The sequence below is a fragment of the Pseudomonas sp. Irchel 3E19 genome (genome assembly GCF_900187585.1).
GTDB classification, from domain to species: Bacteria; Pseudomonadota; Gammaproteobacteria; order Pseudomonadales; family Pseudomonadaceae; genus Aquipseudomonas; species Aquipseudomonas baetica.
Genome location: NZ_FYDT01000045.1, coordinates 1 through 51451, shown reverse-complemented (window position 1 = coordinate 51451; position 51451 = coordinate 1). Strand labels below are relative to the sequence as shown.

Below are 51451 nucleotides of genomic sequence, written 5' to 3'. Positions count from 1 at the left end.
TTGGCACCCACCACAGGAAGGGAATCGGGTGGCGTGGGGTGTCAGATCGATCTGGAGGGCATCACCATCAGGCTTGATCGTGACGACAGAAAAGCCCTCCCAAAAAGGAAGGAAAGTATTAATATCGTGCATAAGAACGCCGGTTTGTTAGATGTGTTTGCTCGCACGAACATCATCAATCAAATCGGCGTTCTTGTTTCTGTGTTTCCCGGGATTCCGTGAAGAACCTTTTTTATGGGCGCCGTTTTTAGCAGATCCTACAAGTCGCTGAGCTATCAACGCGACGCACTGTAAGAAATTTCCAAAATCCTACTAATCCTACATATTCATTAACAAAATCTGTCTCATCGCTTCCCAGACTCTCTTTGTCTTACCAGAAGTTTCCGACAACACACCAAGCCCATTCCTAGAAATTAATCACTTAGCATAAACATACCTGCTCACATCATTGGCGCAGGCTTGCAGCTTTACGCTTGCGACTAATGCCGCACAGCAAAAGCTATTTCGATGCCGCATTTAAAAAGGAATTTAAATGCAACGACCACCACAAGATAATTTTCCGGCTATCCATACTGTTGGACAAGCCCCGGAATGGATGACCCCGATTACCACTCATTCACGCCCTCGCGGCAGTGGCATGTTCGGGAACGGTACCAACACTCAACTCCACCAGGTGGAAACATCTGTCAGAACTCAAGAAGTAAAAAGACAAGTCCAGCAGGAATTTGAAACCAAGTCACAAGCACTGCCGGTTAATCTGGAAGCAGAAATTGCAGCCAATAGATCACAGCTGCCTGCTTCATCGATATCAGCCGTTCAGGCGTGGCAGAGAGAAGTAGATATAAGGGAAACATTACGCGCTCGAAAGACCGTCGAACTACAGCAAAAAAACATTACTGCGAATGCTTTTTTCGGCAGTGACCCGAGAGATAAATCATTCACCGACTTCGTTCGTAAAGCGACAACCATCGACAAGCTAATCTGGCCCGGCGCTCGCTCGACACAACTCTGGGAGCAATCCTATCTCGCGGCGCATGAGGCCCAGCTTCTATCTCAATCGATTGCCCTGCTGCACCAGCAAGCGATGAATGCACAAAGTTACTTGAGGGCCGCACAGGCTGAGGAGCACGCAAGGAATGCGGCGATGGCCGAGGCAGCTCGAGTGGCAGCCGAAAACGCCCGGATTGCAGCGGAACAACAACGGCAGAGAGACATTGCCGATGCGGCCCGCATACAGGCGGAACACAACAGAGCGCAGGAGCAGGCGAGACTTGCTGCGGTCGCAGAAGCTCAGCGCCTGGCCGCTGAACGAGCACGTATTGCAACGGAGCAACAACGGCAGAAAGACTTTGCTGAAGTTGCACGCAGACAACAGGAAGAACATAAAGCGCGCGAACAGGCACGACTCGAGGGTCTGGCCAACGCCGAGCGCGCTCGAATTGCTGCTGAACAGCAACGCCAGAGAGAACTCGATGAAATAGCTCGCAAAGAGCAGGAAGAGGAGGAAGTCAGAGACCAAGCAGAAAGAGAAGAATTGAGAAAACTTTACAATGAATTAATCGAAAATGCGGCGCGTGAAAAGGCTAAGGCTCGAGCTGATGCTTTGGCATTGAAAACAGCGCTTGCCAGAGCGCAAGTCGATGCAGAAGCAGCCGCACAGTTTTTCGCTGTGGAGCAGGCTCGTCTTACTGCAGAAATGGAGCAGCGAATCGAGCAAATAAAGTCCCGACTGGAAGCCGAGCAGCGACGTCAGGAAATTCTCAACGGCGCCATCAGAACCGCTACATCTGTGGCTCAACAGCAAGCTCAATTGGCAACGCAAAAGATCAATCAGCAAAGAGCAGCGAAGTCGCAAGCGGAGGCCGATGAACGAGATGTAGAAGAGCCTCGGCAAATATCGGAAATTCACACCGTTTACCCAGCCTCCGGAGCGCTGGCTGTCAGCCGGCCGGTTTTCTCGTTCGCATCAAGTGCAGTTCGCCTGCCCCCTGCGACGACGACCTCGATTCTCAACGCTATGAGGTCAGGGCTTTTGACGCTGACAACGGCGGGAACTGCTTTGATAGCTCCAGCAGTTGTCGGTTTCGCGGCACTGCTGATGCCATCGCGCTTGGGTAACGGTGATCGATTCACGCTGAGCGTACCGTTTGCCGAACTGTCTTCAGAAACTCCCGAGACATTGCGCGAAATCGCCGACCGACAAGGAACACTCGATCTACCCGTTGGATTGGGAATTCGATCTTTTGGCCCCGGCGCCGAAGTATTCGTCACGACTACCGACGATTTCCATGTGCGCTCAAGTGTTCTGGTGCTGAACGCAGCGTACGATCTATTGAATGACGTCTACGAAGCCGTTCTGCCGGATTCTCCAACTGACTTCCTTACCTGGACGCCCGCCCACTCACCGGGTAACAGCTCTACTGCATCACCCATTACGGAAACAGATACGCCCGCCTACTCGGGAGCCGCCATTATCCCGGTTGAAGGGCGACTGGATATAAATCCGATTCTGGTCGAGGGGTGGGAACGATTCATTATTGTGTTCCCTGATGACTCAGGGATTGCTCCGCTTTATGTGGTGTTCAGCAGTCCATACCCCGGTGCCTACGTCAAAGGCAAATACAGCGGTCGTCCTTTCAACCCCGAGCAAGCAGGAGGTCCAATTCTTGATCTGGATTGGCGCACGGCAGTGATTACTCAAGCCGGAATTGATGCAGTGAAACTGCATATCGCAAGGTTTGATCAATCGGACGCCAACGACATCATGGTGAGGCGCCTTGAAAAAATTCTGAGTCGTCAATGGGCATTGAGTGATACGGATTTGCGCTACTACACTCATGAGATTAGGGAGCTTGAAAGGTTCCGAGAACTCGGTCTCGCTGACGATTTCAAACCTGGGGAAGATTCTTCGGTCTGGAACAACGCGCACACGGCTACTTTAGAAGACTTTAAGCTTAGAGATGATGAGACGCAGCTTTACACAGAAGACGCCATTGCAGCAGCAGATAAGCAAGAGGCAGTTTTTTATAAAAAACTTCTGAAAGGAGGCCAGCAATGAGCACCGTCGAGCAAATTGTCAAAAATGAATCCGTCGAGGACGTGTTAACTGTTTTCGCACTAGGTTCCGCAATCCCAACACTAGACAGAATGTTTGGGCGTTATCGATACGAAGTGGTTGCCAGCGGTGAACTGCTTCAAACATATGCGAAACTTTTCGAAACAGGTGTATTGGCCGACGGCAAAGGGCCTGTTGCAATCAAAGGGCCAAACTGGAAAGCCCCAAAATTCATGACAGAAAACAGATATTCCTAAAAAATTGGGCCATCAATCCTAAGATTGATGGCCCTTTTACTTAAAGCGAATACTTCTGCAAATTCGCCATCATTTCCTTCAGTGCTTCAATATTGTCCTTCGGATGCGCCGCGCCTTCGAAATCACAAATCTGCTGCCAATGCGCCGCGACATCTTCCGGCGAGAAACCCACTCGCGGATCAAACCCGGCGCCCAAACTGCGCTCCCAACGCACCTTGCCCATCCAGCCGCCACCAACTTCGAACAGTCCTGAAGTCTCCTGGCATTGCTCGCTCGCCAGGTACACCACCAGCGGGCTGACCAGTTCCGGTTTGAGTTGTTCGAACACTTGCGGCGGGATCAGGCCTTCGGTCATGCGCGTGCCGCCAGTTGGGGCGATGGCGTTGACGAGGATGTTGTTTTTGCGGCCTTCGATGGCCAGGGTGCGGGTCAGGCCGTAGAGGCCGAGTTTGGCCATGCCGTAGTTGGACTGGCCGAAGTTGCCGTAGATGCCGGAGGTTGAGGCGGTGAAGATCACGCGGCCGTAGTTTTGCTCGCGCAGGTGCGGCCAGGCGGCGCGGGTGACTTTGTAGGCGCCTTCGACGTGGACGCGGTACACCAGATCCCAATCGGCATCGTCCATTTTGTGGAAGGTCTTGTCGCGCAGAATGCCGGCGTTGTTGACCACCACATCGACACGACCGAAGACGTCGAGGGCGTTTTGCACCAGTTTGTCGCCGTCGGTGACCGAATCGTGATTGGCTTCGGCGATGCCACCGGCTTCGCGAATTTCCGCCACCACGCGGTCGGCGGCGGAGGCGTTGGAGCCCTCGCCCTGGGTCGAGCCGCCGAGGTCGTTGACCAGCACTTTGGCGCCCTGCTTGGCGAACAGCAGTGCGTGAGCCCGTCCGAGGCCACCACCGGCTCCGGTGACAATCACGACTTTATCTTCGAAACGCACAGACTCATTCATCGCGGCAACTCCAGCAGGCCAAGGGACAGTTGTTCCGAGTGTCAGGCACGGGGCTTTCGGTCACAACGAACACGGCTGGGGCTGAATGGTGCGCGATAAGGCTGGGGGATGATGTGCAGCGCAAAATCAAAAGGAACACGCGACCTTGCGCGGTGGCAGCACGAAGCTTTCGCGAAATGCCAGGTAGTGCTCAAGCACCTGCATCGGCGCCTCGGTCTGCGGATAGTGACCAATGCCCGGCAACAGCACGGTGTCTGCATCGGCAATCAGCTGGCGATAACGCTCGACCATGTGCGCACCCGAGATCGGATCAACTTCGCCAACGATCACCCGCAACGGCACTTCGCCGCGCTGCATTGCCGCCACCCAACGATCACGCTGCACCCGCCGCTCGGGAATGTAGCTGATCAGTTTATGCATGATCCGTGGGCCGCGATTGCTGTCGACCAGGCTCCAGAAATCATCCAGTTCACTTTCACTCGGGCGGGTCTGCGGACCGAAGATCTGGCGGAAGCTTTTCACCAGCGCGTCGCGGGTAAAGGCCCGGCCGATCATCCAGCCCAATGGGCTGAGCAACAGTTTTTGCACCAGCACCGGGCGATGGGTTTCCGGGAACAGTCCACCGTTGAGGAACACGCAACTGGCGACCTCGATCTGCTTTTCGTAATGCCGGGCGAGCAGTTCCTGCGCGACGCTATCGCCATAGTCATGGGCGAGGATATGCAGCGGTTGCTCGACCTGCACATGCGCGAGCAATGCCTGCTGCAAATCCGCTTGCTCCAGTAGGCTGTAGCGGTGATTGACCGGTTTCGCCGAATCGCCGAAACCGAGCATGTCGCAAGCGATCACCCGATAACGCTGGGCCAGTGGCTGCCACAGGTAATGCCAGTCCCAACTGGCGGTCGGGAAGCCGTGGATCAGCAGCAGCGGCTCACCCTGCCCCGCTGTCCAGTAACGGATCGGTTGGCCACGAAAGACAAACGTCTGGCTGCGTTTACGCCAGACACACAGAGGAATCTCGGCAAGAGGCATTAGAGTTTATATCCGGGGTCTTGTTTATCGAGTTTGCGCAGCAGCGCGGGCCAGGCCAGCGCGCCGCCCATGCCCTGAGCGCTTTTAGTGACGCCGACGATCATCGCCTTGGCGCCCGCCAGAATTTGCGGTTCGATGGCGATGAGTTCAGCGCCACCGGTCTGCGCCATCACCTGGATGTCGCAGGCGCGCTGGAAGGTGAACATCATCAGAAAGGTGTCGGCGATGGTGCCGCCGCAGGTCAGCAGGCCGTGGTTGTGCAGCATGAGGAAATTGTTCTCGCCCAGATCGGCCTGCAGGCGCGCCTTCTCTTCATGGTTCAGCGCCACGCCTTCATAGCCGTGATAGGCCAGGCTCGATAGCACGAACAATGACTGCTGACTGATCGGCAACACACCCTGCTTCTGCGCCGACACCGCCACGCCCGAGGCGGTGTGCGTATGCAGCACACACACGACATCGTGCCGCACTTCATGCACGGCGCTGTGGATGGTGTAGCCGGCCGGGTTGATTTCGTAAGGACTGTCCATGAGTTTGTTGCCGGCCTGATCGACTTTTACCAGGCTCGACGCGGTGATCTCGTGGAACATCAGACCGAACGGATTGATCAGGAAATCTTCGGTGCCCGGCACCTTGGCGGAAATGTGCGTGAAGATCAGATCGTCCCAGCCATGCAAGGCAACCAGACGATAACAAGCGGCGAGATCGACACGGGTCTGCCACTCGGCGGCGCTGACCTGGTCTTTGACATTAAGGGACGACTGGACGGGGGCTACGCTCACTGTATGCACCTCTGCGTTCTTATTGTTTTGTACGTGTCAGCAGTCTAGTCAGGCGCAGTCGATCGCGTAGTTGCATTGCCAGCCAGCTTGATGACTGAGCGGGTCAGCAACGTAAACACCTTGGATCCATGTCAAAGCAACGACGCCAATAATGGCGCGGCGAACAGATTGAGCAAACCGGTCAGCACCATCACCAGCCCCGCCACCGAGCCTTCTTCGCCACCCACTTCATGGGCTCGACTGACCCCGGCACCGTGCGCGCCGACACCGAACAGCGCGCCCCGCGCCAGGGCACTGCGCAACGGCAGCCACTTCAAGAGCACGCCGCCGAGCATTGCACCGAACACCCCGGTGAACATCACAAACACCGCCGTCAGTTCCGGCACGCCACCGAGGTCCTGCGCCAGTGGCATGGCGAACGGCGTAGTGATCGAGCGCGGCACCAGTGACATCGTCACCGAACTGTCCAGCGCCAGCGCCTTGGCCAGACCGAACGAGGTAGCGATCGATGCCGCACTGCCGGCCAGCATGCCCAGTAACAATGCCGACCAGTGCCGCATCAACAAACGCCGTTGCTGCCAGATCGGCACGGCGAAAGCGACCGTGACCGGGCCGAGTACCAGCATCAGCCAATGGGTGTTGCTGGAGTATTCGGCGTAAGCGGTGTGCAGCGGCACGGCGAGTGCCAGCAGCAATGCCGGCACCAGAATCAGCGGGGACAACAGGTAACGCCCGGTACGCCGATAAATCCAGCGGCTGAACAGATACGCCAGCAAGGTGAAGGCAAGCCAGAACATCGGCATCAGTTCAAGCTTCATGGGAACGCCTCAGGCGCACGGCCACTTCCACGGTGAACGCGGTCACCAGCATCACCATCAACGTGCTGGCGGCGATGACCAGCAGAATCCGCCAGCCGTCATTGCGCAACAACGCGCCGTAGTCGAGCAGACTCATCAGCGCCGGAATAAAGAACAACAGCATCTCGGCCATCAACAAGCCCGCCCCCAGTTGCAGAGCTGCCGGTTTGACCCAGCCAAAAGCGAACGCCAGCAGCAACAGCGCCATGCCGATCACCCCGCCGGGAATCGGCAAGGTCAGCCAGAGGGCAAGTTGGCAACCAAGCAGGTAGAGGCCGAGCAACACGGCGAGCTCGGCGACCAGACGGGAAAGATGTTTGAGGTTTGAGGCGTTCATGGTGGGCTCCTGACAGGCGCTTATTTTACGAAGCGGCCTGCCATCCCAGAAGCGAATTGTTAGACTCACAGCCATTCCAAAAAGGAATCAGGCCAATGGAATTCAAACAGCTGCGCAGTTTTGTCGAAGTCATGCATCAGGGCGGGTTCACTCAAGCGGCGAAAACCCTGCACATCAGCCAGTCGGCAGTGAGCAAACAAGTCGCGCAGCTGGAGCAGAGCCTCGGCACGCCATTACTCGAACGATTGGGCTCACAGCTGCGCCTGACGGCGGCTGGCAGCGTGGTATTGCAACGCGCTGAAGGCATGTTGCGTTTGCGCAATGAGTTGCTCGTTGAGCTGGACGACCTCAGTCATCTGGCCCGTGGCGAACTGCGCCTCGGTTTGCCGCTGCTGGGCAGTGATGCGCTGTTCGCCGGGCTGTTTGCCGAATACCGGCGGCGCTACCCGAATATCAGCATTCAGTTGCTTGAAGGCGGCAGCCGCAACATCGAACAAGCGGTGTTGAGCGGCGAACTGGAGTTGGGTGGCAGTCTGCTGCCGAAAGATCCGCAGTTCGACTTCCAGCCATTTTGCGATGAGAAACTTGATGCGTTGCTGCCGGCGGATCATCCGCTGGCCGATCGGGGTGAGATCGGGCTGGAAGAACTGGCCGACACGCCGTTCCTGCTCTATCAGCGCAGCTTTGTGCTCAACGACCGCTTGCTCCAGGCCTGTCAGCAACTGGGCTTTACGCCGAAGGAAGGCGGCCGTAGCGGTCAGGCGGATTTTCTCGCAGCGCTGGTGGCGGCCGGGCAAGGCGTGGTGCTGTTGCCCAGCGTGGTCGCGCGCGGTCTGGTACGGCCTGGCGTGGTGCGCCTGACCTTACGCGCGCCGGACTATTTACGCTGGGACATCGCCTTCATCTGGCGTCAGGGCGCCTACCTGTCGAAAGCCGCGCAAGCCTGGCTGGCCCTGTTGGGCGAGCGGCCGATCAGCCCTTGAGCGCGCCGATCAGATCCGCCAGCCATGGCTCGGCGTCGGTTTCCGGAGTGACGCTTTCGCTGGCGTCGATACGCAGCATGTCCTGCACCTCGCGCAGCCCCAGTTCGCTGAAGAACAGCTCACGCATTTGCTCGCCACCGCCGCAGAACGTATCGCCATAGCTGGCGTCGCCCAAGGCAATCACCGCGCCCGGCATATCGCGCCACGCTGCCGGCAATTGATCACGGATAGTCGAATACAGCGGTTGCAGGTTGTCCGGCAACTCGCCCATGCCGGTGGTCGACGTCACGGCAAGGAACGCTTCAGGTCCGAAAGACTGGACATCGGCAAGGCTGGCGCGTGAGTTGTAGAAGGTTTCAAAGCCAGCGGCTTTCAGCAGGTTCTGGGCGTGGCGGGCGACTTCTTCGGCGGTGCCGTAGACCGAACCGGAGAGAATGGCGACTTTCATCAATCTGATCCTGAAACTGAAAAAAAGAGCGCAGATAGTAACAGTCCCCAAGGCTAAGCTGCGATTGGATCTCAACTGGCAGCGATGGCCAGTAGACAGCGCCTACGGTTCTTCTAGAATGCCAGCCAACAACAATGCTGAAGGTAATCAAGGATGATCAACGCCAGCCTGCTGCAAATGGTGATCAACGCGTCGAACGATGGGGTTGTCGTCGCAGAGCAAGAGGGCGAGCAGGATGCCATCCTGATTTACGTCAACCCGGCCTTCGAACGCCTGACCGGCTACTCCAGTGAGGAAATCCTCTACCAGGACTGTCGTTTTCTGCAAGCCGGTGACCGTGATCAGGCAAGCCTTGGGCGGATTCGCGAGGTGTTGCGCAACGGCGGGTCATGCCGGGAAATCCTGCGTAACTATCGCAAGGACGGCACACCGTTCTGGAATGAACTGTCGCTGTCGACGGTAAAAAATGCCGCCGATGGCCAGACGTATTTCGTCGGGGTGCAAAAGGATGTGACCGTTCAGGTCAAGGCTCAGCAGCGTGTGGCGCAACTGGAAGCCCGGGTCGCCGCGCTGGAAACAGAGCTGGCGGGTCTGAAATCGACGAACGGCGCAAACAAAACAGCGAACTAACGGTCATTAACTACAATCACCAATGACTTTGTAACTATTACTTTCGAGTTAATCATGCAGCGCGATGCCCTCCTGACCCAGGATGAGCTGGATTTCATCCAGACCATGCAGCACAACCCGCAGCTCAATGTGCGGGATGCAACGTCGAGTCTGCTGGTTAATGGTGGTTCGCAGATCCGTGACTTGCTGACGCGTCTGGCGGCTCACGAGCAAGTGACCATTCAGGCCAGCTTTGAAAATCAGCAGATGACCTTTCCGCTGCATCTGGTGGAAGACGAGTTTCATGCGCTGCATCTGCGCCTGGGCGTACCGAGCATTTTCGAAGACGGGCCGATGGTGCGCCCATGGCGACTGACCCTGGAAGAACCGGTGGCGCTGGAAAACGCCAAAGGCCAACCGGGCACGATGTGGGTTCACGAGGTTTCGCACAAAGGCGTGCTGCTGGAAATGCGCAACAAGACCAAACCACCCAAGCACTTCGCATTGTGGTTCAGCCCTTCAGGTTATGAGCGGATTTCCCTGCGCGGCAATTTCGAACGAGAAACCGAAAGCGGTTTCTACGCTTACGAATTGAGCCAGACCGATGCGGACGAAACCGAGCGTCTGCGCCAGTTCATCCTGCAACAACACCGCCTGACCCACCCTGCCCTGCACACCTGACGCTCAGGTATCGAGTTTGCCCGTCAGTATCTGCATCAGACGCTTACGCATGGTCGCCCCTTCATTACCAACGCAACCGATCGACGTTCCGCTGAGGCTTTCCTGCGCCAGATCGGACGCATCTCCCGCCAACAACAACTGGCAATCCAGACTCAACGCCAAACGGTTCAAACGCCGTGGCAATTCCGGGCTCGGCGCATGGTTGGAGAACAGCACCAGCGCCTGCGGTTTGATCCTTTCGCAGACCAGCGTCAATTCATCGAACGGCTGCCCGGTGGTCAGCACCCGCACCCCCGATTCACTGGTGCTGAGAAACAACGCCGCCACCAGCAGTTCCAGCTCACGACACTGACCGGCCAAGGCGCTGACAATGATCTTGCGCGTCTGTGAGCCGCGTAACGCAATGATTCGCTGCAATACCCGCGTGCGCAGGTAACCATCGAGAAACAGCCATTCGCTGGTTTGCCCAAAGGCGTCCTGACGCTGCAGCAATTGCCGCCAGAGCGGCATCAGAATGTCCTGAAACACCACTGGCAAAGCATACGAAGAGAAGATCTGACCATAAACCCGGTCCAGTTCAACGTCATCAAAGGCGCTGACCGCTCTTTGCAACTGGTGCTGCCATTGCTGGTAGTCGGACTGCACCAGATCATCAGGAATGATGTGTGCCAACACTTTCAACGGATCGGTTTTAGCGAGGATCTTGCCGATCTTGCTGACCGCGACACCTCGGTCGATCCACTCGACGATGCTGCGAACGCGATCGATATCGGTCATCGAATACAAGCGATGCCCACTTTCGGTGCGCGTCGGCTCAATCAGACCATAGCGCCGCTCCCATGCGCGCAGCGTGACCGGGTTGACGCCGGTCAGTCGTGAGACTTCGCGAATGGGAAACAGATCTTCGCGCTCAAGCGCAACGGTTGCCTGCGAAGCAGGGCTTTCGTCCGTCATGACAGGCATGGGGCGGTCAACGTCCAAGTGGATTTTGGATCCCACTCTAACCCCGATGCACCATTTTGGTTCAAGCGATGATCTGCGACGAAAGTCTCTGGTTTAATTGCGAAAATCAGGAATAATCCTTGCTTGTTAAAAAACGCGGGCCACTACCCCGGCCCTCGTACTGCAAAGCTCTTACCCGGAGCGACGCACTCGAAATACGGAGATACACAATGTCTACTTCCCCCGTCACGCTGATGGTTGCCCGTCGCGTCGCCGATGGCCGCTACCAGGATCTGATCGCCTGGCTGCGCGAAGGCGAGCAACTGGCCACTGACTTCCCCGGGTATCTCGGCTCCGGCGTGCTGGCTCCGCCGCCCGGCGATAACGAATTCCAGATCATTTTCCGCTTCGTCGATGAACAGACGCTGCATGCGTGGGAGCACTCGGCTTCACGTACCGCCTGGCTGGACCGCGGTTCTGACCTGTTTGCCCATCCCAAGGAGCATCGCGTCAGCGGCATTGAAGGCTGGTTCGGCGCAGGTACCGTGGGTGCACGCCCGCCGCGCTGGAAACAGGCTGTGGCGATCTGGCTGGCGTTCTTTCCGGTGTCGCTGCTGTTCAATTTTGTCCTCGGCCCGCTGCTCGCCGACATGAGCCTGTTGGCGCGGGTGCTGATCAGCACGGCGGGCCTGACACCGCTGATGGTGTACTTCTTTATTCCGCTGTCGACACGGTTACTGGCCAACTGGCTGAACAGCACGCCTGTGCGGCCGTTGCCTGCAGCGCCCTCAACGCAAAACCGCTAAAAGATCGCAGCCTCGTTGCACTCGACAGCTCTTGCAGGATAGGTGGACGTTCCCTGTGCAGGAGCTGCCGAAGGCTGCGATCTTTTATGGCCCACCGCTGTTATAGTTTTTGCTTTAACCGCGACGCGAGCCGCTCATGACCCCAAATTCTGCCCCGATCCTCATTACCGGTGCCGGCCAGCGTGTCGGGCTGCATTGTGCGCAGCGTTTGCTCGAAGACGGCCACCGCGTGATCTTCACCTATCGCAGCGCTCGCCCTGGTGTGCAAGTGCTGCGGGATCTGGGCGCCATCGGCGTGTTCGCCGACTTTTCCAGCGAGTCGGGCATTCTCGCCTTCATCGCCGAATTGAAAACCCACACCGACAGCCTGCGTGCCATTGTGCACAACGCTTCTGAATGGCTGGCAGAGACTCCGGACAGCGAAGCTGAAGCCTTCACGCGCATGTACAACATTCACATGCTCGCGCCCTACCTGATCAACCTGCACGGGGCCGATCTGCTCAGGCAATCGACGCCTGCGGACATCATCCACATCAGCGACGATGTCACCCGCAAGGGCAGCAGCAAGCACATCGGTTATTGCGCCAGCAAAGCCGGACTCGACAGCCTGACCCTGTCGTTCGCAGCGCGTTATGCGCCGGCAATCAAGGTCAACGGCATCGCGCCGGCCCTGCTATTGTTCAACCCCGACGACGACGCGGCGTACCGCGCCAAGGCGCTGGCCAAATCCGCACTGGGCATCGAGCCCGGCAGCGAAGTGATCTATCAGAGCCTGCGCTATCTGCTCGACAATCCGTATGTCACCGGCACGACCCTGACCGTCAACGGCGGACGGCACGTCAAATAACCCCGCCCGCGAGGATGTTCCATGACCCGTTCCCTGCCAGAAAACTACCGTGAGATCCTCATCGGCCTCGGGGAAAATCCCGACCGTGAAGGGTTGCTCGACACCCCGGTGCGCGCGGCGAAGGCCATGCAATACCTGTGTCACGGTTATGGGCAGAGCGTCGATGAGATCGTCAATGGCGCACTGTTTGCCTCGGACAGCGACGAGATGATCATCGTCGCCGACATCGAGTTGTACTCATTGTGCGAACATCACCTGCAGCCCTTCATCGGCAAGGCCCATGTGGCTTATATTCCGACAGGCAAGGTGCTGGGGCTGTCGAAGATCGCGCGACTGGTGGACATGTTCGCCCGGCGCCTGCAGATTCAGGAAAACCTCACCCGGCAGATCGCCGACGCGGTGCAGCAAGTCACCGATGCCGCTGGCGTCGCGGTCGTCATCGAGGCCAGACACATGTGCATGATGATGCGCGGTGTCGAGAAACAGAATTCGACCATGAACACCTCGGTCATGCTTGGCGCCTTCCGCGACTCGAGCAACACCCGCCAGGAGTTCCTGCAATTGATTGGACGGAGCAAATAAATGTCACAACTTCAACCGGGAATGGCGCGCATCCGGGTCAAGGATCTGCGCTTGCGCACCTTTATCGGGATCAACGAGGACGAGATCCTCAACAAGCAGGATGTGCTGATCAACGTCACCATTCTGTACGCCGCGCAGGAAGCGGTGCGTGATAACGACATCGACCACGCACTCAATTACCGCACCATCACCAAGGCGATCATCGCCCACGTCGAGGGCAACCGCTTTGCGCTGCTTGAACGACTGACCCAGGAATTGCTCGATCTGGTGATGAGCAACGGCTCGGTGCTGTATGCCGAAGTCGAAGTCGACAAGCCCCATGCGCTGCGTTTTGCCGAGTCGGTGTCGATTACCCTCGCGGCCAGCCGCTGAGCGTGTCTGGCGCATTGGTTGCCAGACTTTTATCATCCGCGCCACGAATTGACTGCACAGAGCCCATCATGACCGAGCAACAACGCCTCGAACTCGAAGCCGCCGCCTTCCGCCGGCTCGTCGCCCATCTGGACAGCCGCATGGACGTGCAAAACATCGACCTGATGAACCTCGCCGGGTTCTGCCGCAACTGCCTGTCGAAGTGGTACAAGGCCGAAGCCGACGAGCGCCAGATCGAAGTCAGTCTCGACGACGCCCGCGAAGTGGTTTACGGCATGCCGTACGCCGAGTGGAAAGCCCGATTTCAGCAAGAAGCCAGCGCCGAACAACAAGCGGCGTTCGCCAAAGGAAAACCCAATGAGTGATCTGAACACCCTGCGCGCCAGCCTCAAGAGCGGCGAACACGTTTTCGCCGACACCCTGGCTTTCATCGCCAACGGTTACGACTACCAGCCTCAGGCGTTCAACAACGGTGGTGTGGAAAACGCTGCCGGGCAGAACGAAGGTTCGTGCAAGACCCTGGGTCTGGCGCTGCTGGAAGGCCTGAGCGATGAAGAAGCGCTGCTGGCGTTCGGCGAGCATTACCGCTCCGTAGTGGCGACGCCTGAGGGCAGTGATCACGGCAATATTCGGGCGCTGATCAAGCATGGCCTGGCCGGCGTGAAATTCACCGCGCAACCCCTGACCCGCCGCTGATTCCTCCAGCCACACACAATCCCTGTGGGAGCGGGCTTGCTCGCGAAAGCGGTGTGTCTGTCACCAAAAATAGTGCCTGACACGACGCCTTCGCGAGCAAGCCCGCTCCCACATTGGGTATGTGGCGTAGCTGAAATCGCGGGCACAAAAAAACCGGCCAATCTCTGGCCGGTTTTTTTATGCCTGCGATCTTAGAACGAAGCGTTCTGCAGACCATCCAGATAGCGCTCGGTGTCCAGTGCTGCCATGCAGCCGGCGCCGGCCGAGGTGATGGCCTGGCGGTAAACGTGGTCAGCCACGTCACCGGCGGCAAAGATGCCTTCGACGCTGGTTGCGGTGGCGTTGCCGTCACGGCCGCCCTGCACGACCAGATAACCGTCTTTGAGGGTCAACTGGCCTTCGAACAGCGAGGTGTTCGGAGTGTGGCCGATGGCGATGAACACGCCGTCGACTTTGATCTCGTCGAAGCTGCCGTCGTTGTTCTTCAGACGCGCACCGGTCACGCCCATATTGTCGCCCAGTACTTCGTCGAGGTTGGCGTTCAACTTGAGGATGATCTTGCCTTCGGCCACACGGGCGTTGAGCTTGTCGATCAGGATCTTCTCGGCGCGAAAGGTTTCGCGACGGTGGATCAGGGTCACGGTGCTGGCGATATTGGCCAGATACAGCGCTTCTTCAACAGCGGTGTTGCCGCCGCCAACCACTGCAACAGGCTTGTTACGGTAGAAGAAACCGTCGCAGGTCGCGCAGGCGGAAACGCCTTTGCCCATGAACGCTTCTTCCGACGGCAGGCCCAGGTAACGAGCGCTGGCGCCGGTGGCGATGATCAGCGCGTCGCAGGTGTAGGTCGCGCTGTCGCCGGTCAGGCTGTATGGCTTGGAAGCGAAGTCCACCGCGTTGATGTGATCAAAGACGATCTCGGTTTCAAAACGCTCGGCGTGCTCGCGCATGCGCTCCATCAGTACCGGGCCGGTCAGGCCGTGGACATCGCCCGGCCAGTTGTCGACTTCGGTGGTGGTGGTCAGTTGACCGCCAGCCTGCATGCCGGTGATCAGCAGTGGCTTGAGGTTGGCACGGGCGGCATAGACCGCAGCGCTGTAACCGGCAGGGCCGGAACCGAGAATAATCACTCGCGAATGACGGACTTCAGACATGACCTGCTCCTGTTGACCGGGCCGAAAAACTGGCGCGGAACGCCGGACTGCCGGCGGGAATAAAAAAGGACCGTGGAAAACCTTGGGGAAGGCTTGAGCTCGACAGTCCTATAAAAAGTTGGGTGCAGCGTATCGAGGGGGGCAAGATTAAGGAAATACGGTTTAACAATCCAGCTCATAGGTGGTCTCTATGCCGACACACTGACGAGATGGACGTCTTTGTTACAGTGGATGTCGATCACTCTGCCGCGCTTTCGCACGTAGTGCAAAGCCGGTAAGGTCGGCGCGTTTTCCCTTGCTCGGAGCACCTTATGCCCGCACCCGTTCTGTCCGGCCCGCAATACCTGCGCGAAGGCCTCAAACTGGTCCTTAGCCCCAGCCTGCGATTGTTTGTGCTGCTGCCGCTGGCCATCAACCTGGTGTTGTTCGTCGGATTGATCTATCTGGCCGGCCACCAGTTCAGCCTGTGGGTCGATACGCTGATGCCATCGCTTCCCGAATGGCTGAATTTCCTCAGTTACATCCTGTGGCCGCTGTTCGTGTTACTGGTGGCGTTGATGGTGTTTTTCACCTTCACCATGCTCGCCAACATCATTGCAGCGCCCTTCAACGGCTTCCTCGCGGAAAAAGTCGAAGTGGTGGTGCGCGGCACCGATGACTTCCCGGCGTTCAGCTGGGGCGAACTGGTCGCGATGATCCCGCGCACCCTCGCTCGGGAAATGCGCAAACTCGGCTATTTCCTGCCGCGTGCCATCGGCCTGTTCATCCTCTCGTTCATCCCGGTGGTGAACATCGTTGCCGCGCCGCTGTGGCTGCTGTTCGGTGTGTGGATGATGGCAATCCAGTACATCGACTACCCGGCGGACAACCACAAACTGGGCTGGAACGAGATGCTCGCCTGGCTGCGCGAGAAGCGCTGGCAGAGCATGAGCTTTGGCGGGATCGTCTATCTGGTGTTGCTGATCCCTGTGGTCAACATCCTGATGATGCCCGCGGCTGTGGCTGGCGCGACGTTGTTCTGGGTGCGTGAGCGCGGCGCGGAGAACCTCGTCACTCAACGCTGAGCCGGTCTCAAACAGTCGGTCACAAATCCATCATCCGAACGTCACAAGCACGACATGGCCTCAGCCGACACTGAGGCCATGACGACAGCTCTACACATCACTCTGATCAGCGAAACCTTCCCACCGGAAATCAACGGCGTGGCCAATACCCTTGGCCGCTTGTGCGACGGCTTGCGCGCGCGCGGGCATCGGGTCGAACTGGTGCGCCCGCGCCAGGCCGACGATCCACAGCGCTGTGAGGACGATGCCTTGCTGCTTTGCCGGGGCTGGCCGTTGCCGGGCTATCCGGGGCTGCAATGGGGTCAGTCGTCAATGCACAAATTGCTGCGACGCTGGAAGCGTCAGCGCCCGGATGTGCTGTACATCGCCACGGAAGGCCCGCTGGGCCTGTCGGCATTGCGCGCGGCACGGCGCCTGGGGATTTCAGTGGTCAGTGGTTTTCACACAAATTTCCAGCAGTACACCAGTCAGTACGGCCTCGGTCTCCTGACACGGATGCTGACCCACTACCTGCGCTGGTTTCACAACCGTTCAGCGCTGACGCTGGTGCCGAGCATCAGCCAACGGCTGGAGTTGGAGCGCAGGCACTTCGAGCGTTTGGCGTTGTTGTCGCGAGGTGTCGACAGCCAGTTGTTCCACCCGGCCAAACGACTGAACGCTCTTCGAGAGCAATGGGGACTGGGCGAGCGGGATATTGCGGTGATTCACGTAGGAAGGCTCGCACCAGAGAAAAACCTTGGCTTGCTCAAACGCAGCTTTGAAAAACTGCGCAGCACTTATCCACAGCGCAATCTGAAACTGATCGTGGTCGGTGACGGGCCGCAACGCCTGGCACTGGAAAAGGACCTGCCGGAGGCGATCTTCTGCGGCTCACAACGCGGTGAAGCCTTGGCGGCGCACTATGCATCGGGTGATGTGTTTCTGTTTCCGAGCCTGACGGAAACCTTCGGCAATGTGGTACTCGAAGCACTGGCGTCGGGGCTTGGCGTGGTGGCTTACGATCAGGCAGCGGCGGCGCAGCATATTCGTCATGGATACAACGGCGTGCTGGCGATGCCGGGAGATGAGGAAGCGTTTTGCGATGCGGCGGCGTGGTTGCTGGAGGAAGATGAGACTTTACGTTGTGTGCGCTTGAATGCGCGGCAGCATGCGAGTCGCCAGGGCTGGGCGGCGATTATCGAGCAGTTTGAAGGTCATTTGCGTGGGGCTTGTGTCGGGGAGCAGGTTGTCCCGGATGCACAGACATTGCCTTGATTACCGCTGACGTTAAGCCGTCTTCGCGAGTAAGCCCGCTCCCACATTGGAATGCATTTCAATTGTGGGAGCGGGCTTGCTCGCGAAGGGGCCTATGAAGGCGCCCGTTAAACCAGCGTCATCAACGCCTCGCGGCTGAACGGCAGAATGTCCTGCTCACGCCCTTCGCGCACTTTCTGCGCCCAGTCCGGATCGACCAGCAGCGCGCGACCCACCGCCACCAGATCAAACTCCTCTTTATTCAGACGCTCCAGCAGGTTCTCCAGACTGGCCGGTTGCGCGACCTTGTCGGTGTTGACCATGAACTGCAGGAACTCGCCATCCAGGCCGACGCTGCCGACAGTGATGGTCGGTTTGCCGGTGAGCTTGCGCGTCCAGCCCGCCAGGTTCAGCTCGGAGCCGTCGAACTCCGGCTCCCAGAAACGCCGCGTCGAACAGTGGAAAATATCCACACCGGCCTCGGACAACGGCTTGAGGAACTCGCCCAGCGCCTCCGGTGTTTGCACCAGACGCGCGGTGTAATCCTGCTGCTTCCACTGCGAGAAACGGAAGATGATCGGGAAGCCCTCACCGACCGCTGCGCGCACCGCTTGAATCAACTCAATAGCGAAACGCGAACGATTGGCCAGGCTGCCGCCGTATTCGTCGGTGCGCTGGTTGCTGCCTTCCCAGAAGAACTGGTCGACCAGGTAGCCGTGGGCACCATGGATTTCGACGCCATCCATGCCGATGGCTTTGGCGTCTTTAGCGGCCTGAGCGAACGCAGCGATAACGTCCTGAATGTCCTGTTTGGTCATGCCGTGCACGACGACCTGACCGTCCTTGAGTTTTTCCGTCGGGCCGTACCCCGGCACGCTGGCGTCCGGCTCGGTGCCGATACGACGCACGCTGCCGACGTGCCACAGTTGCGGAACGATCTTGCCGCCTTCGGCGTGTACGGCATCAACGACTTTTTTCCAACCGGCCAGCGCGGCCTCACCGTAGAAGTGCGGCACGTTCGGGTAGCCGTTGGAGGCCTTGTGGCCGACGGTGGTGCCTTCGGTGATGATCAGGCCCACACCCGCCGCCGCGCGACGACGGTAGTACTCGATGAACTTAGAGTTCGGCACGCCGCCCGGGGAAAACGAACGGGTCATTGGCGCCATGACCACACGGGTCGGCAGTTCGAGGGCACCGAGGTGGAACGGTTTGAACAAGGCTTGAACCGGCATTGGAAGGCTCCACAAGGAATGTCTTTATGACGGCGATAATATGGGCCGACGAAGCCATTGAACAGCACTATTGATTTGGGTGATTAAGGATTAAAAGACAGAAAGCAAAAGATCGCAGCCTTCGGCAGCTCCTACAGTTGATCTCATGTAGGAGGGGCCGAAGGCTGCGATCTTTTGATCTTGATGTTCAGCTCAGCGCTTTTTCAATCGCATGAACAATGGTCGGATCATCCGGCGCCGTGCGTGGCGAGAATCGCGCCAGCACCCGGCCGTCCTTGCCGAGCAGGAACTTCTCGAAATTCCAGGTGATATCACCGGGAAACTCCGCGCCCTCGCCCGCCAGCAGACGGTAGAGCTGATGACGATCGTGGCCGTTGACTTCGAGCTTGCTCGACAACGGGAACGTCACGCCATAGTTGAGGCTGCAGAATTCCTGAATTTCCTGTTCGCTGCCAGGTTCCTGGCCGGCAAACTGGTTGCACGGCAGGCCCAGGACGCTGAAGCCTTTGCCTTTGAATTGCTGATAAAGGTTTTCCAGCGCTGCGTACTGAGGCGTCAGGCCGCATTTGGAGGCGACGTTGACCACCAGCACGACTTGGCCCTTGAAGGGCGCCAGCGGTAGCTCCTGACCATCCAGGGCTGTCAACTTAAGGTCGTGAAAAGCACTCATGACGTACTCCAGGATTCCCGTGTTCTTCTCGAAACAGCCACTTGGCGAGACCACCAAGGACAGCCGCGGACTAAAAAGGCGCCCGCGGGCGCCTCTCCAGTTCTCGAAAGCTTAGCGCAGAAAATCAGTGCTGATGGCCACCTTCGCCATGGACGTGACCATGAGCGATTTCTTCCTGGCTGGCGTCACGGATAGCAACGATCTTCACTTTGAAGTTCAGACGCTGACCGGCCAGTGGGTGGTTGCCGTCGACAGTGACGTCGTCGCCGTCCAGGTCACGGATGGTGACGATTTGCATTTGGCCGTCCGGCGCCGAAGCGTGGAACTGCATGCCGACTTCCAGCTCGTCAACGCCTTCGAACATGCTGCGGCTCAGAGTGCTGACCAGTTCGGCTGCGTATTCGCCGTAAGCGTCTTCCGGTTCAACGGAGACTTCCAGTTCGTCACCAACAGCTTTGCCTTCCAGGGCTTTTTCCAGGCCCGGGATGATGTTGCCTGCGCCTTGCAGGTAAACCAGCGGAGCGCCGCCGGCAGAGCTGTCGATGACCTCACCAGCGTCGTTGGTCAGGGTATAGTCGATGGAGACAGCCTTATTGGCGGCGATCAGCATGGGGCGAGACCTTTTGCATAAGAATATAGAAAGGCCAAGTTTAGCGAAGCAATCGCGCGAAAGCGAACACAACCCGGACAAACGGGATTCAACGATCACAGGCTTGCATCAAGACGAGGACGCTCATTGGGTGGCCGAGCTTTCCTGTGGACACACGCAACACCTGCGCCATCAGCCGCCATGGCAATCGCGAGCGTGGGTATTGGACCCGGGGCAACGTATTGAAAAAATAGGCCAACCCTTTGCCTGCGGTTGGTGCGCACAAGGCTCGGTTAGCGATAACCTTGGCGACTGAATTTCGGCTGATCGTCAGCTATAGGCGACGGCCATTGCCATGCACCCTTAGAGAATTCGCATGCAAACTTTTTTTATCGCACCCACCGATTTTGGCGTGGGCCTGACCTCCATCAGCCTCGGGCTAGTGCGTACTTTGGAGCGCGCCGGGCTGAAAGTCGGCTTCTTCAAACCGATTGCCCAGCCGCATCCGGGCGACACCGGGCCTGAGCGCTCCACTGAACTGGTGGCACGTACCCATGGCCTGAGACCGCCGCAACCGCTGGGCCTGGCCCATGTCGAGCGGATGCTCGGCGACGGTCAGCTCGATGAGTTGCTGGAAGAAATCATTACCCTGTATCAGCAAGCGGCTGTCGGCAAAGACGTGCTGGTGGTTGAAGGCATGGTGCCGACCCGCAGCGCCAGTTACGCGGCGCGGGTCAATCTGCATTTGGCCAAAAGCCTCGATGCCGAGGTGATCCTGGTCTCGGCGCCGGAAAACGAAGTGCTCGCCGAACTCTCCGGCCGCGTCGAGTTGCAGGCGCAATTGTTCGGAGGCCCGAAGGACCCGAAAGTCCTTGGCGTGATCCTCAACAAGGTCAAGACCGACGAGAGCATGGACGCCTTCGCCACGCGCCTGAAGGAACATTCGCCACTTCTGCGCAGCGGTGATTTCCGCCTGCTCGGCTGCATCCCGTTCCAGCCGGAACTCAACGCGCCGCGCACCCGCGACGTCGCCGACTTGATGGGCGCGCAAGTGCTCAATGCCGGCGACTACGAAACCCGACGCATGACCAAAATCATTATCTGCGCGCGAACCATGCGCAACACCGTCGAGCTGCTCAAGCCTGGCGTGTTGGTGGTAACGCCGGGCGACCGCGACGACATCATCCTCGCGGTCAGCCTCGCGGCGATCAACGGCGTGCCGCTGGCCGGCCTGCTGCTGACCAGCGACACCCTGCCCGACCCGCGCATCATGGACTTGTGCCGTGGCGCGTTGCAGGCCGGTCTGCCGGTGTTGTCGGTGAGCACCGGCTCCTACGACACCGCCAACCTGCTCAACGGCCTGAACAAGGAAATCCCCATTGATGACCGCGAGCGCGCGGAGATCATCACCGATTTCGTCGCCAGCCATCTGGACGCCAACTGGCTGCATCAGCGTTGCGGCACACCACGGGAAATGCGCCTGTCGCCAGCGGTGTTCCGTTATCAATTGATTCAGCGCGCCCAGGCGGCGAACAAACGCATCGTCCTGCCCGAAGGCAGCGAACCGTTCACCGTGCAGGCGGCGGCCATCTGTCAGGAACGCGGGATTGCCCGTTGCGTGTTGCTGGCCAAACCCGAGGACGTCGAAGCCGTGGCCCGCGCGCAAGGCATCGTCTTGCCGCCAGGCCTGGAAATCCTCGATCCGGACCTGATCCGCGAGCGCTACGTCGAGCCGATGGTCGCCCTGCGCAAGACTAAAAGCCTCAACGCGCCAATGGCCGAGCAGCAACTGGAAGACACCGTGGTGATCGGCACCATGATGCTCGCACTGGACGAAGTCGACGGGCTGGTTTCGGGTGTGATCAACACCACCGCCAACACCATTCGCCCGGCCCTGCAGCTGATTAAAACGGCGCCAGGCTGCACGCTGGTGTCGTCGGTGTTCTTCATGCTGTTCCCGGAAGAAGTGCTGGTCTACGGCGACTGCGTGATGAACCCGCACCCAAGCGCATCGGAGCTGGCCGAGATAGCCCTGCAAAGCGCCGACTCGGCGGCCGCGTTCGGCATCACCCCGCGCGTGGCGATGATCAGTTACTCCAGCGGCGAATCGGCCACCGGTGAAGAAGTCGAAAAAGTCCGCGAAGCCACCCTGCTCGCCCACGAGCAACAGCACTCGTTGCTGATCGATGGCCCACTGCAATACGACGCCGCCGCCAACGCGGAAGTCGCCCGGCAACTGGCTCCGAACAGCCAGGTGGCCGGTCGCGCCACCGTGTTCGTGTTCCCCGACCTCAACACCGGCAACACCACCCACAAAGCCGTGCAGCGCAGCGCCGACTGCGTCAGCCTCGGCCCGATGCTGCAAGGCCTGCGCAAACCGGTGAACGACTTGCCGCGCGGCGCGCAAGTCGATGACATCGTCTACACCATCGCCCTCACCGCGATTCAAGCCGCCAACCGACCTATGGATGTGTAAATGCTGGATTTTCTACCTGCACCGCTGCGCGGCGTGATCGCCTCACTGTTGTTGGCGCTCAACACGATTCTGCTCTGCTCGTTTCTGTTCTGCGTGGCGCTGATCAAAGTGCTGCCATTCAGCCTCGCCCGACGCGCATCGCTCTGGCTGATGAGCCACACCCACGAAGCGTGGATCAGCAACAACAAAGGCTGGATGAACCTGGTGCGCCGCACCCGCTGGCACCTCAGCGGCCTGCAGGGTCTGGACTACAAACACTCGTATCTGATCACCAGCAACCATCAGAGCTGGGTCGATATTCTGGTGCTGCAATACGTGCTCAACCGGCGCATTCAGCCGCTGAAGTTCTTCCTCAAGCAGGAGCTGATCTGGGTGCCGGTGATCGGTCTGGCGTGGTGGGCACTCGGCTTCCCGTTCATGAAACGCTACTCCAAGGCCTACCTGGCAAAGCACCCGGAGAAGAAAGGCAAAGACCTGGAAACCACCCGCAAGACCTGCGCGAAATTTCGCGACAACCCGGTGGGGATTTTCAACTTCGTCGAAGGCACGCGCTTCACTGAAGGCAAGCATGCCCAGCAGCAGTCGCCGTTCAAATACCTGCTCAAACCCAAGGCCGGTGGCATTGCCTTTGTGCTCGATGCCATGGGCGAGCAGCTGGAATCGATCGTCAACGTGACCATCCACTATCCGGCCGGGCGTCCGGGATTCTGGGACCTGCTGTGCGGCAATGTGCGGGACGTAGTGGTGCACTTTGAAGAGCTGAAGATTCCCCAGCAATTCATTGGCAAGAATTACGATCAGGACGGCGAATACCGCCTGCAGTTCCAGGGCTGGATCAATCAGCTGTGGCTGGACAAGGATGCACTGCTGGAACAGATGCACCGCGAATATCCAGCCAAACACTAACCCCCTGTGGGAGCGAGCCTGCTCGCGAAAGCGGTGGATCAGCTTGCAAAGATGTTGAATGAGATAACGCTTTCGCGAGCAGGCTCGCTCCCACAGTTTTGATCGCCGTATGCCCGAATAAAAAAAAGCCCGCCGATGATTGCTCATCGGCGGGCTTTTTCTTGCCGCTAGAAGCTTGTCGCAGCTTCAGTGCTTAGATCGCGCCACGTTTACGCAGCAGATCCAGCACTTGCTTGACGCTTTCTTCCAGCGTCAGCGACTGGGTGTCGATCACCAGATCGGCATTGAGCGGCACATCGTACGGGAAAGACTCGCCCGGAATGTTATCGCCACCCGCCGCATACAACCCTTGCGGATCACGCTCGGCACACACGGTCGGCGAAGCCTGCACATAAACCGTCAGCAGACGATCCTTGCCAATCAGATCCTTGGCCTGCTCGCGGCCTTCGGCGCTAGGCGCGACGAATGCCGCCAGCGTCAGCAGGCCCGCCTCGTTGAACTGACGCGCAACATGCGCAGCACGGCGCCAGTTCTCGGTACGGCCGGCGCGATCCTGTGGCAGACCTTTATTGAGGTCGTGACGCAGATTCTGACCATCGAGCACAAACACTGCGCGGCCCATGTCGAACAACTTGCGCTCGACCGCATAGGCCAACGTGCTCTTACCCGCGCCCGACAGACCGCTGAACAACACAGTGGCCGGTTGCTGGCCGAAACGCTGAGCGCGCTCTTCAGTGGCAACATGCGCCAGTTTGCCGTGGTGCGAAGCCGTGCCGTGAGCCAGCGGCTGAGCGACGATCATGCCGGCACCGACGGTGCCGTTGGTCAAACGGTCGATGATGATAAATGCGCCGGTGGTGCGGTTGCTCTCGTAACCGTCGAGGGCGATCGGCGCATCGAGCGCGATCTTCACCTTGCCGATTTCGTTGAGCTGCAACGCGCTCGCCGGGCCTTCTTCAAGGGTATTCACGTCGACCTTGTTGACGATGCTGGCAATCGAGCCCGGCACGTAACTGGTGGCGCGCTTGATGTCGTATTTCTTGCCCGGCAGCATCGGCTCTTCAGCCATCCACACCAGCATCGCTTCGAAGCTGTCGGTGACCGGCGGCACGTTGTCGGCATGCACCAGCAGGTCGCCACGGGAGATGTCGATTTCGTCTTCCATGGTCAGCGTCACCGCTTGACCGGGGCCTGCGTGTTCCAGTTCACCTTCGAAGGTGACGATGGATTTCACGCGGCTGCTCTTGCCCGACGGCAACACCACGACTTCGTCGCCCTTCTTGACGATGCCGCTGGCCAGGGTGCCGGCGAAACCGCGGAAGTTCAGGTTCGGACGGTTGACGTACTGCACCGGGAAACGCAGATCGGTGAAATTGCGGTCGCCCGCCACTTCCACGGTCTCGAGGATTTCCATCAGCGACTGGCCGGTGTACCAAGGCGAGCGCTCGGATTTGTTCACCACGTTGTCGCCCTTGAGAGCCGACATCGGCACGAAGTGCATGCTGGTCGGCTTCATCTTCAAGCCTTCGGCGAACTTCAGGTAGTCGGCCTTGATCGACTCGAACACGCCCTCATCGAAGTCTTTGAGGTCCATCTTGTTGATGGCGACAACGATGTGTTTGATCCCAAGCAGCGAGGCGATAAAGCTGTGGCGACGGGTCTGGGTCTGCACGCCGTAACGGGCGTCGACCAGGATGATCGCCAGGTCACAGGTAGACGCACCAGTGGCCATGTTGCGGGTGTACTGCTCATGGCCGGGGGTGTCGGCGATGATGAATTTGCGCTTGGCGGTGGAGAAGTAGCGGTAGGCGACATCGATGGTGATGCCCTGCTCACGCTCGGCCTGCAGGCCGTCGACCAGCAATGCCAGGTCAATGTCTTCGCCGGTGGTGCCGACTTTCTTCGAGTCGCGGGTGATCGCTTCCAGGTGATCTTCGTAGATCATCTTGGAGTCGTGCAGCAGGCGCCCGATCAGGGTGCTCTTGCCGTCATCGACGTTACCGCAGGTCAAAAAGCGCAGCAGCTCTTTACGTTCGTGCTGGCCCAGGTAGGCGAGGATGTCCTCGCTGATCAAATCAGATTGATGCGACATGACAGCCCCTTAGAAATAGCCTTGACGTTTTTTATCTTCCATGGAGCCGGCGCCATCGTGGTCGATGACACGGCCCTGGCGCTCGGAAGTTCGCGTCAGGAGCATTTCCTGAATGATGTCCGTCAGGCTTTCGGCCTCGGACTCCACCGCGCCCGTCAACGGGTAGCAGCCAAGGGTGCGGAAACGCACTTTCTTTTTGACGATGCGCGCTTTGTCTTCATCGGACAGATGCTCAAGGATGCGCTCGTCGTCGATCATGATCAGCGTGCCGTTCTTCTCGATCACTTCGCGCTCGGCGGCGAAGTACAGCGGCACAATCGGGATGCCTTCGAGGTAGATGTACTGCCAGATGTCCAGTTCGGTCCAGTTCGACAACGGGAACACACGAATGGATTCGCCCTTGTTGACCTTGCCGTTGTAGACGTTCCACAGCTCTGGACGCTGATTTTTCGGATCCCAGCGGTGCTTGCTGTCGCGGAACGAGTACACGCGCTCTTTGGCGCGGGATTTCTCTTCATCACGGCGGGCACCGCCGAACGCTGCGTCGAAACCATGCTTGTCGAGTGCCTGCTTCAGGCCCTCGGTCTTCATGATGTCGGTGTGCTTGGCGCTGCCGTGGGTGAACGGGTTGATGTTCTGCGCCACGCCGTCCGGGTTGATATGGGTGATCAGATCCAGGCCCAGTTCTTCGACCATCTTGTCGCGGAACTTGTACATCTCCTGGAATTTCCACCGGGTGTCGACGTGCATCACCGGAAACGGCAGTTTGCCCGGGAAGAACGCCTTGCGTGCCAGGTGCAGCATCACGGCGGAGTCTTTACCGATGGAGTACAGCATCACCGGGTTGTCGAACTCGGCGGCCACCTCGCGGATGATGTGGATGCTTTCCGCCTCCAGCTGTTTCAGATGCGTCAGTTTGTCGACCATGGCTACTCACGAAAGCTTTCTTATGAACGGCCAGCGGGCCGTGTTCGAGCGGGGAATCCTAGCACAGCGACCTCTTCTAATCAGGACGCCAACTAGATCGAAAGGGTATATGAATATGCCCACTCGTTTGGGCGCACAGCCGCTTTTCCTGTGGGAGGGGGCTTGCTCCCGAATGCGGTGTGTCATTCGAAATCATCGTCGAATGACACACCGCATTCGGGAGCAAGCCCCCTCCCACATTGGAGAGATGTTTAACCTCAGATCGGATTCGGGCAATCGATGAAGATGTGCTCGAGGGCAAAGCGCTTCGCCAGGTAATCGCCCAATGCCTGGACGCCATAGCGCTCGGTCGCGTGATGGCCGGCGGCAATGAAGCTGATGTCGTTTTCCCGGGCGCTGTGGAACGTCTGCTCGGAGGCCTCACCGCTGAGAAACAGATCGACACCCGCTGCCACACCGTGATCGATATAACCCTGACCGCCTCCGGTGCACCAACCGACCCGGCGAATCATCGCGCTGCCTTCGACCAATAGCGGCTCACGACCCATGACTTCCTGGACCTTGCGGGCAAAATCGCGCGGGGTCATCGGCTCGTTAAGCGAACCGACCAGACCGACGATTTTCAGGTTGTCCGGGTCCAGAGGGCCTTCGACGGTGATGTCCAGTTGACGGGCCAACTGCACGTTGTTGCCAACGTCCGGATGCAGATCCAAGGGCAGGTGATAGGCGAGCAAACTGATGTCGTGCTTGAGCAGGGTCTTGAGTCGGCGCTGCTTCATGCCGGTGACGCACGGGTTTTCACCCTTCCAGAAATAACCGTGGTGCACCAGTATCAGATCGGCTTCGGCTTCGACAGCGGCGTCAAGCAAGGCCTGGCTGGCGGTCACGCCGCTGACGATGCGCATCACCTGCGGACGCCCCTCGACCTGCAAGCCGTTGGGGCAATAATCGGCAATTTTCGCACTGCCAAGGTAACGGTCGGCTTCTTCGACGAGGGTGCTGAGGGCGACGGCCATGAAAGACTCCTAAATATCCCGTTCAGAGGCACGCGCGGCCTCGTATAATGCGCGACATTATGGGCGGTCTGACCCCGCCTGCAACTTTTCCAGGACGTGCTTAATGCTCAAGGCGCTACGTTTTTTCGGCTGGCCGCTGTTGGCCGGTGTGCTGATCGCTCTGTTGATTATTCAGCGTTACCCGCAGTGGGTCGGGCTACCGAGCCTCGACGTCAACCTGCAACAGGCTCCGCAAACCACCAGCGTGCAGCAGGGGCCGGTGTCCTATGCGGATGCGGTGACGATCGCCGCGCCGTCGGTGGTCAACCTCTACACCACCAAAGTCATCAACAAACCGGCTCATCCGCTGTTTGAAGACCCGCAGTTCCGCCGCTTCTTCGGCGACAACTCGCCGAAACAGAAGCGCATGGAGTCGAGCCTCGGCTCCGGTGTGATCATGAGCCCGGAAGGCTACATCCTGACCAACAACCACGTGACCAGCGGCGCCGATCAGATTGTCGTGGCGCTCAAGGATGGCCGCGAAACCCTCGCCCGAGTGATCGGCAGCGACCCGGAAACCGACCTCGCCGTCCTGAAAATCGACTTGAAAACCCTTCCGGCAATCATTGTCGGCCGTTCCGACAACATCCGTATCGGCGACGTCGCGCTTGCCATCGGTAACCCGTTTGGCGTGGGCCAGACCGTGACCATGGGCATCATCAGCGCCACCGGGCGCAATCAACTGGGCTTGAACAACTACGAAGACTTCATCCAGACCGACGCAGCGATCAACCCCGGCAACTCTGGTGGTGCGCTGGTCGACGCCAACGGCAACCTCACCGGTATCAACACCGCGATCTTCTCCAAGTCCGGCGGTTCACAAGGCATCGGTTTTGCCATCCCGGTGAAACTGGCGATGGAAGTGATGAAGTCGATCATTGAGCACGGTCAGGTGATTCGTGGCTGGCTGGGCATCGAAGTGCAGCCACTGACTCAGGAGCTGGCCGAGTCGTTTGGCTTGTCCGGGCGGCCGGGGATTGTCGTGGCGGGGATTTTCCGCGATGGCCCGGCGCAGAAGGCCGGCCTGCAGCTGGGCGACGTGATCCTCAGCATCGACGGCGAACCGGCCGGTGATGGCCGCCGTTCGATGAACCAGGTGGCGCGGATCAAACCGACCGATAAAGTAACGATTCAGGTAATGCGCAACGGCAAGGAAATCAAGCTTACGGCTGAAATCGGACTGCGCCCACCACCCGCACCGGTGCAGGAAAAAGAAAAATAAGACTTTATATTCGCGTCATCGGCGCGAATAACAGACATTCTCAACAGGCATGTTATATTGTTTCAATTTAATCATTGGAACAACATAACATGTCGTCTCGAAAAAAGGCCTCGCTGTTCAGCCTGACCCTGGGTTTGCCCCTTGCCTTGCTGGGTGAACCGGCCTTCGCCGAAGAACCGCAGCCGCTCGAACTTGAAGCGATCAGCGTCACCTCCGACTACGAATCCGCCACCGGTCCCGTCAAAGGCTACCGCGCGACCCGCTCGTCCAGCGCCACCAAAACCGACACCGCGATCCGCGATATTCCCCAGGCCATCAGCGTGGTGCCCGCCAGCGTGCTCAAGGATCTGGGCAGTACCAGCGTCGAACGCGCACTGGACTTTGCCGGCGGCGTTTCGAAGCAGAACAACTTCGGCGGTCTGACCCTCTACGAATACAGCGTGCGCGGCTTCACCACCTCGGAGTTCTACAAGGACGGCTTCAGCGCCAATCGCGGTTACCCGGCCACCCCCGACGCCGCCAACATCGAGCGCATCGAAGTGCTCAAAGGCCCCGCCGCCAGCCTGTATGGCCGAGGCGATCCGGGCGGTACGGTGAACATCGTCACCAAGAAACCGCAACCTGAAGCCTTTACCACCCTGCAAACCAGCGCCGGCAGTTGGGATCGCTATCGCACCGCGCTGGACGTCAACACGCCACTCGATGAACAGGGTGATGTGCTCTCGCGGATCAACCTCGCCGTCGAGGACAACCACAGCTTCCGCGATCACGTCGACAGCCAGCGCGTGTTCGTCGCGCCCTCGATCAGTTGGCAACTCAATCCCGACACATCGCTGCTGGTGGAAAGCGAAATCGTCCGCCACAACTCCACGTTCGACCGTGGCATCGTCGCGCCGAACAACAAGTGGAGCGGCGTTTCGCGCTCGACCTTCCTCGGCGAACCCAACGACGGCAACATCAACAACCACAACAATCTGCTTCAGGCCACCCTCGAACATCACCTCAATGACGCCTGGAAACTGCGTCTGGCCAGCCATTACAAGGAAGGCAAACTCTGGGGCGACGCGTCCGAGAGCCGGGCGCTGAACGCCGATGGCCATACGCTCAACCGACGCTATCGCGAGCGCGACACCCGCTGGCACGACAGCATCACCCAACTGGAATTGCGCGGTCTGTTCGACCTCGGCCCGTGGCAACACGAATTGCTGATCGGCAGCGAGTACGAGAACTACCGCAAGAACGAGCGCGTCACCACCATCGCTGGCGGCCCTTACGCGATCGACCTCTACAAGCCGATCTACGGCCAACCGAAACCCAACGGCGCCCGCTCCGGTACCGACCTTTTCGAACACGTCGAAAGCCATGCGCTGAACCTGCAGGATCAAATCGTCTTCAGCGACAAACTGCGCGGAATGATCGGCGCGCGCTTCGAGCACTTTGATCAACGCATCGACGATCACACCCGCAACGCCAAAAGCCAGCAGACCCACGACGCCCTCACCCAACGCGCCGGCCTGCTCTATCAGTTGACGCCGAACACCGGCCTGTTCGCCAACGCCTCGACCTCGTTCAAACCGAACAACGGCCTCGATGCCTCCGGCAAATCCTTCGATCCGGAAGAAGGCGTCGGTTACGAAATCGGCATCAAGAACGAACTGTTCGACGAACGCCTGAGCAGTACCCTCGCCTTCTTCCACATCGACAAGGAAAACGTCCTCGCCCTCGACCCGGGCACCGACACCAGCCGGGCCATGGGCAAGGCACGCAGTCGCGGTTTCGACTGGCAAGTGACCGGGCAAGTAACCGATGCAGTACGGGTGATCGGCGCATTCGCCTACATCGACGCTGAAGTGACCAAGGGCGACGCGGCGATCCCGACCGGCAGCCGTATCCTCGGCGTGGCCAAACGCAACGGAAGCCTGCTCGGTGTGTACGAGTTTCAGGATGGTCATTTACGTGGCTCGGACGTCGGCGCGGCCTTCACCTATGTCGGCGATCGCTCCGGTGAGGCCGGCGGTGATTTTGAAATGCCGGCCTATCACACCGTCGATCTGCTGGCCCATTACAAGGCCAGCGACAACGTCACCGTTGGCCTAAACCTGAACAACCTCTTCGACGAAAAATACTATGAGCGCTCTTACAGCAATTACTGGGTCAACCCCGGCGAGCCGCGCAATTTCACCGTCAGCCTGACACTCAACCTGTAAAAGGACGTCAACATGCACTACCGCAAAACCCTGCTGATCATCGCCGCACTGTTCGCCACTCAGGCCTCGGCCCATGGCCTGTGGACCGAACAACGACGCGGTAACATCGAAGTGATCTACGGCCATGGCGCCGAGGACAATGCCTTCAAGGCGCAGAAAATAAGCGGCGCCTGGGCCTATGATGCCGGCGGCAAAATGATCCCGGTCAGCGTCGAGCGTCTGGCCGATCACGCACGCCTGAAACCGTTGAAAACACCGGCGGTGATGGCTGTGGCGCTGAACAACGGCATGTGGTCGCAAACCGCTGACAAGAAGTGGATTAACCAGGGACGCAGCAAAGTCCCGGGCGCGGTCGAAGCGACGGAGACCTTCAAGTACAGCCTGGCGATTTATCAGCCCGGGGCGAAGTTGCCCAAGCTCGATCAGATCAAACTGCTGATTCTGCCGGAAGTTGATCCGCTGACGGTCGGGCCGGGCAAGTCATTGCCGGTGCGCGTGTTGCTCGATGGCAAACCGGCGGCGGGGGTGAAGTTGATCGGTGACTATCGCAGTGCGCCGAATACCCTGAGCACCGAGACCGACAAGGACGGTCGTGCGCAGGTGTTGGTGCGTAATGAAGGGCTGAATGTGATTGCGGCGCAGGTTGAGGTGCCGGTGAAGGACAGCCCGGACGTTAACAGTCGCGGCTTGTTCACCTCGCTGACCTTCCTCGGCGAGCCGCATCACGAGTAGGACATTGCTATTGGTGGCGCTCCATTCGCGAGCAAGCCCGCTCCCACATATGACCGTGCTCCATCTGAAGAGACGCGGTTAAAGGTGGGAGCGGGCTTGCTCGCGAAGGCGGTTTAGAGCTCGCCCAGACCTTCGATCAACGCCTGATTCTGCTCCGGCGTGCCAATCGAAATACGCAGGAACTGGGCAATCCGTTCCTGCTTGAAGTGCCGCACGATCACGCCCTGCTCGCGCAATTTGGCCGCCAACCCTGCCGCATCGTGTTGCGGATGCCGGGCGAAGATGAAGTTCGCCGCCGACGGCAGCACTTCAAAGCCCTTGGCCTGCAACTGCGCAACCACCCACTCACGGCTCTCGATCACCAGACGGCAAGTCTTGTCGAAGTACTCGCGATCCTCGAACGCCGCTGCCGCACCGACATTCGCCAATCGATCAATCGGATAAGAGTTAAAGCTGTTCTTGATCCGCTCCAGCGCCTCGATCAAGTCCGGATGCCCGACCGCCAGACCGACGCGCAAGCCAGCCAGCGAACGGGACTTGGACAGGGTCTGCGTCACCAGCAGGTTCGGATAACGATCCACCAGACTGATCGCCGTCTCGCCACCGAAATCGATGTAAGCCTCATCCACAACCACTACCGAATTCGGGCTGGCGATGAGAATCCGCTCAACCGCATCCAGCGCCAGCAGGCAACCGGTCGGTGCGTTCGGATTCGGGAAAATGATCCCGCCATTTGGCTTTGCATAGTCCGCCGGGTTGATCTGAAACTGCGCATCCAGTGGCACCGCATCGAACTTGATGCCGTACAAACCGCAATACACCGGATAGAAGCTGTAGCTGATGTCCGGGAACAGGATCGGCTGATCGTGTTGCAACAAACCGTGGAAAATGTGCGCGAGCACTTCGTCCGAACCGTTGCCGAGGAACACCTGATTGCTCTGCACGCCGTAGTACTGGGCAACCGAATTTTTCAGCAGGTCGCTGTTCGGGTCCGGGTACAGGCGCAGGTTATCGTTGAGCTCGGTCTGCATCGCCGCCAAGGCTTTTGGCGATGGGCCGTACGGGTTTTCGTTGGTGTTGAGCTTGACCAGTTTGGTCAGCTTCGGCTGTTCGCCCGGCACGTAAGGCACCAGATCCTTGACGAACGGGCTCCAGAATTTGCTCATGTTCAGTTCCCCTGTTTGTCGTCAATGATGCGGTATTCAGCGCTGCGTGCGTGGGCACTCAGCGATTCGCCACGGGCCAGCACCGAAGCGGTCTTGCCCAGCTCGGAGGCGCCGGCCTCGGAGCAGAAGATGATCGACGAACGTTTCTGGAAGTCGTACACGCCCAGCGGCGAGGAGAAACGCGCCGTGCCGGAAGTCGGCAATACGTGGTTCGGGCCTGCGCAGTAGTCGCCCAGCGCTTCAGAGGTGTGGCGGCCCATGAAGATCGCGCCGGCGTGGCGGATCTGTGGCAGCCAGGCTTGCGGGTCAGCGACCGACAGCTCCAGGTGCTCCGGCGCAATGCGGTTGGCGACTTCAATAGCCTGGGCCATGTCACGCACATGAATCAGCGCGCCGCGGCCATTGATCGAGGTTTCGATGATGGTTGCGCGATCCATGGTCGGCAGCAGTTTGTCGATGCTCGCGGCGACCTTGTCGAGGAACTCGGCGTCGGGGCTGACCAGAATCGCCTGGGCGTCTTCGTCGTGTTCGGCTTGGGAGAACAGGTCCATGGCGATCCAGTCGGGGTCGGTCTGGCCGTCGCACACAACAAGGATTTCCGAAGGACCGGCGATCATGTCGATGCCGACCTGACCGAACACGTGGCGCTTGGCGGTGGCCACATAGATGTTGCCCGGCCCTACGACTTTGTCCACTTTCGGCACGCTTTCGGTGCCATAGGCCAGAGCCGCTACCGCTTGCGCGCCGCCGATGGTGAACACCCGATCGACGCCGGCAATGCACGCCGCCGCCAGCACCAGTTCGTTGATTTCACCGCGCGGAGTCGGCACGACCATGACCACTTCGGTCACACCGGCAACCTTGGCCGGAATGGCGTTCATCAACACCGACGACGGGTACGACGCCTTGCCGCCCGGCACGTACAGGCCCGCGCGATCCAGCGGCGTGACCTTCTGGCCCAGCACCGTGCCGTCGGCCTCGGTGTAGCTCCAGGAATCCTGTTTCTGTTTTTCGTGGTAGCTGCGCACCCGGGCCGCGGCTTTTTCCAGCGCTTCACGCTGCGCTACGGTGATGCGGGTCAGGGCCAGTTCCAGACGCTCGCGCGGCAGGATCAGGTCAGCCATCGAGGCAACTTCAAGGCCGTCGAACTTCTGGGTGAACTCGACCAGCGCCGCGTCACCGCGCTCGCGCACAGCCTTGATAATGTCCAGCACGCGCTGATTGACCGAGTCGTCAGACACACTTTCCCAGCTCAGCAGATGATCCAGATGATGCGCGAAATCCGGGTCAGCAGCGTTGAGTCGGCGAATTGCAGTCGGTGCGGTCATAGCGAGAGCCTCATAGGAATGGCAAAAACTCAGGCGCCCTAACTTAGCAGTCGTTTCCGCTTGGGCACCTGAGATTCTGGCTATGAGGCGGATAGACGGGCGCGACTCAAGGTCGCGCAGGTAGATCAGCCGCGGTGTCGCGATTCCACTGCGTTGCGCAGGGTATCGATCAACGCCTGGATACGGGCGTGTTGCATTTTCATCGAAGCCTTGTTGACCACCAGGCGCGAGCTGATCGTGGCGATCAGTTCCTGTGGTTCCAGACCGTTGGCGCGCAAGGTGTTGCCAGTGTCGACCACGTCGATGATCTTGTCGGCCAGACCGATCAGCGGTGCCAGTTCCATCGAGCCGTAAAGCTTGATGATGTCGACCTGACGGCCCTGCTCGGCGTAGTAACGCTTGGCGACGTTGACGAACTTGGTCGCCACGCGCAGACGGCCCTTGGGTTCGGGCGCGCCGATCTTGCCGGCGGTCATCAGTTTGCACTGGGCGATCTGCAGGTCCAGTGGCTCATACAAGCCTTGGCCGGTGTATTCCATCAACACGTCTTTACCGGCCACGCCGAGGTCGGCCGCGCCATGCTCGACATAGGTCGGCACGTCGGTAGCGCGCACGATCAGCAGGCGTACGTCGTCCTGCGTCGTGGGAATGATCAGCTTGCGGCTCTTGTCCGGATTCTCGGTCGGCACGATGCCCGCTTCAGCGAGAAGCGGCAGGGTGTCGTCAAGGATGCGGCCCTTGGACAGTGCGATGGTCAACATGGGAAACGTCAGTCCTTATCAAGGTACTCATGTCCGGTCGCAATCGGCGCCGGACACACATCGAGGTTTTCACGGATGAAAACCTCGATTCGAAACGAATTCAGTGGACACGTCCCTGTGTCCCGATGCAGCAATCAGCCCGGAACGCGACGGATCTTGGCGCCCAGCATCTGCAGTTTTTCTTCGATGCACTCATAACCACGGTCGATGTGGTAGATGCGGTCGATCAGGGTATCGCCTTCGGCCACCAGCGCCGAGATCACCAGACTGGCCGAAGCACGCAGGTCGGTCGCCATCACTGGCGCGCCCTTGAGGACTTCAGTACCGGTAACGATGGCGGTGTTGCCTTCAACCTGGATCTTGGCGCCCATGCGGTGCAGTTCATACACGTGCATGAAACGGTTTTCGAAGATCGTCTCGATCACTGCACCGGTGCCTTCGGCGATGGCGTTGAGCGAGATGAACTGCGCCTGCATGTCCGTCGGGAATGCAGGATACGGCGCAGTGCGCACGTTGACCGCTTTCGGACGCTTGCCGTGCATGTTCAGCTCGATCCAGTCTTCACCGCTGGTGATTTCTGCGCCGGCTTCACGGAGTTTCTCCAGAACGGCTTCGAGAATGGTCGGATCGGTGTCCTTGACCTTGACGCGACCGCCGGTAACGGCAGCAGCCACCAGGTAGGTACCGGTTTCGATACGGTCAGGCATGACCTTGTAGAAGCACGAACCCAGACGTTCGACGCCATCAATGGTGATGGTGTCGGTGCCAGCACCGGAAACCTTGGCGCCCATGGCATTGAGGAAGTTCGCCAGGTCAACCACTTCAGGCTCGCGCGCGGCGTTCTGCAGCACGCTGCGGCCCTTGGCCAGAGCGGCAGCCATCATGATGTTTTCGGTACCGGTCACACTGACGGTATCGAAGAAGAAGTGCGCACCGCGCAGGCCGCCTTCAGGGGCCTTGGCCTTGATGTAGCCGCCTTCGACGTCGATCACCGCGCCCATGGCTTCAAGACCACGGATGTGCAGGTCAACCGGACGCGAACCGATGGCGCAACCGCCAGGCAGTGCGACTTCGGCTTCACCGAAACGGGCAACCATCGGGCCCAGTACCAGGATCGACGCACGCATGGTTTTCACCAGTTCGTACGGAGCGATCAGGGTCTTGATGGTGCGCGGGTCAATTTCGACGCTGAGTTTCTCGTCGATCACAGGCTCAATGCCCATGCGACCGAACAGCTCGATCATGGTGGTGATGTCGTGCAGGTGCGGCAGGTTGCCGACAGTGACCGGGCCATCGCACAGCAGTGTGGCAGCCAGGATCGGCAGGGCGGAGTTCTTTGCCCCGGAGATGCGGATTTCGCCATCAAGACGAACGCCGCCGGTAATAATCAATTTATCCATAAGAATCTCGACGCCCTTAGGCTCAGGTGCGCTCGGCCCAGGCCGCGCTGCTGAAAAATTTCATAGTGACCGCATGGATGCTGCCATCGGTGATCCATGGGTTCAAATGGGCATAGATCTGCTGCTGACGCTTCACCGGGCTCAACGCCGCCAGTTCATCGCTAATCACGTTCAGCTGGAAATTGCAGCCTTCGCCCTCAACTTCTACCAACGTTCCGGGCAGCTTTCCTTCAAGGAAGCTCTTCACTTCTACGGCCTGCATGCTCAACCTCAATCGGCGCCCTGTGCGCACGGGTCGGACATCATACAAAAAAGCCCCGCGCCTGCGAACCCCGCATGGCAGGACTCTGACGGGGGGCTTCTTTATTGATGCGGGTTCAGGATTGCGCCAACAGTTCAGTCAGTTCACTGACCTGAGCGATTTCGCGCATGTCTTCGGGCATCGCGCGGATGCTGACGGCCTTGCCGGCCGCTTGCGCATCCCGCATGAAGCACAGCAGCAGCGACAAGCCGACGCTGCTGGACTTCTTCACGGCCGAGCAATCGATGACCAGCGAGGAAGCCTTGCTGGACTTGATCAGCGCCTGACCTTCCTTGCGCAGGTCGGGACCTGTGCGGTAGTCCAGCACTCCGCTGAGCAATAGCTCGTCGACATCACTCATACGAACTGCCGCCTCATTCATTGCGCTGGCTTCTCGGCAGCTTGCTCGGTGGTTTCCTTGGCCTTGGCCACTTCACCTGCCCAGTTATTGATGGTCTTGTCCAGATCATTGCCGTTACGCTGCATCGCGTCGGCGAACTGATCACGGAACAACTTGCCAATGTTGATGCCGTTGATGATCACGTTGCGCAGTTTCCACTCGCCGTTGATCTTCTCCAGCGTGTATTGCACAGGATAGATCGCGCCGTTGCTGCCCCGAACAGTCATGCCGACGCTGGTGCGGTCGCCCGACTCATCCTTGGCAGGATCGACGGTGATGCCCTGATTGTTGTATTCAAGCAAGGCGTTGCCGTAGAACTGGAACAGGCCTTTCTTGAAGTTTTCCTGGAAGGTCTGCATCTGCGCAGGTGTTGCCTTGCGCGAGTACTTGACCGTCATGATGCTCTTGGAAATGCCTTCGGCATCCACCACCGGGCCAACGATAGTGTTCAGTGCAGCATAAAAGTCGTTCGGATCCTGCTTGTACTTCTCTTTATTGGCCGACAGATCAGCGAGCATCCGGGTCGTGGTGTCCTGAATCAGATCGTGCGCCGACTGTGCCGCCACAGCGGTACCCATCAGCGGCAATGTCGCGAGCAACACCAACAGGCCACGTCGCAAGGTAGAGATCATTCAAAAGCTCCTCATTTGGCGTCTTTGCTAACGGTATTGAGCAGGAATTTACCAATCAGGTCTTCCAGTACCAGTGACGACTGCGTGTCGTGAATGGTTCCGCCATCCTTGAGGCGGGCATCTTCGCCGCCCACGCTGATACCGATGTACTTCTCGCCCAGCAAACCGGCCGTCAGGATAGACGCTGTGGAGTCAGTCGGCAGATTGTCGACCTTTTTATCCACTTGCAGGGTCACACGACCGGTGAAGCTGTCGCGATCCAGATCGATCGCCGTGACCTTGCCGATGGTCACACCGGCCATGGTCACTTTGGCTCTGACCGTCAAACCGGCGATATTGTCGAAGTAGGCGTAAAGTTTATAAGTGTCGGTGGTCGAAGTCGGAGACAGGCCACTGACCCGCAGAGCAAGCAGCAGCAAAGCCAGAATCCCTGCCAGCAGGAACAGGCCGACACCGATTTCCAGGGTGCGGTTTTGCATCAGAAATCTCCAAACATCAAAGCGGTCAGAATAAAGTCCAGGCCGAGCACTGCCAGCGAGGCAAACACCACGGTCTTGGTGGTGGCACGACTGATCCCCTCGGAAGTGGGCTCACAGTCATACCCTTGGAATACGGCGATCCAGGTCACGACAAAGGCGAAAACGATACTTTTGATGACTCCGTTGAGCACATCACTGGTGAAGTTCACGCTGTTTTGCATGTTCGCCCAGTAGGAGCCTTCATACACTCCGAGCCAGTCGACAGCCACCCACGAACCGCCCCAGATGCCCACCACGCTGAAAATCATCGCCAGCACCGGCAGGGAAATGAAACCGGCCCACAGACGCGGGGCAATAATGTACTTGAGCGGGTCGACGCCGATCATTTCCAGGCTGGAAAGTTGTTCGGTGGATTTCATGTTGCCGATTTCCGCCGTCAGCGCCGAACCGGCGCGTCCGGCGAACAGCAGCGCCGTCACCACAGGCCCGAGCTCACGCAACAGCGTCAGCGCAACCATCTGCCCTACCGCCTGCTCCGAACCGTAGCTCGACAGAATGCTGAACCCCTGCAGCGCCAGCACCATGCCGATAAATATACCGGAGACCACAATGATCACCAGCGACATGACGCCGACCGAATGCAGTTGCTTGACCAGCAGGCCAAATCCACCGCTGATGCCGCCACGTCCAACCAAAGCATGAAACAGGAACAGCGTCGCCCGACCGAACACCGCAATGGCGTCGATCGCCGCTTCGCCGAACCGGCGTACGCGTTCTATTAATGACATTTTGCGCATCAGCGCTTCCCCAGAAGATCTGCGCGGTAATCCGTCGCTGGAAAATGGTACGGCACCGGGCCATCGGGATTGCCGGTCATGAACTGACGGATACGCGGCTCGTCCGAATTCATCAATTCATCCGGCGTGCCCTGCCCCAGTACCTGACCATCACCCACTACATAGATGTAGTCGGCGATGCTCGCGGTTTCGGCCAGATCGTGAGAGACCACGATGCTGGTGATCCCCAGCGCATCGTTGAGCAGACGAATCAAACGCACCAGCACGCCCATGGCGATCGGGTCCTGACCGACGAACGGCTCGTCGTACATGAGAATCTGTGGATCGAGCGCAATTGCCCGGGCCAGGGCCACGCGACGCTTCATGCCGCCGGACAGCTCATCGGGCATCAGCTCGATCGCGCCACGCAGGCCCACCGCCTGCAATTTGAGCAGGACGATGTCGCGGATCATTTCTTCCGGCAACTCGGTATGAACGCGCAGGGGAAAAGCGACGTTCTCGAAGACATCGAGATCGGTGAACAGCGCGCCGCTCTGGAACAGCACACCCATGTGCTTGCGCGCATCGAACAGATCGCTGCGCGACAGCTGCGGCAGGTTCTGGTCGTTGACCCAGACTTCGCCGCTGTCGGGACGCAACTGTGCGCCCATCAACCGCAGCAGCGTGGTCTTGCCACACCCGGAAGGCCCCATGATGCCGGTGACCTTGCCGCGCGGGATGCGAATATCGACGTTATTGAAAATGCTGCGCGCACCGCGCTTGAAGGAGACTCCCTTCAGCTCGACCGCGTAGGCGTTATCGGCACTCATCTAAACTCCTTGCGATGCAGCCTCTCACTCGGACGCCTGGCTTTATTTAAAAAGCACGTACATCCCGGGCAGGCCGAACTGGCGGCGAACTATATCACTGCAAACGCCAAGCGCCCAAGCCTGAACCCCGCCGCTTTCAGCGATATGACAGGCGTGCAGGCAGTTTTTTGGAGTTTTGGTAACGAGGAATGACAAAGCACGACGATGTTACGTGAGGCTTTTCAACTTAACCGCTATAATCGCCGCCTTTTCATCGGGCTATACGATTTCTGACATGAGCCAATCCAGTGACCTGATTCAATCGGCACAACGCACCATTCGCCTCGAAGTGGAAGCCGTACAAGGCTTGTTGCCCCATATCGACGCCGATTTCGTACGCGCTTGCGAGATGATTCTGGCCAGCAAGGGCCGTGTGGTCGTGGTCGGCATGGGCAAGTCCGGGCACGTCGGCAACAAGATTGCCGCCACCCTGGCCAGCACCGGCACCCCGGCATTTTTCGTTCATCCGGCCGAAGCCAGTCACGGCGACATGGGTATGATCACTCGCGACGACGTGATCCTGGCCCTGTCCAATTCCGGCTCGACCAACGAAATCGTCACCCTGCTGCCACTGATCAAACGTCTGGGCATCCAGTTGATCAGCGTCACCGGCAACCCCGCCTCGCCGCTGGCCAAGGCCGCTGAGGTGAATCTCAACGTTCACGTCGAGCATGAAGCCTGCCCGCTGAACCTGGCCCCGACCTCTTCGACCACCGCCGCTCTGGTGATGGGCGACGCACTGGCGGTTGCCTTGCTGGAAGCGCGCGGCTTCACCGCCGAAGACTTCGCTTTCTCTCACCCGGGCGGTGCCCTTGGCCGTCGCCTGTTGCTGAAAGTGGAAAACGTCATGCACGCCGGACAGGAGTTGCCACAGGTACAACGCGGCACCCTGCTCAAGGATGCGCTGATGGAAATGACCCGCAAGGGCCTCGGCATGACCGCCATCATCGAAGCCGACGGCAAGCTCGCCGGGATCTTCACTGACGGCGATCTGCGCCGTACGCTCGACCGCAGCATTGATATCCGCACCGCCACCATCGATCAGGTGATGACCGCACACGGCAAGACTGCCCGCCCGGAAATGCTCGCGGCCGAAGCCCTGAAAATCATGGAAGACCATCGAATCAACGCACTGGTCGTCGTGGACGAAGGTGATCGCCCGATCGGCGCCTTCAACCTCTCCGATCTGCTGCGCGCAGGAGTCATGTAAATGAACACCGATCTGCTGCAACGCGGCAAAGCGATCAAACTGGCGGTTTTTGACGTTGACGGAGTCCTCACCGACGGGCGCCTGTACTTCCTCGAAGACGGCAGCGAATTCAAGACCTTCAACACCCTCGACGGCCAGGGCATCAAAATGCTGATGAACGCCGGGGTACAGACCGCCATCATCAGCGGTCGCAAGACTCCGGTGGTAGAACGCAGGGCGAAAAACCTCGGCATCCCGCACCTGTTTCAGGGCCGCGAGGACAAATTGGTGGTTCTGGACGGCCTGCTTGAACAACTCGGCCTAAGCTATGAACAGGTCGCCTACCTCGGTGACGACCTGCCTGACCTGCCGGTGATTCGCCGGGTCGGTCTGGGCATGGCGGTCGCCAACGCTGCTGCCTTCGTGCGCGAACATGCCCACGGCATCACCCTGGCCCGTGGTGGCGAAGGTGCTGCACGCGAATTCTGCGAATTGATTCTGCGCGCCCAGGGCCGCCTCGATGCGGCCAACGCCGCGTACCTGTGAGCCAAACCATGTTTAGCAAAAAATTTCGTAATTTCCTGTTTTTCGGCTGCATTGCTGCGATATTCGCGGCGGTCGGCTACTGGAACATCAGCCCGGAACGCTTTCTCGACAAGCCGCCAGTGACCTCGGTGGAGACGCCTATCGACTGGTATGCAACCAACACGCATACCGTGCAATACCTGCCAGACGGCAAAGTGCAGTATGAAATGACCTCCGACAAGGCCGAGCACGTCAAGGCGACCGACATCACGCTGGTGACCAAACCTGACCTGAACATGTACCGCGGAACGGATTTCCCGTGGCACGTGACCAGCGAACGCGGTGAGGTCAATTCCGGCGGCACCGAAGTCGAGCTGATCGATTCAGTACGCATCAAGCGCACCGATGAAAAGAACCGTGCCACCCTGATCACGTCCACTCGCATGACGGTGTTCCCGCAGCAGGAATATGCGCAGACCTCGCAACCCGTTAGAATCGACGGCGCTGGCGGTGTATCGACTGGCGTAGGAATGAAAGCGTATCTGAAGGAAAGCAGGATACACCTGCAATCGAACGTAAGAGGACAGTATGAGGCTCGTTAAAACCCTCCCTATTTTGCTCAGTCTGGGCGCAGCACTGGGAAGCGTGAGCGCCTGGGCTCTGCCGAACGATCAGCAGCAACCTATCCGCATTCAGGCCGACGACGCCCAACTGGACGACAAGAATGGCATCGCCACCTATAAGGGCGATGTGATCATCACCCAGGGCTCGATGATCGTTAAAGGCAACACGGTGACGATCACCCGCACCCCGGCCGGTGACATCGACGTCGTGACATCGGTGGGCAACCTCGCCTACTTCGAGCAACTGCAAACCGCTGGCGACAGCAAACCCGTTCAGGGCTGGGGCGTGACGATCCAGTACCACGCTGCGCAAAACCGCGTCGTGCTGATCGACAAGGCCAAGGTTGTCGACAAGGACAACAACACCACCCAGGGCGAGAAAATCGTCTACGACACCGTGAAGAAACTGGCCAGCGCCGGTCGCGCTACCGGCAGCAAGGTCACCGAAGCGCGTCCGCGCATCGACATGGTGATCCAGCCGAAGAAGAAAACCGACGAGAAAACCCAGTAATGGCAACTCTGAAAGCTCAGCACCTGGCCAAGGCCTATAAAAGCCGTCAGGTCGTGCGTGACGTCAGCCTGTCGATCGACAGCGGTCAGATCGTCGGCCTGCTCGGCCCTAACGGCGCCGGCAAGACCACCTGCTTCTACATGATCGTCGGCCTGGTGCAGGCCGATCAGGGCCGCGTGCTGATCGATGATCTGGACGTCAGCCATCAGCCGATGCACGGCCGCGCCAAGGCCGGTATCGGCTATCTGCCGCAAGAAGCGTCGATCTTCCGCAAACTGTCGGTGGCCGACAACATCATGGCCATCCTCGAGACCCGTCAGGAACTCGACAAGGCCGGTCGTCGCAAAGAGCTGGAAAGCCTGCTGCAGGAATTCCACATCAGCCACATCCGCGACAACCTCGGCATGAGCCTGTCCGGTGGCGAGCGCCGCCGGGTGGAAATTGCCCGCGCCCTGGCCACCGCACCGAAATTCATTCTGCTCGACGAACCGTTCGCCGGTGTCGACCCGATTTCGGTCGGCGACATCAAGCAGATCATCCACCACCTCAAAGCCAAAGGCATCGGCGTGCTGATCACCGATCACAACGTGCGTGAGACGCTGGACATCTGCGAAACCGCTTACATCGTCAACGACGGTCAACTGATCGCCGAAGGTGACTCCGCAACCATCCTCGCCAACGACCTGGTGAAGGAAGTGTATCTGGGCCACGAATTCCGCCTGTAAGCATATTGGTGCCGGGAGAGCCGCCCGGGCGCTGTATCGATTCAAGCAGAATTTAATACGCTTTAATTGTTACAGCGCTCTAGGCAAACACTTCAGTTTCAGGCATATAATTTGCTTAAGTTTGGCGCTTCGGCGCCCTGTAGTGGATGGCGCATGCGCGCCGGCGAATAAGGTGTTAAGCCCCTGCCATGAAACCATCGCTAGTCTTGAGAATGGGCCAGCAGCTGACGATGACACCGCAGCTGCAACAGGCCATCCGCCTGCTCCAATTGTCGACCCTGGATCTGCAACAGGAGATCCAGGAGGCTCTGGAATCCAATCCGATGCTCGAACGCCAAGAAGAAGGCGACGACTTCGACAACTCCGATCCACTGGCCGATAACGCCGAACAGAAGCCCAACACCGAGATTCAGGAACCGTCCTATCAGGAAGCCGCCCCGACGGTGGATAACCTTGAGGACGGCGAGTGGAACGAGCGCATCCCCAATGAGCTTCCGGTCGACACTGCCTGGGAAGACGTCTACCAGACCAGCGCCAGCAGCCTGCCCAGCAGCGATGACGACGAGTGGGACTTCACCACCCGCACTTCCGCCGGCGAAAGCCTGCAAAGTCACCTGCTGTGGCAATTGAACCTCGCGCCGATGTCCGACACCGATCGCCTGATCGCCGTGACCCTGATCGATTGCATCAACAATCAGGGTTACCTGGACGAAACACTCGACGAGATCCTTGAGGCGTTCGACCCGGAACTGGACATCGAACTGGACGAAATCGAAGCCGTCCTGCACCGCATCCAGCAATTCGAACCGGCCGGCATCGGCGCCCGCAACCTCAGCGAATGCCTGCTGCTGCAATTGCGTCAGCTATCGGCCAAGACCCCGTGGCTGGCTGAAGCCAAACGCCTGGTCAGCGATTACATCGACCTGCTCGGCAGCCGCGATTACAGCCAATTGATGCGCCGCATGAAGCTCAAGGAAGACGAGTTGCGGCAGGTCATCGAACTGGTGCAGAGCCTCAACCCGCGTCCAGGCTCGCAAATCGAGTCCACTGAAGCTGAATACGTCGTACCTGACGTGATCGTGCGCAAGGACAACGAACGCTGGCTGGTCGAGCTCAATCAGGAGTCGGTGCCACGCCTGCGGGTCAACGCACAGTACGCAGGTTTCGTGCGCCGTGCCGATACCAGCGCCGATAACACTTTCATGCGCAATCAGTTGCAGGAAGCACGCTGGTTCATCAAGAGCCTGCAAAGCCGCAACGAAACCCTGATGAAAGTGGCCACGCAGATCGTCGAGCATCAGCGCGGCTTCCTGGAGTACGGCGACGAAGCGATGAAGCCTCTGGTTCTGCATGACATCGCCGAAGCCGTTGGCATGCACGAATCGACGATTTCACGGGTGACCACGCAGAAATTCATGCATACCCCGCGCGGTATCTATGAATTGAAATACTTTTTCTCCAGCCACGTCAGCACCTCCGAAGGCGGCGAATGCTCGTCCACGGCGATCCGCGCGATCATCAAAAAACTGGTTGCCGCGGAAAATCAGAAAAAGCCGTTGAGTGACAGCAAGATCGCTGGTTTACTGGAGGCACAAGGCATTCAGGTGGCTCGCCGCACCGTCGCCAAGTACCGCGAATCCCTCGGGATCGCGCCTTCGAGCGAACGCAAGCGGTTGATGTAAGCCACGTTACAGCGTTCCAGTGGCAGGCTATCCGGCCTGCCGCTTTATGCACTGGCAACGAAGGAGAAGCTGTATGCAAGTCAACATCAGTGGACACCAACTGGAAGTGACCGAACCTCTGCGCGCTTATATCGGCGAAAAACTCGAACGATTGGAGCGCCATTTCGACAAGATCACTAACGTGCAAGTCACGATGTGTGTCGAAAAACTGAAGCAGAAAATCGAAGCCACGCTGCATATTCCCGGCAATGAAGTCGTCGCAAACGCGGAACATACCGATATGTACGCGGCGATCGACTTATTAACCGACAAGCTGGATAAACAACTCAAAAAGCATAAGGAAAAGACCCAAAGCCTGCTCCAGGGCGCCACCGGTCGATAACCCCCCACTCCATGATCCGACTTGAAAATATCCTGACCCCCGGCCGTTCCCTGGTGAACGTGCCGGGCGGCAGTAAAAAGAAAGCCCTCGAACAAATTGCCAATCTCATCGCCCGCGAAGTGCCGGCGCTGGAAATGCAGGATGTCTTCGAGGCCCTGATCGCACGAGAGAAACTCGGCTCCACCGGTTTCGGCAACGGCATCGCCATTCCTCACTGCCGTCTGAAGGGATGCACTGAGCCTGTCAGCGCCTTGATGCACCTTGAAGCCCCTATCGACTTCGACGCTATCGACGGCGCTCCGGTTGATCTGTTGTTCGTCTTGCTGGTGCCGGAAGCGGCGACCGATGCGCACCTGGAATTGCTGCGACAGATCGCCAGCATGCTGGATCGCAAGGACGTGCGCGATAAATTGCGTAGTGCTTCGAGCAACGAAGCCTTGTATCAGGTCGTCGTGGACGAACAAAGCGGGCATTAATTCATGCGCTTGATCATCGTCAGTGGCCGTTCCGGCTCGGGCAAAAGTACTGCCCTGAATGTCCTTGAAGACAACGGCTACTACTGCATCGACAACCTGCCGGCCGGCCTGCTGCCGGAACTGGCCGAACGCGCCCTGATTCATACCGAACTGACCCAGCCGCTGGTGGCAGTTTCGATCGATGCGCGCAACCTGCCCAGCCATCTCTCGCGCTTCCCCGAGCTGCTGGAAGAAGTCCGCAGCCGCCATATCCAGTGCGATGTGCTTTATCTGGATGCCGATGAGGAAACGCTGCTCAAGCGCTTCTCGGAAACCCGCCGACGCCATCCGTTGAGCACTGCCAATCGCTCGCTGGCCGAAGCGATCCATGATGAAACCGCCCTGCTCGGCCCCATTGCCGATCTGGCCGACCTGAAGATCAACACCACCCATCTGAACCTGTACCAGTTGCGTGACACCATCAAGCTGCGCTTGCTGAATCAGCCTGAGCCCGGAACGGCGTTTCTGGTTGAATCGTTCGGCTTCAAGCGGGGCATGCCGGTCGATGCGGATCTGGTATTCGATGTGCGCTGCCTGCCTAACCCTTACTGGAAGCCGGAACTGCGTGCGCAATCGGGTCTCGATGCGCCAGTAGCGGAGTACCTGGCGGCACAGCCGGAAGTTGAAGAAATGTTTCAGGACATTTTCACCTACCTGCACAAATGGCTGCCACGTTTCGCCGCCAGCAATCGCGCCTACGTCACCATTGCCATTGGCTGCACCGGCGGGCATCACCGCTCCGTCTACCTGACCGAACGCCTGGGTCAGGCCCTGCAGAAAACCCTGAAGAACGTCCAGGTTCGCCACCGCGACCTCACTTAAAGGATTCACACCGCGATGCCTGCTCTGGAAATCGAAATCATCAATAAACTGGGTTTGCATGCCCGCGCGTCGGCGAAGTTTGTCGGGGTAGCGGGGCAATATCCGGATTGCACGATCAGAGTGGGCCGCACGCCGGAGACCACGGTCGATGGTAAAAGCATCATGGCGATGATGATGTTGGCTGCGGGCAAAGGCACCAAAATCTATTTGAGTACCGAAGGCCATCAGGAGCAGGAAGCATTGGATGCGTTGGTGGCGTTGATCAACAACTACTTCGATGAAGGTGGCTGACAGCCAAAATCAAAAAGTCGCAGCCCATGTCGCACCAATCCCCTCGTAGGAGCTGCCGCAGGCTGCGATCTTTTGATCTTCAACCCAACGCCGTATCCATCACCATCATCAGACAAAACCCGATCAACAGACCAAGACTGGCCAGTTTGTCATGACCATTGCGTCGCGACTCGGGAATCACTTCGTGGGTCACCACCAGCAGCATCGCCCCCGCCGCCAGTGCCAGACCTAACGGCAACAACACCTGCGCCAGACTGACCAGCCACGCGCACAACAGCGCAAACACCGGCTCGACCAGACCTGACGCCGCGCCGATCAGAAACGCCTTGACCCGCGACATCCCCGCCCCGGCCAGCACCAGTGCGATCACCAGACCTTCCGGCACATCCTGCAATGCGATACCCATGGCCAGACTGTCAGCGTCCGGCATGCCACCGCCGGCCGAAACGCCGACGGCCATGCCTTCCGGGATGTTATGAGCAATGATGGCAAACACGAACAACCAGATCCGCGGCGGAATCACAGGATGTTCGACGGTACCGACGAGCATCTCCGGTGAGGCGCCAGAGACCTTGCGATCGACCAGGTAGAGGCCGAACGCCCCGAGCATGATGCCAAAACAGATCAGACCGCTGGCCGCCCAGGGTGTCAGGCCGAGGCTTTCAGCAGCGGCGATGCCCGGCACGATCAGCGAAAACGCCGTCGCCGCCAGCATCACCCCGGCTCCAAAACCCAGCAAGGTGTCGCTGAGTGCCTGCGGCATGCGCCGGATCACCAGCACCGGCACCGCCCCAAGCGCCGTGCCGAGGGCGCAGATCGCCCCCCCCTGCAATGCCCGTGACAGCCTGGGCTCCAGATCCAGCCATTCCAGGCCATGGGCGACCAGCAAAGTCAGGCCCGCCAACAGCAACAACGCCCCCACTGAGTAACGAAACATACGCCCACTTCCGATCGCCAGTGTCTCAGTGCCCATAGTCTGCCTTGGATTGTTTTTATAGAAGACTTAAACCAGTGCAGCCTGATAGCGCGCAGCAACTTCAGGCCAATTGATCACGTTGTAAAACGCGTTGATGTATTCCGGGCGACGGTTCTGGTAGCGCAAGTAATAAGCGTGCTCCCAAACGTCGAGACCGAGGATCGGCGTGTTGCCGTTCATCAATGGGCTGTCCTGATTGCCGCTGCTTTCTACGATCAGCTTCTTGTCCGGAGTCACACTGAGCCAGGCCCAACCGCTGCCGAAACGGGTCAGCGCAGCTTTGGTGAATGCTTCTTTGAAACTGTCGAGACCACCCAGTTGCTCGTCGATTGCCTTGGCCAGCACACCGTCCGGCTTGCCGCCGCCACTTGGAACCATCACTTCCCAGAACAGCGAATGATTGGCGTGACCGCCGCCCTGATTGATCACCGCGGCGCGAAGCTTCTGCGGCAACTGCTGAACGCTGGCGACCAGTTTTTCCACTGGCCACTCTGCGTATTCAGTGCCTTCTACCGCTGCATTGAGATTGTTGATATAGGTCTGATGATGCTTGGTGTAGTGGATTTCCATGGTTTGCGCATCGATGTGCGGTTCCAGGGCATCGTAGGCGTAAGGCAAGGCAGGCAAGGTAAAAGCCATTTCAATGGACTCCATGGTGATGTGGGGCAGGCGCACGACGTGCATTGCCGGTATCCGGATGCAGCAGGCGCTGGGTGCGTGGGTATTCGCCGTGCTCGCCGATGAAATTCAATAACTCGACGTAAGTCTTGCTGCTTTGGCGCAAGGCCGCCTCGCGCAGCGCCAGGCGCAAACGCTCGTCCTGCATGGTCTGCAACAACCGCTGGTGGATGGCGCAGAGATATTCGGCGCTCTCCTCCGGCTGATTCAGGCGCAGGTGCAGATCCGCCAGGTTGTGATGGGAGATGACGCAGGCCGCCACCGCTTCGTCGGCATCCGCCCAGCGTTCGAACAACACTTGCGCCAGGGCCAGGGCTTGCAGGTAAGCCTCACGAGCGTCGATCAGCTCGCCCAGCATGAAGCAGCGATTGGCCCGTTCGATCGTGCGTTTCCAGTGCTCCATGGTGAGCCTCCAAAGCGGTTGCGGAGATTACACGCCGCCAGCGGTGAGTTTCTCGGGGTTGAGCAACTCTTCCAGCTCGCTGCGCGACAGGTCGGTGTGTTCCAGCGCGACGTCGATGACAGGGCGGCCCTGCTTGTAGGCCTGCTTGGCGATTTCGGCGGCTTTCTGGTAACCGATGATCGGGTTGAGCGCGGTGACCAGAATCGGGTTGCGCGACAGCGCTTCCTTGAGCCGCGACTCATTGACCTTGAAGCTGGCGATGGCCTTGTCGCCGAGCAGGCGGCTAGAGTTGGCCAGCAGTTCGATGCTGCTCAACAGGTTCTGCGCGATGATCGGCAACATCACGTTCAATTCGAAATTGCCCGACTGGCCGGCGATGGTGATCACCGAGTCGTTGCCGATCACTTGGGCGGCGACCATGGCGGTCGCTTCCGGGATCACCGGGTTGACCTTGCCCGGCATGATCGACGACCCCGGCTGCAGCGCCTCAAGCTCGATTTCGCCGAGACCGGCCAAGGGACCGGAGTTCATCCAGCGCAGGTCGTTGGCGATTTTCATCAGCGACACAGCGATGGCCTTGAGCTGCCCGGAGACCGCAACGGCCGTGTCCTGCGAGCCGATCAGCGCGAACAGGTCTTTGCCTTGGGTGAACTGCACATGGGTCAACTGGCTGAGTTGACGGCTGAAACGCGCAGCGAATTCCGGATGCGCGTTGATCCCGGTACCGACCGCCGTCCCGCCCTGCGCGAGGGATTGCAGGCTGGGCAGCAAGTCTTGCAAATGACCGATGTTGGCCTTCAGTTGCTGCGCCCAGCCGTTGAGCACCTGGCTCATACGCACCGGCATCGCATCCATCAAATGCGTACGACCGGTTTTGACGTGGTGATGCACTTGCTCGGCTTTGTGCTCGATGACCTGCACCAGATGCAGCAGCGCCGGCAGCAATTGTTCGTGCAGGGCCAGCGCAGCACTGACGTGGATGGTGGTCGGGATGATGTCGTTGCTGCTCTGGCCGCAATTGACGTGATCATTCGGATTGACTGGCTCATCGAGAAGACGGCTGGCCAACGTGGCGATCACTTCGTTGGCGTTCATGTTGGAGCTGGTGCCGGAACCGGTCTGGAAGATATCCACCGGGAAATGCCGCATGAAATCGCCTTCGAGCAAGCCTTGGGCGGCATCGCTGATGGCTTTGCCCTGGGCAGCGCTGATCTGGTTGAGTTCAACGTTGGCCCGGGCGGCAGCGGCCTTGGCGAGAATCAGCGCGCGGATGAACTGCGTCGGCATCGGCTTGCCGCTGATCGGAAAGTTATCCACTGCGCGCTGGGTTTGCGCGCCGTAGAGAGCGTCCACCGGCACCTGCAGTTCGCCCATGCTGTCGCGCTCAATACGAGTCTTGGTCATCAGTAAATCCTTGCACCAGTTCAATAAGAGGAATCGAGGGTTGCAACTCGCAGGTCGCCAGTTGCCAGGTGTAACGCTGCCAGCGTTTGAGCCGGCAATTGCACAGCGACAGGCGCTCCATTTCACGCAATGGGCGCCAGGCTTGATCGAGACAGAGGCTGCGCCAGTGCCACGGCAACGCAATGTCGGTGGCTGTGTCGAGCAGCAATCGGAAAGAGGTTTCAGCGATCGTCCACGGGGAAGTTGCCGTACAGCAGGCCAGATACCGACCTTCAGCCAAGTAGTGTTCGATCAGGCGCGGTTCGTCGGGATCCATCGCGCAACGGATCTGGCGACTCATCCAGCGCCAGCTTTCGAGGTACGGCTGCTCGTGCAAGGCAGAACTCATGATTCGGGGCCTGTCCGATAATGAGATTTATTATTAGATGATAATGAGAAGCAAAACAAGAGTGCCTGGTTACACAGGCTCCATTGTGGGAGCGAGCAGGCTCGCGAAGGCGTCGCGTCAGTCGCCGCTGTGGTCGGCTGTTAAATCGCTTTCGCGAGCAGGCTCGCTCCCACAGGGTTTTGTGTGGAGCCAAGAAAAAAGGTTCTTCACGGAATCCCGGGAAACACAGAAACAAGAACGCCGATTTGATTGATGATGTTCGTGCGAGCAAACACATCTAACAAACCGGCGTTCTTATGCGCGATATTAATACTTTCCTTCCTTTTTGGGAGGGCTTTTCTGTCGTCACGATCAAGCCTGATGGTGATGCCCTCCAGATCGATCTGACGCCCCACGCCACCCGATTCCCTTCCTGTGGTGGGTGCCAA

60 protein-coding genes are annotated in these 51451 nt (G+C 58.9%); 30 read left to right on the top strand and 30 right to left on the bottom strand.

Annotation, left to right across the window (positions count from 1 at the left end; genetic code table 11):
- The 3 genes from CKW18_RS30670 to CKW18_RS23015 form a co-directional block, all read left to right on the top strand.
- Nucleotides 1–222: hypothetical protein (locus CKW18_RS30670; RefSeq protein WP_170947308.1), on the top strand; the 222-nt coding region annotated here is incomplete at its 5' end.
- A gap of 310 nt (nt 223–532) precedes the next feature.
- A complete protein-coding gene (locus CKW18_RS23020) occupies nt 533–3058 on the top strand; it encodes an S-type pyocin domain-containing protein (protein WP_256587075.1) in 2526 nt (841 codons plus the stop codon).
- The gene (locus CKW18_RS23015; RefSeq protein WP_095190899.1) at nt 3055–3312 is read left to right on the top strand and encodes an immunity protein; all 258 of its coding nucleotides are present in this window, start codon (nt 3055–3057) and stop codon (nt 3310–3312) included. The genes CKW18_RS23020 and CKW18_RS23015 overlap by 4 nt, the downstream gene beginning before the upstream one ends.
- A 40-nt stretch (nt 3313–3352) precedes the next feature.
- On the opposite strand, the gene CKW18_RS23010 is transcribed toward CKW18_RS23015, so the two are convergent.
- The 5 genes from CKW18_RS23010 to CKW18_RS22990 form a co-directional block, all read right to left on the bottom strand.
- Nucleotides 3353–4264: an SDR family oxidoreductase gene (locus CKW18_RS23010; RefSeq protein WP_095190898.1), complete on the bottom strand. Its 912-nt coding sequence runs from the start codon at nt 4262–4264 to the stop codon at nt 3353–3355.
- Between the two features lie 126 nt (nt 4265–4390).
- Entirely contained in the window at nt 4391–5296 is a 906-nt protein-coding gene (locus tag CKW18_RS23005) for an alpha/beta fold hydrolase (protein ID WP_095190897.1), read from the bottom strand.
- Nucleotides 5296–6078: a class II aldolase/adducin family protein gene (locus CKW18_RS23000; protein ID WP_095190896.1), complete on the bottom strand. Its 783-nt coding sequence runs from the start codon at nt 6076–6078 to the stop codon at nt 5296–5298. The genes CKW18_RS23005 and CKW18_RS23000 overlap by 1 nt, the downstream gene beginning before the upstream one ends.
- A 131-nt stretch (nt 6079–6209) precedes the next feature.
- Nucleotides 6210–6896: an LrgB family protein gene (locus CKW18_RS22995; RefSeq protein ID WP_095190895.1), complete on the bottom strand. Its 687-nt coding sequence runs from the start codon at nt 6894–6896 to the stop codon at nt 6210–6212.
- On the bottom strand, nt 6886–7272 hold the full coding sequence (locus CKW18_RS22990; RefSeq protein ID WP_095190894.1) for a CidA/LrgA family protein: 387 nt from the start codon (nt 7270–7272) through the stop codon (nt 6886–6888). Before CKW18_RS22990 ends, CKW18_RS22995 begins: the two co-directional genes overlap by 11 nt.
- A 95-nt stretch (nt 7273–7367) precedes the next feature.
- Here CKW18_RS22990 and CKW18_RS22985 point away from each other — a divergent pair, with 95 nt between their 5' ends.
- Nucleotides 7368–8255 (top strand): LysR family transcriptional regulator, encoded by an 888-nt coding sequence (locus CKW18_RS22985; RefSeq protein WP_095190893.1) that lies wholly within the window; start codon nt 7368–7370, stop codon nt 8253–8255.
- Here the strand turns inward: CKW18_RS22985 and CKW18_RS22980 are convergent.
- Nucleotides 8245–8703 (bottom strand): flavodoxin, encoded by a 459-nt coding sequence (locus tag CKW18_RS22980; RefSeq protein WP_095190892.1) that lies wholly within the window; start codon nt 8701–8703, stop codon nt 8245–8247. The two genes, CKW18_RS22985 and CKW18_RS22980, sit on opposite strands and share 11 nt — an antisense overlap.
- 153 nt (nt 8704–8856) lie before the next feature.
- On the opposite strand from CKW18_RS22980, the gene CKW18_RS22975 reads away from it, so the two are divergent.
- The gene (locus CKW18_RS22975; protein WP_095190891.1) at nt 8857–9333 is read left to right on the top strand and encodes a PAS domain-containing protein; all 477 of its coding nucleotides are present in this window, start codon (nt 8857–8859) and stop codon (nt 9331–9333) included.
- A gap of 54 nt (nt 9334–9387) precedes the next feature.
- Complete coding sequence (locus CKW18_RS22970) at nt 9388–9993, top strand: hypothetical protein (RefSeq protein WP_095190890.1); 606 nt, start codon at nt 9388–9390, stop codon at nt 9991–9993.
- Nucleotides 9994–9996: 3 nt separating this feature from the next.
- On the opposite strand, the gene CKW18_RS22965 is transcribed toward CKW18_RS22970, so the two are convergent.
- Entirely contained in the window at nt 9997–10956 is a 960-nt protein-coding gene (locus CKW18_RS22965) for a MerR family transcriptional regulator (RefSeq protein ID WP_095190889.1), read from the bottom strand.
- Nucleotides 10957–11165: 209 nt separating this feature from the next.
- On the opposite strand from CKW18_RS22965, the gene CKW18_RS22960 reads away from it, so the two are divergent.
- The 6 genes from CKW18_RS22960 (at nt 11166) to CKW18_RS22935 (ending at nt 14238) form a co-directional block, all read left to right on the top strand.
- Nucleotides 11166–11741, top strand: coding sequence for an antibiotic biosynthesis monooxygenase (locus CKW18_RS22960; protein ID WP_095190888.1), 576 nt, complete (start codon nt 11166–11168; stop codon nt 11739–11741).
- 136 nt (nt 11742–11877) lie between these two features.
- Nucleotides 11878–12588, top strand: coding sequence for a dihydromonapterin reductase (folM, locus tag CKW18_RS22955; RefSeq protein ID WP_095190887.1), 711 nt, complete (start codon nt 11878–11880; stop codon nt 12586–12588).
- 21 nt (nt 12589–12609) lie between these two features.
- Entirely contained in the window at nt 12610–13170 is a 561-nt protein-coding gene (gene folE / locus CKW18_RS22950; RefSeq protein WP_095190886.1) for a GTP cyclohydrolase I FolE, read from the top strand.
- A complete protein-coding gene (gene folX / locus CKW18_RS22945; protein WP_095190885.1) occupies nt 13171–13542 on the top strand; it encodes a dihydroneopterin triphosphate 2'-epimerase in 372 nt (123 codons plus the stop codon).
- A gap of 68 nt (nt 13543–13610) precedes the next feature.
- Entirely contained in the window at nt 13611–13907 is a 297-nt protein-coding gene (locus tag CKW18_RS22940) for a DUF1244 domain-containing protein (RefSeq protein ID WP_095190884.1), read from the top strand.
- Nucleotides 13900–14238, top strand: a complete 339-nt coding sequence (locus CKW18_RS22935; protein ID WP_095190883.1) for a HopJ type III effector protein — start codon at nt 13900–13902, stop codon at nt 14236–14238. The genes CKW18_RS22940 and CKW18_RS22935 overlap by 8 nt, the downstream gene beginning before the upstream one ends.
- Nucleotides 14239–14429: 191 nt before the next feature.
- Here the strand turns inward: CKW18_RS22935 and trxB are convergent, their stop codons facing one another.
- Nucleotides 14430–15392, bottom strand: a complete 963-nt coding sequence (gene trxB / locus CKW18_RS22930) for a thioredoxin-disulfide reductase (protein WP_095190882.1) — start codon at nt 15390–15392, stop codon at nt 14430–14432.
- Nucleotides 15393–15703: 311 nt separating this feature from the next.
- On the opposite strand from trxB, the gene cysZ reads away from it, so the two are divergent.
- Together cysZ and CKW18_RS22915 are read left to right on the top strand one after the other, a co-directional pair.
- Nucleotides 15704–16456, top strand: coding sequence for a sulfate transporter CysZ (gene cysZ / locus CKW18_RS22920; RefSeq protein ID WP_095190881.1), 753 nt, complete (start codon nt 15704–15706; stop codon nt 16454–16456).
- A gap of 54 nt (nt 16457–16510) precedes the next feature.
- Nucleotides 16511–17710: a glycosyltransferase family 1 protein gene (locus CKW18_RS22915; protein ID WP_095190880.1), complete on the top strand. Its 1200-nt coding sequence runs from the start codon at nt 16511–16513 to the stop codon at nt 17708–17710.
- Between the two features lie 107 nt (nt 17711–17817).
- On the opposite strand, the gene CKW18_RS22910 is transcribed toward CKW18_RS22915, so the two are convergent.
- The 3 genes from CKW18_RS22910 to CKW18_RS22900 all read right to left on the bottom strand — a co-directional run bounded on the left by CKW18_RS22910 (nt 17818) and on the right by CKW18_RS22900 (nt 20201).
- A complete protein-coding gene (locus CKW18_RS22910) occupies nt 17818–18921 on the bottom strand; it encodes an NADH:flavin oxidoreductase (RefSeq protein ID WP_095190879.1) in 1104 nt (367 codons plus the stop codon).
- A 187-nt stretch (nt 18922–19108) separates the two neighbouring features.
- Nucleotides 19109–19591, bottom strand: a complete 483-nt coding sequence (locus CKW18_RS22905) for a glutathione peroxidase (protein WP_095190878.1) — start codon at nt 19589–19591, stop codon at nt 19109–19111.
- 124 nt (nt 19592–19715) lie between these two features.
- Complete coding sequence (locus CKW18_RS22900) at nt 19716–20201, bottom strand: peptidylprolyl isomerase (protein WP_095190877.1); 486 nt, start codon at nt 20199–20201, stop codon at nt 19716–19718.
- On the opposite strand from CKW18_RS22900, the gene CKW18_RS22895 reads away from it, so the two are divergent.
- Genes CKW18_RS22895 through CKW18_RS22885 form a run of 3 tightly spaced genes read left to right on the top strand, consistent with a single transcriptional unit; the run spans nt 20170 to nt 23562 of the window.
- The gene (locus CKW18_RS22895; protein ID WP_095190900.1) at nt 20170–20496 is read left to right on the top strand and encodes a DUF3565 domain-containing protein; all 327 of its coding nucleotides are present in this window, start codon (nt 20170–20172) and stop codon (nt 20494–20496) included. The genes CKW18_RS22900 and CKW18_RS22895 overlap by 32 nt on opposite strands.
- Nucleotides 20497–20556: 60 nt before the next feature.
- A complete protein-coding gene (pta, locus tag CKW18_RS22890; RefSeq protein ID WP_095190876.1) occupies nt 20557–22656 on the top strand; it encodes a phosphate acetyltransferase in 2100 nt (699 codons plus the stop codon).
- Complete coding sequence (locus CKW18_RS22885; RefSeq protein WP_095190875.1) at nt 22657–23562, top strand: acyltransferase; 906 nt, start codon at nt 22657–22659, stop codon at nt 23560–23562.
- Nucleotides 23563–23755: 193 nt separating this feature from the next.
- Here CKW18_RS22885 and cysN read toward each other — a convergent pair whose 3' ends face one another.
- The 3 genes from cysN to CKW18_RS22865 all read right to left on the bottom strand — a co-directional run bounded on the left by cysN (nt 23756) and on the right by CKW18_RS22865 (nt 27597).
- Nucleotides 23756–25654, bottom strand: coding sequence for a sulfate adenylyltransferase subunit CysN (gene cysN / locus CKW18_RS22880; RefSeq protein ID WP_095190874.1), 1899 nt, complete (start codon nt 25652–25654; stop codon nt 23756–23758).
- Between the two features lie 9 nt (nt 25655–25663).
- Entirely contained in the window at nt 25664–26581 is a 918-nt protein-coding gene (cysD, locus tag CKW18_RS22875) for a sulfate adenylyltransferase subunit CysD (RefSeq protein WP_007912374.1), read from the bottom strand.
- Nucleotides 26582–26838: 257 nt separating this feature from the next.
- Nucleotides 26839–27597 (bottom strand): Nif3-like dinuclear metal center hexameric protein, encoded by a 759-nt coding sequence (locus CKW18_RS22865; protein ID WP_095190872.1) that lies wholly within the window; start codon nt 27595–27597, stop codon nt 26839–26841.
- A gap of 103 nt (nt 27598–27700) precedes the next feature.
- Between CKW18_RS22865 and algW the strand changes: the two genes are divergently transcribed.
- From algW to CKW18_RS22850, 3 genes are all read left to right on the top strand, one after another.
- Nucleotides 27701–28858 carry a Do family serine endopeptidase AlgW gene (algW, locus tag CKW18_RS22860; RefSeq protein ID WP_095190871.1) on the top strand — a complete coding sequence of 386 codons (1158 nt, stop codon included), beginning with the start codon at nt 27701–27703 and terminating at the stop codon, nt 28856–28858.
- Nucleotides 28859–28947: 89 nt separating this feature from the next.
- A complete protein-coding gene (locus CKW18_RS22855) occupies nt 28948–31065 on the top strand; it encodes a TonB-dependent siderophore receptor (RefSeq protein ID WP_095190870.1) in 2118 nt (705 codons plus the stop codon).
- 12 nt (nt 31066–31077) lie between these two features.
- Nucleotides 31078–31797, top strand: a complete 720-nt coding sequence (locus tag CKW18_RS22850; protein ID WP_095190869.1) for a DUF4198 domain-containing protein — start codon at nt 31078–31080, stop codon at nt 31795–31797.
- Between the two features lie 113 nt (nt 31798–31910).
- Here CKW18_RS22850 and hisC read toward each other — a convergent pair whose 3' ends face one another.
- The 10 genes from hisC to CKW18_RS22800 all read right to left on the bottom strand — a co-directional run bounded on the left by hisC (nt 31911) and on the right by CKW18_RS22800 (nt 39870).
- Nucleotides 31911–32963, bottom strand: a complete 1053-nt coding sequence (hisC, locus tag CKW18_RS22845) for a histidinol-phosphate transaminase (RefSeq protein WP_095190868.1) — start codon at nt 32961–32963, stop codon at nt 31911–31913.
- A gap of 2 nt (nt 32964–32965) precedes the next feature.
- Nucleotides 32966–34291, bottom strand: coding sequence for a histidinol dehydrogenase (gene hisD / locus CKW18_RS22840; protein WP_095190867.1), 1326 nt, complete (start codon nt 34289–34291; stop codon nt 32966–32968).
- A 125-nt stretch (nt 34292–34416) separates the two neighbouring features.
- On the bottom strand, nt 34417–35052 hold the full coding sequence (hisG, locus tag CKW18_RS22835) for an ATP phosphoribosyltransferase (protein WP_007912384.1): 636 nt from the start codon (nt 35050–35052) through the stop codon (nt 34417–34419).
- Between the two features lie 134 nt (nt 35053–35186).
- Nucleotides 35187–36452 (bottom strand): UDP-N-acetylglucosamine 1-carboxyvinyltransferase, encoded by a 1266-nt coding sequence (gene murA / locus CKW18_RS22830; protein ID WP_095190866.1) that lies wholly within the window; start codon nt 36450–36452, stop codon nt 35187–35189.
- A 22-nt stretch (nt 36453–36474) separates the two neighbouring features.
- Nucleotides 36475–36714, bottom strand: a complete 240-nt coding sequence (locus tag CKW18_RS22825; RefSeq protein WP_007912386.1) for a BolA family protein — start codon at nt 36712–36714, stop codon at nt 36475–36477.
- 115 nt (nt 36715–36829) lie between these two features.
- Complete coding sequence (locus CKW18_RS22820) at nt 36830–37135, bottom strand: lipid asymmetry maintenance protein MlaB (protein WP_095190865.1); 306 nt, start codon at nt 37133–37135, stop codon at nt 36830–36832.
- Entirely contained in the window at nt 37132–37785 is a 654-nt protein-coding gene (locus CKW18_RS22815) for a phospholipid-binding protein MlaC (RefSeq protein WP_095190864.1), read from the bottom strand. Before CKW18_RS22815 ends, CKW18_RS22820 begins: the two co-directional genes overlap by 4 nt.
- A gap of 11 nt (nt 37786–37796) precedes the next feature.
- The gene (gene mlaD / locus CKW18_RS22810; protein WP_095190863.1) at nt 37797–38264 is read right to left on the bottom strand and encodes an outer membrane lipid asymmetry maintenance protein MlaD; all 468 of its coding nucleotides are present in this window, start codon (nt 38262–38264) and stop codon (nt 37797–37799) included.
- Nucleotides 38264–39061, bottom strand: a complete 798-nt coding sequence (mlaE, locus tag CKW18_RS22805; protein WP_095190862.1) for a lipid asymmetry maintenance ABC transporter permease subunit MlaE — start codon at nt 39059–39061, stop codon at nt 38264–38266. Before mlaE ends, mlaD begins: the two co-directional genes overlap by 1 nt.
- Nucleotides 39061–39870 carry an ATP-binding cassette domain-containing protein gene (locus tag CKW18_RS22800; protein ID WP_095190861.1) on the bottom strand — a complete coding sequence of 270 codons (810 nt, stop codon included), beginning with the start codon at nt 39868–39870 and terminating at the stop codon, nt 39061–39063. Before CKW18_RS22800 ends, mlaE begins: the two co-directional genes overlap by 1 nt.
- A gap of 274 nt (nt 39871–40144) precedes the next feature.
- On the opposite strand from CKW18_RS22800, the gene CKW18_RS22795 reads away from it, so the two are divergent.
- From CKW18_RS22795 to CKW18_RS22750, 10 genes are all read left to right on the top strand, one after another.
- Complete coding sequence (locus tag CKW18_RS22795; RefSeq protein ID WP_095190860.1) at nt 40145–41119, top strand: KpsF/GutQ family sugar-phosphate isomerase; 975 nt, start codon at nt 40145–40147, stop codon at nt 41117–41119.
- The gene (locus CKW18_RS22790) at nt 41120–41644 is read left to right on the top strand and encodes an HAD family hydrolase (protein ID WP_095190859.1); all 525 of its coding nucleotides are present in this window, start codon (nt 41120–41122) and stop codon (nt 41642–41644) included.
- A gap of 8 nt (nt 41645–41652) precedes the next feature.
- Nucleotides 41653–42225 carry an LPS export ABC transporter periplasmic protein LptC gene (gene lptC / locus CKW18_RS22785; RefSeq protein ID WP_095190858.1) on the top strand — a complete coding sequence of 191 codons (573 nt, stop codon included), beginning with the start codon at nt 41653–41655 and terminating at the stop codon, nt 42223–42225.
- Nucleotides 42212–42757, top strand: coding sequence for a lipopolysaccharide transport periplasmic protein LptA (gene lptA, locus CKW18_RS22780; RefSeq protein ID WP_095190857.1), 546 nt, complete (start codon nt 42212–42214; stop codon nt 42755–42757). The genes lptC and lptA overlap by 14 nt, the downstream gene beginning before the upstream one ends.
- Entirely contained in the window at nt 42757–43482 is a 726-nt protein-coding gene (gene lptB, locus CKW18_RS22775) for an LPS export ABC transporter ATP-binding protein (protein WP_007953572.1), read from the top strand. The genes lptA and lptB overlap by 1 nt, the downstream gene beginning before the upstream one ends.
- A 188-nt stretch (nt 43483–43670) precedes the next feature.
- On the top strand, nt 43671–45164 hold the full coding sequence (locus tag CKW18_RS22770) for an RNA polymerase factor sigma-54 (RefSeq protein WP_095190856.1): 1494 nt from the start codon (nt 43671–43673) through the stop codon (nt 45162–45164).
- 73 nt (nt 45165–45237) lie between these two features.
- A complete protein-coding gene (gene hpf / locus CKW18_RS22765) occupies nt 45238–45546 on the top strand; it encodes a ribosome hibernation-promoting factor, HPF/YfiA family (protein ID WP_095190855.1) in 309 nt (102 codons plus the stop codon).
- Between the two features lie 11 nt (nt 45547–45557).
- Nucleotides 45558–46022: a PTS IIA-like nitrogen regulatory protein PtsN gene (gene ptsN / locus CKW18_RS22760; protein ID WP_095190854.1), complete on the top strand. Its 465-nt coding sequence runs from the start codon at nt 45558–45560 to the stop codon at nt 46020–46022.
- A 3-nt stretch (nt 46023–46025) separates the two neighbouring features.
- Nucleotides 46026–46883, top strand: a complete 858-nt coding sequence (rapZ, locus tag CKW18_RS22755) for an RNase adapter RapZ (protein ID WP_095190853.1) — start codon at nt 46026–46028, stop codon at nt 46881–46883.
- A 15-nt stretch (nt 46884–46898) separates the two neighbouring features.
- Nucleotides 46899–47174: an HPr family phosphocarrier protein gene (locus CKW18_RS22750; protein WP_008085079.1), complete on the top strand. Its 276-nt coding sequence runs from the start codon at nt 46899–46901 to the stop codon at nt 47172–47174.
- Between the two features lie 79 nt (nt 47175–47253).
- On the opposite strand, the gene CKW18_RS22745 is transcribed toward CKW18_RS22750, so the two are convergent.
- The 6 genes from CKW18_RS22745 to CKW18_RS30665 all read right to left on the bottom strand — a co-directional run.
- Nucleotides 47254–48147, bottom strand: coding sequence for a ZIP family metal transporter (locus CKW18_RS22745; RefSeq protein ID WP_095190852.1), 894 nt, complete (start codon nt 48145–48147; stop codon nt 47254–47256).
- A gap of 30 nt (nt 48148–48177) precedes the next feature.
- Entirely contained in the window at nt 48178–48789 is a 612-nt protein-coding gene (locus CKW18_RS22740) for a superoxide dismutase (protein ID WP_095190851.1), read from the bottom strand.
- Nucleotide 48790: 1 nt separating this feature from the next.
- Nucleotides 48791–49231 (bottom strand): hypothetical protein, encoded by a 441-nt coding sequence (locus CKW18_RS22735; RefSeq protein ID WP_095190850.1) that lies wholly within the window; start codon nt 49229–49231, stop codon nt 48791–48793.
- Between the two features lie 27 nt (nt 49232–49258).
- Nucleotides 49259–50635 carry an aspartate ammonia-lyase gene (locus tag CKW18_RS22730; RefSeq protein WP_095190849.1) on the bottom strand — a complete coding sequence of 459 codons (1377 nt, stop codon included), beginning with the start codon at nt 50633–50635 and terminating at the stop codon, nt 49259–49261.
- On the bottom strand, nt 50616–51023 hold the full coding sequence (locus CKW18_RS22725; protein ID WP_095190848.1) for a FagA protein: 408 nt from the start codon (nt 51021–51023) through the stop codon (nt 50616–50618). The genes CKW18_RS22730 and CKW18_RS22725 overlap by 20 nt, the downstream gene beginning before the upstream one ends.
- Before the next feature lie 206 nt (nt 51024–51229).
- The coding region (locus CKW18_RS30665) for a hypothetical protein (RefSeq protein WP_218274346.1) at nt 51230–51451 on the bottom strand (222 nt) is incomplete at its 5' end.

What these genes read in the sequence shown, in the direction of transcription:
- CKW18_RS23020 (WP_256587075.1), top strand. Translation starts at nt 533, where the DNA reads ATGCAACGACCACCACAAGATAATTTTCCGGCTATCCATACTGTTGGA.
- CKW18_RS23015 (WP_095190899.1), top strand. Translation starts at nt 3,055, where the DNA reads ATGAGCACCGTCGAGCAAATTGTCAAAAATGAATCCGTCGAGGACGTG.
- CKW18_RS23010 (WP_095190898.1), bottom strand. Translation starts at nt 4,264, where the DNA reads ATGAATGAGTCTGTGCGTTTCGAAGATAAAGTCGTGATTGTCACCGGA.
- CKW18_RS23005 (WP_095190897.1), bottom strand. Translation starts at nt 5,296, where the DNA reads ATGCCTCTTGCCGAGATTCCTCTGTGTGTCTGGCGTAAACGCAGCCAG.
- CKW18_RS22995 (WP_095190895.1), bottom strand. Translation starts at nt 6,896, where the DNA reads ATGAAGCTTGAACTGATGCCGATGTTCTGGCTTGCCTTCACCTTGCTG.
- CKW18_RS22990 (WP_095190894.1), bottom strand. Translation starts at nt 7,272, where the DNA reads ATGAACGCCTCAAACCTCAAACATCTTTCCCGTCTGGTCGCCGAGCTC.
- CKW18_RS22985 (WP_095190893.1), top strand. Translation starts at nt 7,368, where the DNA reads ATGGAATTCAAACAGCTGCGCAGTTTTGTCGAAGTCATGCATCAGGGC.
- CKW18_RS22980 (WP_095190892.1), bottom strand. Translation starts at nt 8,703, where the DNA reads ATGAAAGTCGCCATTCTCTCCGGTTCGGTCTACGGCACCGCCGAAGAA.
- CKW18_RS22975 (WP_095190891.1), top strand. Translation starts at nt 8,857, where the DNA reads ATGATCAACGCCAGCCTGCTGCAAATGGTGATCAACGCGTCGAACGAT.
- CKW18_RS22970 (WP_095190890.1), top strand. Translation starts at nt 9,388, where the DNA reads ATGCAGCGCGATGCCCTCCTGACCCAGGATGAGCTGGATTTCATCCAG.
- CKW18_RS22965 (WP_095190889.1), bottom strand. Translation starts at nt 10,956, where the DNA reads ATGCCTGTCATGACGGACGAAAGCCCTGCTTCGCAGGCAACCGTTGCG.
- CKW18_RS22960 (WP_095190888.1), top strand. Translation starts at nt 11,166, where the DNA reads ATGTCTACTTCCCCCGTCACGCTGATGGTTGCCCGTCGCGTCGCCGAT.
- folM (WP_095190887.1), top strand. Translation starts at nt 11,878, where the DNA reads ATGACCCCAAATTCTGCCCCGATCCTCATTACCGGTGCCGGCCAGCGT.
- folE (WP_095190886.1), top strand. Translation starts at nt 12,610, where the DNA reads ATGACCCGTTCCCTGCCAGAAAACTACCGTGAGATCCTCATCGGCCTC.
- folX (WP_095190885.1), top strand. Translation starts at nt 13,171, where the DNA reads ATGTCACAACTTCAACCGGGAATGGCGCGCATCCGGGTCAAGGATCTG.
- CKW18_RS22940 (WP_095190884.1), top strand. Translation starts at nt 13,611, where the DNA reads ATGACCGAGCAACAACGCCTCGAACTCGAAGCCGCCGCCTTCCGCCGG.
- CKW18_RS22935 (WP_095190883.1), top strand. Translation starts at nt 13,900, where the DNA reads ATGAGTGATCTGAACACCCTGCGCGCCAGCCTCAAGAGCGGCGAACAC.
- trxB (WP_095190882.1), bottom strand. Translation starts at nt 15,392, where the DNA reads ATGTCTGAAGTCCGTCATTCGCGAGTGATTATTCTCGGTTCCGGCCCT.
- cysZ (WP_095190881.1), top strand. Translation starts at nt 15,704, where the DNA reads ATGCCCGCACCCGTTCTGTCCGGCCCGCAATACCTGCGCGAAGGCCTC.
- CKW18_RS22915 (WP_095190880.1), top strand. Translation starts at nt 16,511, where the DNA reads ATGGCCTCAGCCGACACTGAGGCCATGACGACAGCTCTACACATCACT.
- CKW18_RS22910 (WP_095190879.1), bottom strand. Translation starts at nt 18,921, where the DNA reads ATGCCGGTTCAAGCCTTGTTCAAACCGTTCCACCTCGGTGCCCTCGAA.
- CKW18_RS22905 (WP_095190878.1), bottom strand. Translation starts at nt 19,591, where the DNA reads ATGAGTGCTTTTCACGACCTTAAGTTGACAGCCCTGGATGGTCAGGAG.
- CKW18_RS22895 (WP_095190900.1), top strand. Translation starts at nt 20,170, where the DNA reads ATGGAGACAGCCTTATTGGCGGCGATCAGCATGGGGCGAGACCTTTTG.
- CKW18_RS22900 (WP_095190877.1), bottom strand. Translation starts at nt 20,201, where the DNA reads ATGCTGATCGCCGCCAATAAGGCTGTCTCCATCGACTATACCCTGACC.
- pta (WP_095190876.1), top strand. Translation starts at nt 20,557, where the DNA reads ATGCAAACTTTTTTTATCGCACCCACCGATTTTGGCGTGGGCCTGACC.
- CKW18_RS22885 (WP_095190875.1), top strand. Translation starts at nt 22,657, where the DNA reads ATGCTGGATTTTCTACCTGCACCGCTGCGCGGCGTGATCGCCTCACTG.
- cysN (WP_095190874.1), bottom strand. Translation starts at nt 25,654, where the DNA reads ATGTCGCATCAATCTGATTTGATCAGCGAGGACATCCTCGCCTACCTG.
- cysD (WP_007912374.1), bottom strand. Translation starts at nt 26,581, where the DNA reads ATGGTCGACAAACTGACGCATCTGAAACAGCTGGAGGCGGAAAGCATC.
- CKW18_RS22865 (WP_095190872.1), bottom strand. Translation starts at nt 27,597, where the DNA reads ATGGCCGTCGCCCTCAGCACCCTCGTCGAAGAAGCCGACCGTTACCTT.
- algW (WP_095190871.1), top strand. Translation starts at nt 27,701, where the DNA reads ATGCTCAAGGCGCTACGTTTTTTCGGCTGGCCGCTGTTGGCCGGTGTG.
- CKW18_RS22855 (WP_095190870.1), top strand. Translation starts at nt 28,948, where the DNA reads ATGTCGTCTCGAAAAAAGGCCTCGCTGTTCAGCCTGACCCTGGGTTTG.
- CKW18_RS22850 (WP_095190869.1), top strand. Translation starts at nt 31,078, where the DNA reads ATGCACTACCGCAAAACCCTGCTGATCATCGCCGCACTGTTCGCCACT.
- hisC (WP_095190868.1), bottom strand. Translation starts at nt 32,963, where the DNA reads ATGAGCAAATTCTGGAGCCCGTTCGTCAAGGATCTGGTGCCTTACGTG.
- hisD (WP_095190867.1), bottom strand. Translation starts at nt 34,291, where the DNA reads ATGACCGCACCGACTGCAATTCGCCGACTCAACGCTGCTGACCCGGAT.
- hisG (WP_007912384.1), bottom strand. Translation starts at nt 35,052, where the DNA reads ATGTTGACCATCGCACTGTCCAAGGGCCGCATCCTTGACGACACCCTG.
- murA (WP_095190866.1), bottom strand. Translation starts at nt 36,452, where the DNA reads ATGGATAAATTGATTATTACCGGCGGCGTTCGTCTTGATGGCGAAATC.
- CKW18_RS22825 (WP_007912386.1), bottom strand. Translation starts at nt 36,714, where the DNA reads ATGCAGGCCGTAGAAGTGAAGAGCTTCCTTGAAGGAAAGCTGCCCGGA.
- CKW18_RS22820 (WP_095190865.1), bottom strand. Translation starts at nt 37,135, where the DNA reads ATGAATGAGGCGGCAGTTCGTATGAGTGATGTCGACGAGCTATTGCTC.
- CKW18_RS22815 (WP_095190864.1), bottom strand. Translation starts at nt 37,785, where the DNA reads ATGATCTCTACCTTGCGACGTGGCCTGTTGGTGTTGCTCGCGACATTG.
- mlaD (WP_095190863.1), bottom strand. Translation starts at nt 38,264, where the DNA reads ATGCAAAACCGCACCCTGGAAATCGGTGTCGGCCTGTTCCTGCTGGCA.
- mlaE (WP_095190862.1), bottom strand. Translation starts at nt 39,061, where the DNA reads ATGCGCAAAATGTCATTAATAGAACGCGTACGCCGGTTCGGCGAAGCG.
- CKW18_RS22800 (WP_095190861.1), bottom strand. Translation starts at nt 39,870, where the DNA reads ATGAGTGCCGATAACGCCTACGCGGTCGAGCTGAAGGGAGTCTCCTTC.
- CKW18_RS22795 (WP_095190860.1), top strand. Translation starts at nt 40,145, where the DNA reads ATGAGCCAATCCAGTGACCTGATTCAATCGGCACAACGCACCATTCGC.
- CKW18_RS22790 (WP_095190859.1), top strand. Translation starts at nt 41,120, where the DNA reads ATGAACACCGATCTGCTGCAACGCGGCAAAGCGATCAAACTGGCGGTT.
- lptC (WP_095190858.1), top strand. Translation starts at nt 41,653, where the DNA reads ATGTTTAGCAAAAAATTTCGTAATTTCCTGTTTTTCGGCTGCATTGCT.
- lptA (WP_095190857.1), top strand. Translation starts at nt 42,212, where the DNA reads ATGAGGCTCGTTAAAACCCTCCCTATTTTGCTCAGTCTGGGCGCAGCA.
- lptB (WP_007953572.1), top strand. Translation starts at nt 42,757, where the DNA reads ATGGCAACTCTGAAAGCTCAGCACCTGGCCAAGGCCTATAAAAGCCGT.
- CKW18_RS22770 (WP_095190856.1), top strand. Translation starts at nt 43,671, where the DNA reads ATGAAACCATCGCTAGTCTTGAGAATGGGCCAGCAGCTGACGATGACA.
- hpf (WP_095190855.1), top strand. Translation starts at nt 45,238, where the DNA reads ATGCAAGTCAACATCAGTGGACACCAACTGGAAGTGACCGAACCTCTG.
- ptsN (WP_095190854.1), top strand. Translation starts at nt 45,558, where the DNA reads ATGATCCGACTTGAAAATATCCTGACCCCCGGCCGTTCCCTGGTGAAC.
- rapZ (WP_095190853.1), top strand. Translation starts at nt 46,026, where the DNA reads ATGCGCTTGATCATCGTCAGTGGCCGTTCCGGCTCGGGCAAAAGTACT.
- CKW18_RS22750 (WP_008085079.1), top strand. Translation starts at nt 46,899, where the DNA reads ATGCCTGCTCTGGAAATCGAAATCATCAATAAACTGGGTTTGCATGCC.
- CKW18_RS22745 (WP_095190852.1), bottom strand. Translation starts at nt 48,147, where the DNA reads ATGGGCACTGAGACACTGGCGATCGGAAGTGGGCGTATGTTTCGTTAC.
- CKW18_RS22740 (WP_095190851.1), bottom strand. Translation starts at nt 48,789, where the DNA reads ATGGCTTTTACCTTGCCTGCCTTGCCTTACGCCTACGATGCCCTGGAA.
- CKW18_RS22735 (WP_095190850.1), bottom strand. Translation starts at nt 49,231, where the DNA reads ATGGAGCACTGGAAACGCACGATCGAACGGGCCAATCGCTGCTTCATG.
- CKW18_RS22730 (WP_095190849.1), bottom strand. Translation starts at nt 50,635, where the DNA reads ATGACCAAGACTCGTATTGAGCGCGACAGCATGGGCGAACTGCAGGTG.
- CKW18_RS22725 (WP_095190848.1), bottom strand. Translation starts at nt 51,023, where the DNA reads ATGAGTTCTGCCTTGCACGAGCAGCCGTACCTCGAAAGCTGGCGCTGG.